General features: G+C 72.0%; 54 protein-coding genes, 2 tRNA genes and 1 pseudogene (1 of these 57 only partly in view). 37 read left to right on the top strand and 20 right to left on the bottom strand.

Annotated features, from left to right (window positions below; translation table 11 throughout):
• Positions 1-536, top strand: the 3' portion of a protein-coding gene (locus AB4Y76_RS18085) for a beta strand repeat-containing protein (RefSeq protein ID WP_441927811.1). The gene continues 2,620 nt to the left of window position 1, outside the view; 536 of the gene's 3,156 nt are visible here — the last part of the coding sequence; its start codon lies off the left edge, out of view; its stop codon occupies positions 534-536.
• A gap of 169 nt (positions 537-705) precedes the next feature.
• Here AB4Y76_RS18085 and AB4Y76_RS18080 read toward each other — a convergent pair whose 3' ends face one another.
• Together AB4Y76_RS18080 and AB4Y76_RS18075 are read right to left on the bottom strand one after the other, a co-directional pair.
• Positions 706-1,365, bottom strand: coding sequence for a hypothetical protein (locus tag AB4Y76_RS18080; RefSeq protein WP_441927809.1), 660 nt, complete (start codon positions 1,363-1,365; stop codon positions 706-708).
• Between the two features lie 61 nt (positions 1,366-1,426).
• Positions 1,427-2,104 carry an alpha/beta hydrolase gene (locus AB4Y76_RS18075; protein WP_441927807.1) on the bottom strand — a complete coding sequence of 226 codons (678 nt, stop codon included), beginning with the start codon at positions 2,102-2,104 and terminating at the stop codon, positions 1,427-1,429.
• A 63-nt stretch (positions 2,105-2,167) separates the two neighbouring features.
• Between AB4Y76_RS18075 and ligA the strand changes: the two genes are divergently transcribed.
• Positions 2,168-4,291 (top strand): NAD-dependent DNA ligase LigA, encoded by a 2,124-nt coding sequence (gene ligA / locus AB4Y76_RS18070; RefSeq protein WP_441927805.1) that lies wholly within the window; start codon positions 2,168-2,170, stop codon positions 4,289-4,291.
• Here ligA and AB4Y76_RS18065 read toward each other — a convergent pair.
• A complete protein-coding gene (locus AB4Y76_RS18065; RefSeq protein WP_441927803.1) occupies positions 4,280-4,759 on the bottom strand; it encodes a DinB family protein in 480 nt (159 codons plus the stop codon). The genes ligA and AB4Y76_RS18065 overlap by 12 nt on opposite strands.
• A gap of 75 nt (positions 4,760-4,834) precedes the next feature.
• Between AB4Y76_RS18065 and AB4Y76_RS18060 the strand changes: the two genes are divergently transcribed.
• The 5 genes from AB4Y76_RS18060 to AB4Y76_RS18040 all read left to right on the top strand — a co-directional run bounded on the left by AB4Y76_RS18060 (position 4,835) and on the right by AB4Y76_RS18040 (position 11,171).
• Positions 4,835-5,887: an NAD-dependent epimerase/dehydratase family protein gene (locus tag AB4Y76_RS18060; protein WP_441927801.1), complete on the top strand. Its 1,053-nt coding sequence runs from the start codon at positions 4,835-4,837 to the stop codon at positions 5,885-5,887.
• A 71-nt stretch (positions 5,888-5,958) separates the two neighbouring features.
• Positions 5,959-6,258 (top strand): Asp-tRNA(Asn)/Glu-tRNA(Gln) amidotransferase subunit GatC, encoded by a 300-nt coding sequence (gene gatC / locus AB4Y76_RS18055; protein WP_441927799.1) that lies wholly within the window; start codon positions 5,959-5,961, stop codon positions 6,256-6,258.
• Positions 6,255-7,769, top strand: coding sequence for an Asp-tRNA(Asn)/Glu-tRNA(Gln) amidotransferase subunit GatA (gene gatA, locus AB4Y76_RS18050; RefSeq protein WP_441927797.1), 1,515 nt, complete (start codon positions 6,255-6,257; stop codon positions 7,767-7,769). Before gatC ends, gatA begins: the two co-directional genes overlap by 4 nt.
• Positions 7,766-9,280 carry an Asp-tRNA(Asn)/Glu-tRNA(Gln) amidotransferase subunit GatB gene (gatB, locus tag AB4Y76_RS18045; protein WP_441927795.1) on the top strand — a complete coding sequence of 505 codons (1,515 nt, stop codon included), beginning with the start codon at positions 7,766-7,768 and terminating at the stop codon, positions 9,278-9,280. The genes gatA and gatB overlap by 4 nt, the downstream gene beginning before the upstream one ends.
• Before the next feature lie 265 nt (positions 9,281-9,545).
• Positions 9,546-11,171, top strand: a complete 1,626-nt coding sequence (locus tag AB4Y76_RS18040; protein WP_441927793.1) for a hypothetical protein — start codon at positions 9,546-9,548, stop codon at positions 11,169-11,171.
• Between the two features lie 6 nt (positions 11,172-11,177).
• On the opposite strand, the gene AB4Y76_RS18035 is transcribed toward AB4Y76_RS18040, so the two are convergent.
• From AB4Y76_RS18035 to AB4Y76_RS18025, 3 genes are all read right to left on the bottom strand, one after another.
• Complete coding sequence (locus AB4Y76_RS18035; protein WP_441927791.1) at positions 11,178-12,329, bottom strand: PQQ-dependent sugar dehydrogenase; 1,152 nt, start codon at positions 12,327-12,329, stop codon at positions 11,178-11,180.
• A gap of 25 nt (positions 12,330-12,354) precedes the next feature.
• Positions 12,355-13,302, bottom strand: coding sequence for an alpha/beta fold hydrolase (locus AB4Y76_RS18030; protein WP_441927789.1), 948 nt, complete (start codon positions 13,300-13,302; stop codon positions 12,355-12,357).
• 145 nt (positions 13,303-13,447) lie between these two features.
• Entirely contained in the window at positions 13,448-13,672 is a 225-nt protein-coding gene (locus AB4Y76_RS18025; protein WP_441927787.1) for a hypothetical protein, read from the bottom strand.
• Between the two features lie 145 nt (positions 13,673-13,817).
• Here AB4Y76_RS18025 and AB4Y76_RS18020 point away from each other — a divergent pair, with 145 nt between their 5' ends.
• A complete protein-coding gene (locus AB4Y76_RS18020) occupies positions 13,818-14,897 on the top strand; it encodes a WD40/YVTN/BNR-like repeat-containing protein (RefSeq protein WP_441927785.1) in 1,080 nt (359 codons plus the stop codon).
• A gap of 95 nt (positions 14,898-14,992) precedes the next feature.
• The gene (ilvD, locus tag AB4Y76_RS18015; protein ID WP_441927783.1) at positions 14,993-16,678 is read left to right on the top strand and encodes a dihydroxy-acid dehydratase; all 1,686 of its coding nucleotides are present in this window, start codon (positions 14,993-14,995) and stop codon (positions 16,676-16,678) included.
• Between the two features lie 30 nt (positions 16,679-16,708).
• Here ilvD and AB4Y76_RS18010 read toward each other — a convergent pair whose 3' ends face one another.
• Positions 16,709-18,082, bottom strand: coding sequence for a pyridoxal phosphate-dependent decarboxylase family protein (locus AB4Y76_RS18010; RefSeq protein WP_441927781.1), 1,374 nt, complete (start codon positions 18,080-18,082; stop codon positions 16,709-16,711).
• 156 nt (positions 18,083-18,238) lie between these two features.
• Between AB4Y76_RS18010 and AB4Y76_RS18005 the strand changes: the two genes are divergently transcribed.
• On the top strand, positions 18,239-19,078 hold the full coding sequence (locus AB4Y76_RS18005) for a sigma-70 family RNA polymerase sigma factor (RefSeq protein WP_441927779.1): 840 nt from the start codon (positions 18,239-18,241) through the stop codon (positions 19,076-19,078).
• A gap of 75 nt (positions 19,079-19,153) precedes the next feature.
• Here the strand turns inward: AB4Y76_RS18005 and AB4Y76_RS18000 are convergent, their stop codons facing one another.
• Positions 19,154-19,369 carry a hypothetical protein gene (locus tag AB4Y76_RS18000; protein WP_441927777.1) on the bottom strand — a complete coding sequence of 72 codons (216 nt, stop codon included), beginning with the start codon at positions 19,367-19,369 and terminating at the stop codon, positions 19,154-19,156.
• A 49-nt stretch (positions 19,370-19,418) separates the two neighbouring features.
• Here AB4Y76_RS18000 and AB4Y76_RS17995 point away from each other — a divergent pair, with 49 nt between their 5' ends.
• Both AB4Y76_RS17995 and AB4Y76_RS17990 read left to right on the top strand, forming a co-directional pair.
• Positions 19,419-20,105, top strand: a complete 687-nt coding sequence (locus AB4Y76_RS17995) for a GAF and ANTAR domain-containing protein (RefSeq protein WP_441927775.1) — start codon at positions 19,419-19,421, stop codon at positions 20,103-20,105.
• A 28-nt stretch (positions 20,106-20,133) separates the two neighbouring features.
• Positions 20,134-20,562, top strand: a complete 429-nt coding sequence (locus AB4Y76_RS17990) for a VOC family protein (protein WP_441927773.1) — start codon at positions 20,134-20,136, stop codon at positions 20,560-20,562.
• 32 nt (positions 20,563-20,594) lie between these two features.
• Here AB4Y76_RS17990 and surE read toward each other — a convergent pair whose 3' ends face one another.
• Positions 20,595-21,644: a 5'/3'-nucleotidase SurE gene (gene surE, locus AB4Y76_RS17985; RefSeq protein WP_441927771.1), complete on the bottom strand. Its 1,050-nt coding sequence runs from the start codon at positions 21,642-21,644 to the stop codon at positions 20,595-20,597.
• A 92-nt stretch (positions 21,645-21,736) separates the two neighbouring features.
• On the opposite strand from surE, the gene AB4Y76_RS17980 reads away from it, so the two are divergent.
• From AB4Y76_RS17980 to AB4Y76_RS17970, 3 genes are all read left to right on the top strand, one after another.
• Positions 21,737-22,612: a LysR family transcriptional regulator gene (locus AB4Y76_RS17980; protein WP_441927769.1), complete on the top strand. Its 876-nt coding sequence runs from the start codon at positions 21,737-21,739 to the stop codon at positions 22,610-22,612.
• A 127-nt stretch (positions 22,613-22,739) separates the two neighbouring features.
• Complete coding sequence (locus AB4Y76_RS17975) at positions 22,740-22,970, top strand: hypothetical protein (RefSeq protein WP_441927767.1); 231 nt, start codon at positions 22,740-22,742, stop codon at positions 22,968-22,970.
• Positions 22,967-23,662 (top strand): GNAT family N-acetyltransferase, encoded by a 696-nt coding sequence (locus AB4Y76_RS17970; RefSeq protein ID WP_441927765.1) that lies wholly within the window; start codon positions 22,967-22,969, stop codon positions 23,660-23,662. Before AB4Y76_RS17975 ends, AB4Y76_RS17970 begins: the two co-directional genes overlap by 4 nt.
• Here AB4Y76_RS17970 and AB4Y76_RS17965 read toward each other — a convergent pair.
• Positions 23,550-24,149 (bottom strand): DUF6973 domain-containing protein, encoded by a 600-nt coding sequence (locus AB4Y76_RS17965; protein ID WP_441927763.1) that lies wholly within the window; start codon positions 24,147-24,149, stop codon positions 23,550-23,552. The two genes, AB4Y76_RS17970 and AB4Y76_RS17965, sit on opposite strands and share 113 nt — an antisense overlap.
• A gap of 248 nt (positions 24,150-24,397) precedes the next feature.
• Between AB4Y76_RS17965 and AB4Y76_RS17960 the strand changes: the two are divergent.
• The 5 genes and pseudogenes from AB4Y76_RS17960 to AB4Y76_RS17940 all read left to right on the top strand — a co-directional run.
• Positions 24,398-26,173: pseudogene (locus tag AB4Y76_RS17960) on the top strand (acetolactate synthase large subunit); the annotation flags it as partial.
• Positions 26,170-26,709 (top strand): acetolactate synthase small subunit, encoded by a 540-nt coding sequence (gene ilvN, locus AB4Y76_RS17955; protein WP_441927761.1) that lies wholly within the window; start codon positions 26,170-26,172, stop codon positions 26,707-26,709. The pseudogene AB4Y76_RS17960 and the gene ilvN, both read left to right, overlap by 4 nt.
• Positions 26,710-26,754: 45 nt before the next feature.
• Positions 26,755-27,780 (top strand): ketol-acid reductoisomerase, encoded by a 1,026-nt coding sequence (gene ilvC / locus AB4Y76_RS17950; RefSeq protein ID WP_441927759.1) that lies wholly within the window; start codon positions 26,755-26,757, stop codon positions 27,778-27,780.
• A gap of 133 nt (positions 27,781-27,913) precedes the next feature.
• Complete coding sequence (locus AB4Y76_RS17945; RefSeq protein WP_441927757.1) at positions 27,914-28,459, top strand: TIGR03086 family metal-binding protein; 546 nt, start codon at positions 27,914-27,916, stop codon at positions 28,457-28,459.
• Between the two features lie 62 nt (positions 28,460-28,521).
• Positions 28,522-29,004 (top strand): nuclear transport factor 2 family protein, encoded by a 483-nt coding sequence (locus AB4Y76_RS17940; RefSeq protein ID WP_441927755.1) that lies wholly within the window; start codon positions 28,522-28,524, stop codon positions 29,002-29,004.
• A 90-nt stretch (positions 29,005-29,094) separates the two neighbouring features.
• Here AB4Y76_RS17940 and AB4Y76_RS17935 read toward each other — a convergent pair whose 3' ends face one another.
• Together AB4Y76_RS17935 and AB4Y76_RS17930 are read right to left on the bottom strand one after the other, a co-directional pair.
• A complete protein-coding gene (locus tag AB4Y76_RS17935; RefSeq protein WP_441927753.1) occupies positions 29,095-29,907 on the bottom strand; it encodes an ABC transporter permease in 813 nt (270 codons plus the stop codon).
• The gene (locus tag AB4Y76_RS17930) at positions 29,904-30,833 is read right to left on the bottom strand and encodes an ABC transporter ATP-binding protein (RefSeq protein ID WP_441927752.1); all 930 of its coding nucleotides are present in this window, start codon (positions 30,831-30,833) and stop codon (positions 29,904-29,906) included. The genes AB4Y76_RS17935 and AB4Y76_RS17930 overlap by 4 nt, the downstream gene beginning before the upstream one ends.
• 145 nt (positions 30,834-30,978) lie before the next feature.
• Between AB4Y76_RS17930 and AB4Y76_RS17925 the strand changes: the two genes are divergently transcribed.
• Positions 30,979-31,704 carry a DsbA family oxidoreductase gene (locus AB4Y76_RS17925; RefSeq protein ID WP_441927750.1) on the top strand — a complete coding sequence of 242 codons (726 nt, stop codon included), beginning with the start codon at positions 30,979-30,981 and terminating at the stop codon, positions 31,702-31,704.
• 59 nt (positions 31,705-31,763) lie between these two features.
• The gene (gene argG / locus AB4Y76_RS17920) at positions 31,764-33,194 is read left to right on the top strand and encodes an argininosuccinate synthase (RefSeq protein ID WP_441927748.1); all 1,431 of its coding nucleotides are present in this window, start codon (positions 31,764-31,766) and stop codon (positions 33,192-33,194) included.
• Between the two features lie 13 nt (positions 33,195-33,207).
• On the opposite strand, the gene AB4Y76_RS17915 is transcribed toward argG, so the two are convergent.
• Positions 33,208-33,720, bottom strand: a complete 513-nt coding sequence (locus tag AB4Y76_RS17915; protein ID WP_441927746.1) for a hypothetical protein — start codon at positions 33,718-33,720, stop codon at positions 33,208-33,210.
• Between the two features lie 249 nt (positions 33,721-33,969).
• Here AB4Y76_RS17915 and serA point away from each other — a divergent pair, with 249 nt between their 5' ends.
• Positions 33,970-35,559 (top strand): phosphoglycerate dehydrogenase, encoded by a 1,590-nt coding sequence (serA, locus tag AB4Y76_RS17910; RefSeq protein WP_441927744.1) that lies wholly within the window; start codon positions 33,970-33,972, stop codon positions 35,557-35,559.
• 200 nt (positions 35,560-35,759) lie between these two features.
• A complete protein-coding gene (locus AB4Y76_RS17905) occupies positions 35,760-36,647 on the top strand; it encodes a glycoside hydrolase family 16 protein (RefSeq protein WP_441927742.1) in 888 nt (295 codons plus the stop codon).
• Between the two features lie 42 nt (positions 36,648-36,689).
• Here AB4Y76_RS17905 and yczR read toward each other — a convergent pair whose 3' ends face one another.
• Entirely contained in the window at positions 36,690-38,126 is a 1,437-nt protein-coding gene (gene yczR / locus AB4Y76_RS17900) for a MocR-like transcription factor YczR (RefSeq protein WP_441927740.1), read from the bottom strand.
• Positions 38,127-38,295: 169 nt separating this feature from the next.
• On the opposite strand from yczR, the gene yczE reads away from it, so the two are divergent.
• Complete coding sequence (gene yczE / locus AB4Y76_RS17895) at positions 38,296-38,970, top strand: membrane protein YczE (protein WP_441927738.1); 675 nt, start codon at positions 38,296-38,298, stop codon at positions 38,968-38,970.
• Here the strand turns inward: yczE and AB4Y76_RS17890 are convergent.
• Positions 38,967-39,533 carry an O-methyltransferase gene (locus AB4Y76_RS17890; RefSeq protein ID WP_441927736.1) on the bottom strand — a complete coding sequence of 189 codons (567 nt, stop codon included), beginning with the start codon at positions 39,531-39,533 and terminating at the stop codon, positions 38,967-38,969. The two genes, yczE and AB4Y76_RS17890, sit on opposite strands and share 4 nt — an antisense overlap.
• A 318-nt stretch (positions 39,534-39,851) precedes the next feature.
• Between AB4Y76_RS17890 and AB4Y76_RS17885 the strand changes: the two genes are divergently transcribed.
• The 3 genes from AB4Y76_RS17885 to AB4Y76_RS17875 all read left to right on the top strand — a co-directional run bounded on the left by AB4Y76_RS17885 (position 39,852) and on the right by AB4Y76_RS17875 (position 42,242).
• Complete coding sequence (locus tag AB4Y76_RS17885) at positions 39,852-39,989, top strand: hypothetical protein (RefSeq protein ID WP_441927734.1); 138 nt, start codon at positions 39,852-39,854, stop codon at positions 39,987-39,989.
• A 10-nt stretch (positions 39,990-39,999) separates the two neighbouring features.
• Positions 40,000-41,073 carry a 3-isopropylmalate dehydrogenase gene (locus AB4Y76_RS17880; protein WP_441927732.1) on the top strand — a complete coding sequence of 358 codons (1,074 nt, stop codon included), beginning with the start codon at positions 40,000-40,002 and terminating at the stop codon, positions 41,071-41,073.
• An 86-nt stretch (positions 41,074-41,159) separates the two neighbouring features.
• The gene (locus tag AB4Y76_RS17875) at positions 41,160-42,242 is read left to right on the top strand and encodes a branched-chain amino acid aminotransferase (RefSeq protein WP_441927731.1); all 1,083 of its coding nucleotides are present in this window, start codon (positions 41,160-41,162) and stop codon (positions 42,240-42,242) included.
• A gap of 112 nt (positions 42,243-42,354) precedes the next feature.
• Here AB4Y76_RS17875 and AB4Y76_RS17870 read toward each other — a convergent pair whose 3' ends face one another.
• Positions 42,355-43,179 (bottom strand): patatin-like phospholipase family protein, encoded by an 825-nt coding sequence (locus tag AB4Y76_RS17870; RefSeq protein ID WP_441927729.1) that lies wholly within the window; start codon positions 43,177-43,179, stop codon positions 42,355-42,357.
• 203 nt (positions 43,180-43,382) lie between these two features.
• Here AB4Y76_RS17870 and cimA point away from each other — a divergent pair, with 203 nt between their 5' ends.
• Positions 43,383-44,954, top strand: a complete 1,572-nt coding sequence (gene cimA / locus AB4Y76_RS17865) for a citramalate synthase (protein WP_441927727.1) — start codon at positions 43,383-43,385, stop codon at positions 44,952-44,954.
• A gap of 3 nt (positions 44,955-44,957) precedes the next feature.
• Here cimA and AB4Y76_RS17860 read toward each other — a convergent pair whose 3' ends face one another.
• Positions 44,958-45,575 (bottom strand): TetR/AcrR family transcriptional regulator, encoded by a 618-nt coding sequence (locus AB4Y76_RS17860; protein ID WP_441927725.1) that lies wholly within the window; start codon positions 45,573-45,575, stop codon positions 44,958-44,960.
• A 130-nt stretch (positions 45,576-45,705) separates the two neighbouring features.
• Here AB4Y76_RS17860 and AB4Y76_RS17855 point away from each other — a divergent pair, with 130 nt between their 5' ends.
• Positions 45,706-46,248 (top strand): NADPH-dependent FMN reductase, encoded by a 543-nt coding sequence (locus tag AB4Y76_RS17855; RefSeq protein ID WP_441927723.1) that lies wholly within the window; start codon positions 45,706-45,708, stop codon positions 46,246-46,248.
• 73 nt (positions 46,249-46,321) lie between these two features.
• Positions 46,322-47,719: an amidase gene (locus tag AB4Y76_RS17850; protein WP_441927721.1), complete on the top strand. Its 1,398-nt coding sequence runs from the start codon at positions 46,322-46,324 to the stop codon at positions 47,717-47,719.
• A gap of 1 nt (position 47,720) precedes the next feature.
• Here AB4Y76_RS17850 and AB4Y76_RS17845 read toward each other — a convergent pair whose 3' ends face one another.
• From AB4Y76_RS17845 to AB4Y76_RS17835, 3 genes are read right to left on the bottom strand one after another with little or no spacing between them, the layout of a single operon-like run.
• The gene (locus tag AB4Y76_RS17845) at positions 47,721-48,128 is read right to left on the bottom strand and encodes a hypothetical protein (RefSeq protein WP_441927719.1); all 408 of its coding nucleotides are present in this window, start codon (positions 48,126-48,128) and stop codon (positions 47,721-47,723) included.
• 48 nt (positions 48,129-48,176) lie between these two features.
• Entirely contained in the window at positions 48,177-49,118 is a 942-nt protein-coding gene (locus AB4Y76_RS17840) for a 3-methyladenine DNA glycosylase (protein ID WP_441927717.1), read from the bottom strand.
• 29 nt (positions 49,119-49,147) lie between these two features.
• On the bottom strand, positions 49,148-50,488 hold the full coding sequence (locus AB4Y76_RS17835) for a hypothetical protein (protein WP_441927715.1): 1,341 nt from the start codon (positions 50,486-50,488) through the stop codon (positions 49,148-49,150).
• A gap of 93 nt (positions 50,489-50,581) precedes the next feature.
• On the opposite strand from AB4Y76_RS17835, the gene AB4Y76_RS17830 reads away from it, so the two are divergent.
• The 6 genes from AB4Y76_RS17830 to AB4Y76_RS17805 all read left to right on the top strand — a co-directional run.
• The gene (locus tag AB4Y76_RS17830) at positions 50,582-51,382 is read left to right on the top strand and encodes a fumarylacetoacetate hydrolase family protein (protein ID WP_441927713.1); all 801 of its coding nucleotides are present in this window, start codon (positions 50,582-50,584) and stop codon (positions 51,380-51,382) included.
• A 40-nt stretch (positions 51,383-51,422) separates the two neighbouring features.
• Positions 51,423-52,859: a glutamate--tRNA ligase gene (gene gltX, locus AB4Y76_RS17825; protein WP_441927817.1), complete on the top strand. Its 1,437-nt coding sequence runs from the start codon at positions 51,423-51,425 to the stop codon at positions 52,857-52,859.
• 16 nt (positions 52,860-52,875) lie between these two features.
• A complete protein-coding gene (locus AB4Y76_RS17820; RefSeq protein WP_441927711.1) occupies positions 52,876-53,832 on the top strand; it encodes a CPBP family intramembrane glutamic endopeptidase in 957 nt (318 codons plus the stop codon).
• A gap of 43 nt (positions 53,833-53,875) precedes the next feature.
• A tRNA-Gln gene (locus tag AB4Y76_RS17815) sits at positions 53,876-53,947 on the top strand.
• Positions 53,948-54,001: 54 nt separating this feature from the next.
• Positions 54,002-54,074, top strand: a tRNA-Glu gene (locus tag AB4Y76_RS17810).
• Positions 54,075-54,200: 126 nt separating this feature from the next.
• A partial coding sequence (locus tag AB4Y76_RS17805; protein ID WP_441927709.1) for a bifunctional transcriptional activator/DNA repair enzyme AdaA occupies positions 54,201-55,341 on the top strand: 1,141 nt, incomplete at its 3' end.

Here is a 55,341-nt window from a genome sequence, read left to right as displayed (position 1 = left end):
TCCTGGGGTCGAACAGCCTGACCCCGGCGTCCTCGGGCAACACGGCCTCGGCCGACTTCGTCACGACGACGCTGGCGCCCGGTGCGCACGCTGTCCGGGCCGAGTACGTGGGCAACTTCAACTTCGCCGTCTCGCAGGGTCAGACCTCGGTGACGATCGGCCGCGTGCCGACCGTCGTGGGGGTCTCGTCCTCGGCCAACCCGATCGTCTTCGGGAGCCCGGTGACGCTGAAGGCGACGGTGTCGGAGTCCCTTCCGGCCGAGGGTGAGCCGACCGGTTCGGTCACCTTCAAGGAGGGCTCGACCGTCCTGGGTACCGGCACGATCAGCACGGTCGGTGGCGAGCAGGTGGCCACCGCGACCGTGTCGGGCCTGACCGGTGGGGCGCACGCGATCACCGCGGTCTACTCCGGTGACACGGTGTTCGCGAACAGCACCTCGGCCGGCCTACGTGCTCTGCACCGCGGTCACCGGAGCCGACGGCATCGCGGAGTGCAACACCACCGCGATCAACATCGACCCGTCGCACACCGGTGAGGACATCCTCATCGACGTCAACGGTGCGTACGACGCGACCTTCTCCGGGTCCGCCGACTACGCCTCGTCGACCGGTCGGGGTCAGACCTTCTGACCCGCCGGGTAACCCGCTGAGCACACGGCACCCCTCGTCCTTCCCCCGAGGACGGGGGGTGTCGTGCGTCCGGGATCAGGGAGTCGGTGTGCCGGTCGGGTCCGCCGAGGGGGCCGCGGTCGGACCGTCGGTCGGTGTGCTGGTCGGGTCGGCGGTCGGGGTCGTGGTCGGTTCCGCGGTCGGTGTGCTGGTCGGCGTGCTGGTCGGCGTGCTGGTCGGCTCCGCGGACGGGGTGGGCGTGGGCGACGGCGTCGACCCCGGGGCCTTCCCGGTCGTCGCCGGACCGGAGCCCTTCACGGCGCCGATGCTGGTTCCGTGCGCGTCCGAGCCGCCGAGGACCGCCGAGAGCGGCTTGCCGAGCACGGCCTCGACGCCGGTGACCGTGCCGAGCGTGACGACCAGGACGGCGACCGCGGTCACCGCGACCCGGCGCCAGGGGAGGTCCACCGGGTCCCGAAAGACGGGCCGGGGGACGGGCCGGGGGACGGGCAGGGTGCCCGACCGCAGCGCGGTCCGGCGGACGGCTTCCCGGCTGCGCTCGAGCGAGACGCCGTACATCGCGGTCGCGACGGTCGCGATCACGCTCGCGACGGCCGCCCCGATGATCGTGCCCGCGACGCCCAGGTAGGAGGCGCCGAAAGCGGCGGAGGCCGCTGCGGCCGCGCTCGCCGCGACCTGGGTCAGCGAGAGCCCGTGCCGGGTCTCGGGCTTCTCGTCGTTGTTCGGGGACTGCATGCGGGTCTCTCGGTCGGCGGCGGGGCGTCACTGGTGGAACGCACCGCGACCGGGGACGGTTTCACTCCGGCAGGGTGATGCCGCCCACGTCGGTGCCCTCGTGGCCGCGGACCCGGTCCAGGATGTCGAGAGTCTCGGTGACCGCGACGTCGTTCCAGTGCCCCGCGCCGCGGAGCATGTAGTGACCGAGCGAGCCCATCTCGACGTACCGGGCCGACGCGGCGACGTCGGTGGCGCGCTCGACGAACCGCCGGGTGTGCCGCGGGCTGGTGATCCGGTCCCGGCCGCCGTGCGCCGCGACCAGGTGCTTGCCGGCGAGCGCGCCGACGGGGTCGTCCTTCGGGAACCACGGGGCGAGCCCGACGACGCCGACGACACCGGGTGCGTCCGCGGCCCACGCCGACGCCCGGGCGCCCATCGAGTGGCCGAGCAGCACGACCGGCAGGTCCGGGTGCTCCGCCCGCAGCGCCGCGACCGCCCACCGGACGTCGTCGACGGGGGAGGCCCGGGTGCCGTTCCAGCCCTTCACCGTGAACCGGAGCATGCTCACCGCGACGCCGGCGTCGGTGAGCCGGGGCGCGACCGCCCGGAGCATCGCCCGGGTCCGGTGCACCGCCAGGCTGCGGCCGTCGACCGGGACCTGGCCGTGCTGGGCGCCGCCGTGCAGCAGCAGCACCTGCGCCCGCGGGCGCGCCGGGGCGGGGGCGGTGACGATCCGGTCCGAGGGCTCCACGGGCATGCGGCCATCCTCTCCGTCGGGTCAAGGCCGTTCCGGGGTGGTTCGGAGCGGGCCCGGCCGCGGATGGGTGCTTCCCCCGTTGTCGGTGGAACACGGCAAGATGGCCCCGTGAGCGACGAGGCGACCCTCCGGGCCGAGCACCAGACCCTGGCCGAGCAGATCGAGGAAGCGCGTTTCCGGTACTACGTGCTCGACGACCCGACCCTCTCCGACGCGGACTTCGACGTGCGGCTGCGCCGGCTGGAGGAGATCGAGGAGCTCGTCCCGGACCTGCGCACCCCGGACTCCCCGACCCAGAAGGTCGGCGGCGCGGTGTCCACCCTCTTCACGGCGGTCGACCACCTCGAGCGGATGGAGAGCCTGGACAACGCCTTCTCCGTCGAGGAGCTCGAGGCCTGGCAGGCCCGGTTGACCCGCGACGGCGTCACCTCGCCCGCGTACCTCTGCGAGCTGAAGGTCGACGGCCTGGCCATCAACCTGCTCTACGAGAACGGCCGCCTGGTGCGGGCGCTCACCCGCGGCGACGGGCGCACCGGCGAGGACGTCACGCCGAACGTCAAGACGATCGCCTCGATCCCGCACACCCTGACCGGCACCGACGAGCTCCCCGTGCCCGCGCTCGTCGAGGTCCGCGGCGAGGTCTTCCTGCCGGTCGAGGCGTTCGAGCGGCTGAACGCCTCCATGGTCGAGGCCGGCAAGCAGATGTTCGCGAACCCGCGCAACGCTGCCGCCGGCTCGCTGCGGCAGAAGGACCCGCGGGTCACCGCGACCCGCGATCTCGGCATGGTCTGCCACGGCATCGGTGCCCGCGAGGGCTTCGAGCCCGCGGCCCAGTCGGCGGCGTACGAGGCGCTGCGGGCCTGGGGTCTGCCGACCAGCGACCGGGTCCGCGTCGTGCCGGACCTCGACGGCGTCAAGGAATACATCACCCACTACGGCGAGCACCGGCACGACGTCGAGCACGAGATCGACGGCGTCGTGGTCAAGGTCGACGAGGTCGCCCTGCAGCGCCGGCTCGGCTCCACGTCGCGGGCGCCGCGCTGGGCGATCGCCTACAAGTACCCGCCGGAGGAGGTGAACACCAAGCTCCTCTCCATCGAGGTCAACACCGGCCGTACCGGCCGGGTGACGCCGTACGGCGTGATGGAGCCGGTCAAGGTGGCCGGGTCGACCGTCGAGAACGCCACCCTGCACAACGCCTACGAGGTCAGGCGCAAGGACGTCCGTCCCGGGGACACCGTGATCCTGCGCAAGGCCGGGGACGTGATCCCGGAGATCCTCGGCCCGGTGCTCGCGCTGCGTCCCGAGGGGCTGCCGGAGTGGGTGATGCCGACCGCGTGCCCGTCCTGCGGCACCACGCTGGTCGAGCAGAAGGAGGGCGACAAGGACCTGCGCTGCCCCAACCACCGCGACTGCCCGGCGCAGGTGACCGAGCGGGTCTTCCACGTGGCCGGCCGCGGCGCCTTCGACATCGAGGGCCTCGGCTACGAGGCCGCCGTCGCGCTGCTGGAGGCGGGCGCGATCACCAACGAGGGCGACGTCTTCGACCTCGACGCCGACCGGCTGCGGGTCGCACCGCTGTTCACCCGGGCGCCGAAGAAGGACGAGGACGGCCCGCAGCTCACCGCGAACGGGCAGAAGCTCCTCGACAACCTGGCCAGGGCCAAGGAGCAGCCGCTGTGGCGGGTGCTGGTCGGCCTCTCGATCCGGCACGTCGGCCCGTCCGCCGCCCGCGCGCTGGCCGCCGAGTTCGGCTCGATGGCCGCGATCCGGGCCGCGGAGGAGGGCGAGCTCGCCGCCGCCGAGGGGGTGGGCCCGACCATCGCCGAGTCGGTGCGCACCTGGTTCGACGACCCGGAGGCGGCCTGGCACGGCGAGATCGTGGACCGGTGGGCCGCGGCCGGCGTACGGATGGAGGACGAGCGCGCCGAGACCGGGGAGCAGACCCTCGCCGGGCTGACCCTGGTCGTCACCGGCTCGCTCGCCGGCTACAGCCGCGACGGCGCCAAGGAGGCGATCCTGTCCCGCGGCGGCAAGGCTTCGGGCAGCGTCTCCAAGAAGACCGACTACGTCGTCGTCGGCGACAGTCCGGGCTCCAAGGCCGACAAGGCCGAGCAGCTCGGCGTCCCGATCCTCGACGAGGACGGCTTCACCCGGCTGCTCGAGGGCGGTCCGTCAGCCGTCTGAGGCAAGGATCTGCTCGCGCAGGATGTCCGCGTGCCCGGCGTGCGCGGAGAGCTCGCGGACCAGGTGCACGTAGACCCAGCGCACCGTGAGCGGGCTGCGCCGGTTGTACTGGGCGAGGTCGTCCAGCGCGAAGCCGGCGGCGATCTCGCGGGCCTCGGCGCAGACCCTGCGGTACTCGGCGATCACCCCGTCGACGGTGTCGGAGTCGTCGAAGGCGAAGGTGTCGTCGATCTCGTCGGGCAGGCCGAGCTCGGACCGGGTGCGCCCGGCCATCGCGACGTGGAACCAGACCTGCTCCACGAACGTGGCGTGCTTGACCAGTCCGATCGGCGTGGTCAGCGACGGCACCAGCCGGCGCCGGGCCTGCTCCTCGGTCAGCCCCGCCAGGCCGGCCACGATCTCCTCCCGGGCCGCGTCGAGGAAGCCGTCGAGCTGGGTGCGTTCGTCCGCGATCAGGGGAGGTTCCACGGTGAGAGCGTAGTCACGTGGACGGATCTCGTGGACACCCTTCTCGACGGCCCCGGCGCGCCCTACCCTCCAGGCATGACGATCATCGACAGGACGGCACCGGTCCTGGTCACCGGCGGCAGCGGGTACGTCGCGAGCTGGATCGTGCGCTACCTGCTCGAGGACGGCTTCACGGTCCGCGCGACGGTCCGTGATCCCCGCAAGGCGAACGGCCTGGAGCACCTGCACGCGCTCTCCGCGGAGCACCCGGGCCGCCTCAGCCTCTCCCGCGCCGAGCTCCTGGAGCCGGGCAGCTACACCGAGGCGATGGCCGGTTGCGAGCTCGTCATCCACACCGCGTCGCCGTTCCTCCTCGGCAAGGTCAAGGACCCGCAGAAGCAGCTGGTCGACCCGGCCCTGGACGGCACCCGCAACGTCCTGGCCAGCGTCGGCGAGACCGCCTCGGTCAAGCGGGTGGTGCTCACCAGCAGCGTCGTCGCCATCTGCGGCGACAACATCGACATGCGGGGCAAGGACTTCTTCACCGAGGACGACTGGAACACCACCAGCAGCCTCGGGCACCAGCCGTACCCGTACTCCAAGACCGTCGCCGAGCGGGAGGCGTGGCGGATCGCCGAGGCGCAGGACCGCTGGGACCTGGTCACGATCCACCCGGGTCTGGTCCTCGGGCCGTCGCTGACGACCGCCAGCAAGTCCGGCACCTTCCGGACGATGGGGAGCTTCACCGACTACTCCCTGGCCGCCGGCGCGCCCGCGCTGGAGATGGGCGTCGTCGACGTCCGTGACGTGGCCCGCGCGCACATCGCGGCCGGCTTCACCCCCGAGGCGCACGGGCGCTACATCACCAACGCCGAGACGATGAGCATGCTCGACATCGGCAGGGCGCTGCGCGCCCGCTTCGGCTACCGGCCGTCGTTCCCGCTGACCCAGGCCCCGAAGCCGGTCATCAAGCTGGCCGCGCCGATCGCCGGGATGACCCGCAGGTTCATCGAGCTCAACGTCGGCTACCCGCTGCGCTTCGACAACAGCCGGACCGTGAAAGAGCTCGGGATCACCTTCCGCCCCGGCGCCGAGTCCGTGACCGACCACTTCCAGCAGATGATCGACGACGGGATCGTCAAGGGCTGACCGGGTCGTGTGCCCCAGGACGCGTCCGGGCGCGTCGAGAGGCACACGACCCGGGCCCTAGGATTGGCCCCATGCCTGAAATCACCCGTGACGAGGTGCGTCACCTGGCGGACCTCGCCCGGATCGAGCTCGACGACGCCGAGCTCGACCACCTCGCGCCCCAGCTCTCCGTGATCCTGGAGAGCATCGCCTCGATCGCCGAGGTCGCCGCGGCGGACATCCCGCCGACCTCGCACGCGATCCCGCTGACGAACGTCTTCCGCGAGGACGTCGTCCGGCCCTCGCTGACCGCCGAGCAGGCGCTCTCCGGCGCCCCGGCCAGCGAGCAGCAGCGGTTCTCCGTGCCGCGGATCCTGGGAGACGAGCAGTGAGCGACCTGACCAAGAAGAGTGCCGCCGAGCTCGCCGCGATGCTCGCCGCCGGCGAGACGACCAGCGTCGCGATCACCCAGGCCTGCCTGGACCAGATCGACGCCGTGGACACCGACATCCACGCCTTCCTGCACGTGGACGCCGAGGGCGCGCTCGCCCAGGCGGCCGCCTCCGACGCCCGCCGCGCCGCCGGTACGCCGGCCTCGCCGCTGGACGGCGTCCCGGTCGCGGTCAAGGACGTCCTGGCCACCGAGGGCCTGCCGACCACCTGCGGCTCGAAGATCCTCGACGGCTGGATCCCGCCGTACGACGCCACCGTCGTCAGCCGCCTCAAGGAGGCCGGCCTGCCGATCCTCGGCAAGACCAACATGGACGAGTTCGCGATGGGCTCCTCGACCGAGCACTCGGCGTACGGGCCGACCCGGAACCCGTGGGACACCGACCGGATCCCGGGCGGCTCCGGCGGCGGCTCGGCGGCCGCGGTGGCCGCCTTCGAGGCGCCGCTGGCGCTCGGCACCGACACCGGCGGCTCGATCCGGCAGCCGGGCGCGGTCACCGGCACGGTCGGCCTCAAGCCCACCTACGGCGGCATCTCCCGCTACGGGCTGGTCGCGATGGCGAACTCGCTCGACCAGGTCGGCCCGGTCACCCGCACGGTCCTCGACGCGGCCCTGCTGCACGAGGTCATCGGCGGCCACGACCCGCTCGACTCCACCAGCATCGACCAGCCGCTGCCCGCGCTCGCCGACGCCGCCCGCCAGGGCGCCGCCGGCGACCTCGCCGGGGTGCGGATCGGCGTGATCAGCGAGCTGCGCGGCGAGGGCTACCAGGCCGGCGTGGAGCAGCGGTTCGACGAGGCCGTCGCGCTGCTCACCAAGGCCGGTGCCGAGGTCGTCGAGGTCTCCTGCCCGAGCTTCGTGCACGCGCTCGCGGCGTACTACCTGATCATGCCGAGCGAGGCGTCCAGCAACCTGGCCCGCTTCGACGCGATGCGCTACGGCCTGCGGGTCGTGCCGGACGGCGACCCGAGCGCCGAGGAGGTCATGCGGGCGACCCGCGACGCCGGCTTCGGTGACGAGGTGAAGCGCCGCATCATCCTGGGTACCTACGCGCTGTCCAGCGGCTACTACGACGCCTACTACGGCCAGGCGCAGAAGGTGCGGACGCTGATCAGCCGCGACTTCGAGGCCGCCTTCGCGAAGGCCGACGTGCTGGTCTCGCCGACGGCGCCGACGACCGCGTTCAAGATCGGCGAGAAGCTCGACGACCCGGTGGCGATGTACCTCAACGACGTCGCCACCATCCCGGCGAACCTGGCCGGCATCCCGGGCCTCTCGCTCCCGGCCGGGCTGGCGCCCGAGGACGGCCTCCCGGTCGGCTTCCAGGTGCTGGCGCCCGCGCTCGCCGACGACCGGCTCTACCGGGTCGGGGCAGCCCTCGAAGCGATGCTCGAGAAGGAATGGGGCGGCCCGCTGCTCGCCCAGGCCCCGGCCCTGGGAGGTGCCCGATGACCGAGACCCTGATGTCCTACGACGAGGCGATCGCCGCGTTCGACCCCGCGATGGGCCTGGAGGTCCACGTCGAGCTGAGCACGAACACGAAGATGTTCTGCGGCTGCGCGGTCGACTTCGGCGCCGAGCCGAACACCCAGACCTGCCCCACCTGCCTCGGCCTGCCGGGCTCGATGCCGGTGGTCAACGGCAAGGCCGTGGAGTCGGCGATCCGGATCGGCCTCGCGCTGAACTGCGAGATCGCGGAGTGGTGCCGGTTCGCCCGGAAGAACTACTTCTACCCGGACATGCCGAAGAACTTCCAGACCTCCCAGTACGACGAGCCGATCGCCTTCGACGGCTGGCTCGACGTCGAGGTCGACGGCGAGACCTTCCGCGTCGAGATCGAGCGGGCGCACATGGAGGAGGACACCGGGAAGTCGCTGCACGTCGGCGGCGCGACCGGTCGCATCCACGGCGCCGACTACTCGCTGGTCGACTACAACCGCGCCGGGATCCCGCTCATCGAGATCGTCACCCGCCCGATCGTGGGCGCCGGCGCGAAGGCCCCCGCGGTGGCGCGCGCGTACGTCGCCACGCTGCGCGACCTGCTCCTCGGGCTGGACGTCTCCGACGTGCGGATGGAGCAGGGCTCGATGCGCTGCGACGTGAACCTGTCGCTGGCACCGAAGGGCAGCGCTGATCCTGTCAGCGGCAAGCCGGTGCTGGGCACCCGGACCGAGACCAAGAACGTGAACTCGCTGCGCTCGGTCGAGCGGGCCGCGCGCTTCGAGGTCTGCCGGCAGGCCACGCTGCTGACCGCGGGGGAGTCGATCCTGCAGGAGACCCGGCACTTCCACGAGGACACCGGCGTCACGACGTCGGGCCGGGAGAAGTCCGACGCCGACGACTACCGGTACTTCCCGGAGCCGGACCTGGTCCCGGTGGCGCCGAGCCGCGAGTGGGTCGCGGAGCTGAAGGCCGCCCTGCCGGTGCCGCTGCGCGAGCAGCGCGCCCTGCTGCAGGCGGCGTGGGGCTTCACCGACCTGGAGATGCGTGACGTCGTCGCGGCCGAGGCGGTCGGGCTGATCGAGCAGACCGTGGCCGCCGGGTCGTCCCCGCAGGCCGCCCGCAAGTGGTGGGTCGCCGAGCTGACCCGCCGCGCCAACGAGGACGGTATCGAGCTGGCGGCACTGCCGATCACCCCGGCCCAGGTCGCGGCGATCCAGGCGCTCGTGGACAGCGGCTCGATCAACGACAAGCTGGCCCGCCAGGTCTTCGACGGCGTCCTCGCCGGCGAGGGCGAGCCGGACGCCGTCGTCGCCGCCCGCGGCCTCGCGATCGTCTCCGACGAGGGTGCCCTCGGCGAGGCCGTCGACCGGGCGATCGCGACGAACCCGGACGTGGCGGAGAAGATCCGCGACGGCAAGGTCGCCGCCGCCGGTGCCTTGATCGGTGCCGTGATGAAGGACATGAAGGGCCAAGCCGACGCCGGCCGGGTCCGCGAGCTGATCCTCGAGAAGCTCTCCTGACAGCGGCTGGACCGGGCGGGAGGACCGCCCGGTCCGCGGTGTTAGGGTCAACCGTTCCCCGCCCTGGGGAACGAGCACCAACACACCACGTCCGTGGATGGGGAAAGCCGGTCGAATTCCGGCACTGACCCGCAACCGTAGGTCGCGCCCGAGCAGTCGGGGCGACGAGTCGGAACACCCGCCGCTGACGTCCTCGCAACAGTCGCTGTCGTGGAGAGCAGCGGGTGGCGGTCGCCTCCCGCTCCTGCAGCGGGAAGGACCACTCATGAACCCCCTCCGTCGTACCGGAGCCCTCGTCGCCTCCGCGGCCCTCGCCGTCTCGGGTGTCACGCTGCTGACCGGCGCCCCCGCCCAGGCCGCCGTCCCGGGCTCCGCAGAGGCTGCCTCCACCTGGTTGGTCGGCCAGCTCACCAACGGACTGATGCACTACCCGGACACCGGTTTCGGGGCGTACGACGACCACGGGCTCTCGATCGACGCCGCGTTCTCGCTCCAGGCGATCGGCGGTCACGACAGCACGGTGACCGAGGTCAAGGACGCGATCGCCGACTCGGTCTCCGCTGACGCCTACATCTCCGGGGAGGCCTTCGGCGACACCGGCAGCACCTACGCGAACGCGCTCGCCAAGACGGTCGTGTTCGCCCAGCAGACCGGCGCCGACGCGACCGCCTTCGGCGGCAAGAACCTCATCACCCGGCTCGAGGCCCAGGTGACCGGCAGCGGACCCTCGACCGGCCGCATCTTCGACACCAGCACCTTCGGCTCGGACTACGCGAACACGTTCGGCCAGGCCTTCGCCGCCCGTGGTCTGGCCACCGCCGGATCCGCCCAGGCGGCACCGGTGCTCGCCTTCCTGCTGAAGCAGCAGTGCTCCGCGGGCTACTTCCGGCTGCTCCCGACGGCGAGCAAGTCCGCGACCGACCAGACCTGCGACGGCGGCAGGGCGGCCGGCAAGAGCGCCCCGGACCCGGACGCGACCGCGACCGTCGTCCTCCAGCTCGCCGCGATGCGGTCCAACCCGGCCGTGGCCTCGGCGCTGGGCCGGGCCGGCAGCTGGCTGCTCTCGGCCCAGAAGGCCGACGGCTCGTTCGGCGGTGGCGCGACCACCGAGGCGGCCAACGCCAACAGCACCGGCCTGGCCGCCCGCGCCCTCGCCGCGCTGGGGGACTGCACGCACGTGGCCCGGGCCGCGTCCTGGGTGAAGTCGCTCCAGGTCGCCCCGGGCACGACCGGCCCGCTGGCCGGCGAGGTCGGCGCGATCGCCTACGACCAGGCCACCCTGGCCACCGGCACCAGCAACGGGATCACCGATGCCGCCCGGGACACCTGGCGGCGGACCACCTCCCCGGCGGCGGCCGGCCTGCTGGCCCTGCTCGGCGATGCGCCCGGCGCCGGGGTCAGCGGCCCGACCGGCTTCGTGCGGGGTGGCAGCACGCAGAAGCTCTCGCTCACCGGGATCCCCGCGGGCGTGCGCACCTGCCTGACGACGTCGCGCGGCAACCGGGTGGTCGTCGGGACCGGCTCCACGATCAGCGTCCCGGTCGTCGTCCCGGCGCCGACCGGTGACGTCGCCTACCGCCTGACCGCCGCCGGCGGCGCCACGACCGGCACGGTGCACGTGCTCGGCCCGAAGACCCTCCCGGTCGTGCTGTCGCGGTCCACGGTGCACCGCGGCAAGCGGGTCGGGGTGACCGTGCGCGGGCTCGCGGCGGGGGAGCAGGTCTCGCTGCGGCTGCGCGGCGTCGTGGTCCGCACCGGTCACGCCAACGCGAAGGGCGTCTTCGTCCGGTACCTGACCGTGTCCGGGAAGCCGGGCAAGGCCCGGATCACCGCCACCGGTCAGTTCGCTGACATCCGCCGCGGCACGAAGACCGTCAAGGTCGTCCGCTAACCACGCTCAGGAGCCCGGCGACACCAGCAGGATCCGGTCGTCGCCGGGCTTCGGCGTTCCCCGGCCGTCCCGGTTCGAAGTGGTGACCCAGAGGTTGCCGTCGGGGGCGACCACGACGGTCCGCATCCGGCCGTGCTCGCCGACGAAGAAGTCCTTCGGGGCGGTCGCGCGGGCGCCGTTCGCGTCGACCCGCCACAGCCGTTCGCCGCGCAGCGACGCGAGCCAGAGGTGGCCGTCGGTCCAGGCGAGGCCGGACGGGGAGGCCTCGTCGGTGTGCCAGACGACCTGCGGGTTCCGGAAGCCGTCGGCCGTGCCCTTGCCCTCGACCTGCGGCCAGCCGTAGTTGACGCCCTTCTGGATCAGGTTGAGCTCGTCCCAGGTGTTCTGGCCGAACTCGGAGGCCCAGAGCCGCCCGGCGTCGTCGAAGGCCAGGCCCTGCACGTTGCGGTGACCGAGCGACCAGACCGGCGAGCCGGGGTCCGGGTTGCCCGGGGCGGGCTTGCCGTCCTGGGTGATCCGCAGGATCTTCCCCGCCGGCGAGGAGGCGCGCTGGGCGAGCTCGGGCCGGCCGGTCTCGCCGGTGGAGACGTAGAGGTAGCCGTCCGGCCCGAAGGCGAGCCGGCCGCCGTCGTGGATGAAGCCGCGCGGGATCCCGGTGAGCACCGGGGCGGGGGAGCCGATCCGGGTGCCGTCGAAGGTGAACCGCAGCACCCGGTTGTCGTCGTCGGTGGAGGCGTAGACGAACACCCGCCGGTCCTGGGCGTACGTCGGCGACACCGCCAGCCCGAGCAGCCCGGACTCGCCGTTCGCCACGGTCTCGTCGATCCGGCCGACCGGGGTCACCGTGCCGTCGGCGACGTGCAGCACCCGGCCGCTGTCGCGCTCGGTGACCAGGGCGGAGCCGTCGGGCAGGAAGCCGATGCCCCAGGGGACCTCGAGGCCGCGGGCGACGGTGCCGAGCACGCGCGGCGGTCGCCTCGGGGAGGGCGACAGCGTGGTCGCGGGCTCGGTCGGCTGCGGCGACGCGGTGGCCGGGTCGGACCCGCGCGAGGACGGCGGGAACGAGTCGTCGCCGCCGCACCCGGCGAGCCCGAGAAGGGACCCAGCCAGGGACACGGCCAGGCCCGCGGTGAGGGCCGGTGCCAGGAGCCGTCGCATGGACCCCACCGTAGAGGGGGAGCGGTCAGTCGACGCGGTCGAGCAGGTCGAGCAGCAGCTCGTGCACCTCGACCGGCTTCTCCATCGCCACGAAGTGGGTGGCGTTGAGCTCGACGAACTCGGCGCCCTCGATGCGGTCGGCGGCGGTCCGCATGTCGTGGGCGGAGGCGAGCACGTCCCAGCGCCCGGCCACGAAGGTGGTAGGCACGGCGATGCTGCGCAACGAGACGCGGACGTGCCGGGAGGTCTCGACGGCGAGGTGCATGTACCAGTCGACCGGGATCTGCAGCATCTCGTGCACGGTAGCGGCGGTGAGCTCGACGTCGGCCACCGGGAGCATGAAGCCGCTGTGGCTGAGCAGGGCCACCGCCTTGGGGCCGATCGGGAGGTGGCGCGCGACCGGGGTGAGCGGCTTGCCGAGCAGCTTCATCAGGCGGGCCGCGCCGACGGTGATCGCGGCCCGGGCGAACCGGGGCACGTGCAGCGGGGCGAGCATGGAGGCGAAGGTGCCGCCGGGGACGCCGGCCACGGCGAACAGCGCGTCGACCCGGTGCGGGTGCAGCGTGGCGAGCTCGAAGGCGGTGTTCACGCCCATCGACCAGCCCATCACCGGGCACGAGTCCACGCCGGCGTCGTCGAGCACGGCGAGGGCGTCCTCGACGAAGGTCTCGATGCCGACGTGGTCGGTGTTCTCGGGCCGGGCGGAGCCGCCGGTGCCGCGGTGGTTCCAGGAGATCACCCGGACGCCGCAGTCGGGGTCGAGCAGCGCGGGCCACGCGTAGGGGTTGGTGCCGAGACCGTTGCAGAGCAGGACGGTCGGGCCGTCGACGTCGTTGGTCCAGGCGGTCAGCTCGGTGCCGTCGTACGCGGTGACGGGGTAGAAGCGGAGTGCGAGCGCGCGCTCGGAGTCCTCGGCGCTGAGGTCGGGGACGAGGCGCAGACCCGGTGCGGGGTCCGACAGCGGTGCGGACATGGATCGAGTGTGCCCCACCCCCGCTGCGTGAGGGGGGATTCGTGGCTCAGGTCACCACGGCTGGGGCGTGTCGACCCGCCCCAGGAAGGCGGCTCAGGAAGGCGGCCCAGGAAGGCGGCCCAGGAAGGCGGCTCAGGAAGGCGGCTCAGCCGACGCGGCGTACCGGGACGGCCAGGGCGGGCTCGGCGGCCGCTGCGGTCTCGTACCGCGCCAGGTAACCGGCGATGAAGCTCTCGACCTCGAGACGTTCGTGACGGCGCGCGGTCAGGACCGTGCAGGCCGCCATCGCGTTGCGGCGGGCCTGCTCCTGGCTGCGGCTCGACCAACGTGCCACGAGGCCCAGGGGTGAAGCGGCGATCAGTGTGCTCATCCGGGCTCTCCTCCCTTGTGCTGGTGCCCCCGAACCTAGGCAGTCGGTGGTACGTCGCGGTCACGCCTGCGTGACGGCTGTGTGAACAAGTGCGCACGTCCCGTGCCTCTTGAGGTCGGACGCCCGAGGGGAGCATGCTCGGCAGATGAACGCGACGATCCTCATGGTCGGGACCAGGAAAGGACTGTGGGTCGGCACGTCCGACTCGCGCCGTACGACGTGGGAGTGGTCGGGTCCGCACTTCGACATGACCGAGGTCTACTCGGTCATGGTCGACACCCGTGGCGACCGGCCGCGGCTCTTCGCCGGCGCGTCGTCGCCGTGGACCGGCCCGATGATCCAGGTCTCCGACGACCTCGGGCAGACCTGGCGGCCGACCTCGGGGGCGCACTTCCCCGAGGGCGCCGGCGCGTCTGTCGAACGGATCTGGCAGCTCGTCCCCGGCGCCACCCCGGGCGTCGTGTACGCCGGCACCGAGCCCGGCGCGGTGTTCCGCTCCGACGACGGCGGCGAGCGGTTCGAGCTCGTCCGCGGGCTCTGGGACCACCCGCACCGTCCCGAGTGGGGAGCCGGGTTCGGCGGCCAGGCCTTCCACACGATCCTGCCGCACCCGACCGACCCGGACTCGGTGACCGTCGCGATCTCCACCGGTGGCTGCTACCAGACCGCCGACGGCGGCAGCACCTGGGAGCCGCGCAACGACGGCGTGATCGCCCTGTTCCTGCCGGAGGGCGAGCAGTACCCCGAGTTCGGCCAGTGCGTGCACAAGGTCACCCGGCACCCCGACCGGCCCGATCGCCTGTACCTGCAGAACCACGGCGGCGTCTACCGCTCCGACGACCACGCGGCGTCCTGGCAGTCGATCGCCGACGGGCTGCCGTCGGACTTCGGCTTCCCGATCGTGGTGCACCCGCACGAGCCGGACACCGTCTTCGTGTTCCCGATGAACGGCGGCGACGGCCGCTACCCGCCGGGAGGGCGGGCCCGGGTCTGGCGCTCGCGCGACGCCGGCGACAGCTGGGAGCCGCTCGACGACGGGCTGCCGGACAGCTTCTACGTGGCGGTCATGCGCGACGCGATGACCGTCGACGACCACGACGAGACGGGGATCTACCTGGGGGCCCGCAACGGCGCCGTCTGGGCCTCCGCGGACGGCGGCACGAGCTGGGACCAGGTGGTCGCGAACCTTCCGGACGTGATGACCGTCCGGGCCGCCGCGGTCTGACCGGACGCGCGCCCGGGCGGTGCTCGGGGGTCGCCCGGGGGTCGCAGGGCGAACACCCGGGACGGCGTCACGGCCGGTCGGGAACAATGGGGCCCATGACGCAGCAGACCCCCGACATCAAGCCCCGTTCCCGCGACGTCACCGACGGCCTCGAGAAGGCCGCCGCGCGCGGGATGCTCCGGGCGGTGGGCATGGGCGACGAGGACTTCGCCAAGCCGCAGATCGGGGTCGCCTCGTCCTGGAACGAGATCACCCCGTGCAACCTGTCGCTGGACCGGCTCGCCAAGGCCGTGAAGAACGGCGTGCACGCCGCCGGCGGCTACCCGCTCGAGTTCGGCACCATCTCGGTCTCCGACGGCATCTCGATGGGCCACGAGGGCATGCACTTCTCGCTGGTCAGCCGCGAGGTCATCGCCGACTCGGTCGAGACCGTGATGATGGCCGAGCGCCTGGACGGCTCCGTGCTGCTGGCCGGCTGCGACAAGTCCCTCCCCGGGATGCTGATGGCGGCCGCCCGCCTCGACCTCGCCAGCGTCTTCCTGTACGCCGGCTCGACGATGCCCGGAAGCGTGGACGGCCACGACGTCACGATCATCGACGCCTTCGAGGCCGTCGGCGCCTGCCTCGCCGGGAAGATCACCCGCGAGGAGGTCGACAAGATCGAGCGCGCGATCTGCCCGGGCGAGGGCGCCTGCGGCGGCATGTACACCGCCAACACGATGGCCTCGGTCGCCGAGGCCCTCGGCATGTCCCTGCCCGGCAGCGCCGCCCCGCCGGCCGTCGACCGTCGCCGCGACGGGTTCGCGCACCGCTCCGGCGAGGCCGTGGTGGCCATGCTGAAGCAGGGCATCACCGCGCGCCAGATCATGACCAAGCCGGCCTTCGAGAACGCCATCGCCGTCGTGATGGCGCTGGGCGGCTCGACCAACGCGGTCCTGCACCTGCTCGCGATCGCCCGCGAGGCCGAGGTGGACCTGACCATCGACGACTTCAACCGGATCGGCGACAAGGTCCCGCACCTCGGCGACCTCAAGCCGTTCGGCCGCTACGTGATGAACGACGTCGACAAGATCGGCGGCATCCCGGTCGTGATGAAGGCGCTGCTCGACGCCGGGCTCATGCACGGCGACACCCTCACGGTCACCGGCCGGACGATGGCCGAGAACCTGGAGGCGCTGAACCCGAAGCCGTTGGACGGCGACGTGCTGCGCCAGCTCTCCGAGCCGATCCACGCCACCGGGGGCATCACCGTCCTCAAGGGGTCGCTGGCCCCCGAGGGCGCCGTGGTCAAGAGCGCGGGCTTCGACGACACCACCTTCACCGGCACCGCGCGCGTCTTCGACGGCGAGCGGGCCGCGCTGGACGCGCTGGCCGACGGCGTCATCCAGCCGAACGACGTGGTGGTGATCCGCTACGAGGGCCCGAAGGGCGGCCCGGGGATGCGCGAGATGCTCGCGATCACCGGCGCGATCAAGGGCGCCGGGCTCGGCAAGGACGTCCTGCTGATCACCGACGGCCGGTTCTCCGGCGGCACCACCGGCCTCTGCGTCGGGCACATCGCGCCCGAGGCCGTCGACGGCGGTCCGATCGCGTTCGTCCGCGACGGCGACCCGATCACCCTGGACGTGGCCGGCAAGACCCTCGAGGTGACCATCGACGAGTCCGAGCTCGCGGCCCGCAAGGAGGGCTGGGTGCCGAACCCGCCGAAGTACACCCGCGGCGTCCTCGGCAAGTACGCCAAGGTCGTGCAGTCAGCGGCCCACGGCGCCGTCTGCGGCTGACGGTTTCGAGACGGTCGCTGCGCGACCTCCTCAACCAGCGGTGGCGGCCGCGGCCCGGCGGAGCGCGTCCAGGCTGCGTCGTACGTCCTCCGCGGTGGTCGACCAGTTGCTCACCGCGATCCGGACCACGGCCCGGTCGTGCCAGCGTGACCCGCTCATCCAGGCGGTCCCGTCCTCCAGCAGGGCGCGGACCACGGCCTGGGTGAGCTCGTCGCTGCCGAACGCCACGCAGACCTGGGTGAACTCCACGTCGTTGAGGACCTCGGCACCGGGGATCTCCGCGACGCCGTCGCGGAACTGGGCCGCGAGCGCGCAGAACCGCTCGACCAGGTCGGCGACGCCGTCGCGTCCCAGCGCCCGCAGCACCGCCCAGACCGGGAGGGCGCGGGCGCGCCGGGAGGACTCCGGGACGGTCTCGAACTGGTCGCCGCCCTCGTCGGTGATCAGGTAGTCGCCGGCCATCGACATCGCCGAGCGCAGCGCAGCGCGGTCGCGGACGATCGCGATGCCGCAGTCGTACGGGACGTTCAGGGTCTTGTGCGCGTCGGTGGTCCAGGAGTCGGCGTCCTCGTAGCCGCGGACGCGGTCCCGGGTGGCGGGGGAAGCGGCGGCGAAGAGCCCGAAGGCGCCGTCCACGTGGACCCACGCTCCCGCCCGGTGCGCGACCGCGACGGCCTCGGCGAAGGGGTCGAACGCGCCCGAGTGCACGTTGCCGGCCTGGAGCACGACCACGACCGGCCCGCCGACGGCATCGGCGAGAGCGGCCTCCAGGGCCGTCACGTCGATCCGGCCCTGGTCGTCCGCGTCCACCACCTCCGGCGTCCCCAGGCCCAGGTAGCGCAGCGCCAGGTCCACCGTGTCGTGCCGCTCGCGACCGACCAGCACGCGCACCCGCGGGGAGCCGGTCAGGCCTGCGGTGCCGACGTCCCAGCCCGCCCGGCGGAGCACCGCGTCGCGGGCAGCCGCGAGGCAGGTGAAGTTCGACATCGTCGCGCCGGTGACGAACCCGACGGCGGCCTCGGCGGGCAGGCCGAGCAGGTCGAGCAACCAGCCCCGGGTGACGTCCTCGACGGCGCTGTGCGCCGGGGTGACCTGGCGGAGGAAGGAGTTCTGGTCCCACGCCGAGGCCAGCCAGTCGGCGCCCAGCGCGGCCGGGTGCGCCCCGCCGATCACGAAGCCGAAGAAGCGCGGCGAGCCCATCGCGACCAGGCCCGGCTCGCAGGCCGTGGCGAGCAGGTCGACGACCCCCGCGGCCGGGGTGGGCCCGTCGGGAAGGTCGGTGCCGAGCGCCGCGGTCACCTCGGCGACCGGTGCGCGCGCCGGCACCGCACGCTCGGGGAGAGTGTCGAACCAGGTGAGCGCGTTGGCGTGCGCCCGCGCCAGGGCGGCGTCGGTCTCGTTCATGACCCGAGTCAACGCCTCCTGCCCCGCCGCGGACCAGACCCGGCGACGAGTATTACGTTTGAGATACCGGCCAGGGGGTAGACGTGTAACGCACCCCCGACGAGTCCACGGTCACACAGCTCGGCCACCAGGACTCTCTCGCCAAGGAGCATTCCGATGCCCTCGGTCACCCCGTCCGCGCCCCTGCCTACCCACGAGCCCGATCCGGAGTCCGAGATTCGATCGGACGAGCGGGCCGAACGCACCCGGGCGCTCTTCGCCCGGGCGGCCGAACAGCCGCCCGGTGCCCGCCACGAGCTGTACGACGAGATCGTGCTGCTCAACCTGCCGATCGCCGACGCGCTCGCCCGCCGGTACGCCGCCCGCGGCCTGGCGCTGGACGACCTCACCCAGGTCGCCCGGCTCGCCCTGGTCCGGGTCGTCCCGCAGTTCCGCCAGGAGTTCGGCCGGGATTTCCTCACCTACGCCGTGCCCAGCATCCTCGGGGCGCTGCGCCGGCACTTCCGCGACACCGCCTGGACGGTCCGTCCGCCGCGCCGGGTGCAGGAGGCCCAGCAGCTGTTGCGGCAGGTCCGTCCCGACCTCGTCCAGCGGCTGGGGCGGGAGCCCACGATCGCCGAGGTGTGCGCCGAGTCCGGTCTCGAGGAGGAGACCGTCGTCGAGGCACTCAACGTCGACGGCTGCTTCACGCCCGCCTCGCTGGACCGGGTCGTCGGCACCGGTGACGACCACGACGCCTCCTCGCTCGGCGACTTCCTGGGCGCCGAGGACCCGGAGCTCGACCGCTGCGAGGCCCGGCTGCTGATCGAGCCGCTGCTGGCCGCCCTGGACCCGCGCGACCGCCGCGTGCTGCACCTGCGGTTCGTCGAGGGCATGACCCAGCGCGAGGTCGGTGAGCAGATCGGCGTCACGCAGATGCAGGTGTCGCGGATCCTCAGCCGGGTCCTCGCCACGATGCGTGCCCGTCTCGGGGAGCTGGCGGAACCGGCCGCCTGACCGACGTCCGCGGCGCGGACCCGGCTCACGCAGCCCGGGCCGCGCCGCGGTCAACCTCCGTCGGCGTCCGGGCCCTCAGAGTGCGAAGAACGCGTCCCCGCGGTCGACCGACACCTGCCCGTGCGACCACGCCCCGGCCAGAGCCTTCTCCAGGCGAGCCGTCGACCAGCCGGCCAGCTCGGGACGCCCGGCGAGCTCGGCCGCGGTCCGGGGGCCGGTGGTGCGCAGCAGGTCGTGGAGCCGGGCCCGGTCGGCCGCTGCGTCGTACCCAGTATCCTCGGGCTGGTTCATCACCCGTCGATACCCAGACCCTGCCACCGAAAACCCGTGAGGAGAGAGCGTGCCCGATCTCAGTCGTGGCCCCGCCGAGGACTTCGCCGAGATGGCACTGCGGCTCCATGACGAGCCCGGGGTCGAGGAGACAGTCGACCTGGTCCTGGAGTACGCGCTGAAGGCGGTCGGCTGCGACTTCGCCGGCGTGATCTTCGTGCACGGGGGCACCCAGGTGGAGACGATCGCGGCGACCGACCCGCTCGTCGAGCGGCTCGACGAGATCCAGATGGAGCACGGTGAGGGGCCGGACCTGGACACCCTGGAGGACCGGCTGAGCATCATCGTCGACGACACCGCCACCGAGACCCGGTGGCCCGGGTGGGCGGCGCGGGTGGCTTCGGCCGGGATCAGGAGCCTGCTCAGCACCCGGCTCTACACCGCCGGCACGGTGATCGGCACGCTCAACCTGTACTCCGTGAAGCCGCGGCAGTTCGACGTCGACGACCAGGAGGTCGCGCACATCCTGGCCCGGCACGCCGCCGTCGCGATCGGGACGGCGCGCAAGGAGGAGAACCTCTGGCAGGCCGTCGACGCCCGCAAGCTGATCGGGCAGGCGCAGGGGATCCTGATGGAGCGCTTCGACCTCACCTCCGACCAGGCGTTCGCGGTGCTGCTGCGCTACTCCCAGGACAACAACATCAAGCTCCGCAAGGTCGCCGAACGGCTGGTGGAGACCCGCCGGCTACCGTCCTGACGTCGGTGCCGTGAGGCACGCTGGGGCCATGGACCAGCGCATCAGCTTCGTCACCCTGGCCGTCGCCGACCTCGCCCGCACGCACACGTTCTACGTCGACGGGCTCGGCTGGACCCCCGAGCTGTACGTGCCCGGCGAGGTGCTGATGATCCGTGCCGGCGAGCACCTGGTGCTCTCGCTGTGGGCCGAGGGCGGCTTCGAGGCCGAGGTGGGTCCGGTCCGCCGGGGCCCCGGCCTGGTTCCGGTGACCCTGGCCCACAACGTGCGCACCGAGGCGGAGGTCGACGAGATCCTCGACCTGGCCGCGGCGATCGGCGCCGACCCGGTCTCCCGGGCGCGACGCCGCGACTGGGGCGGCTACACCGGCTACTTCGCCGACCCGGACGGGTTCCGCTGGGAGATCGCGGTCAACCCGGGACCGGTCGGCGCGCTCGTCCTCCCGGATCCCGGGGAGTAGCGCGCCGACCGGGCCGGTCAGCGCCGAACGGGTCAGCCGAACAGGGTGAGCAGGACGGTGAGCAGCCCGGCGCTCTCCGTCCAGGTCCAGTCGCCGTCGAGCCGGGTGACGGAGATCCTGTTCGCCGCCAGCGCCGTGGTGTCGGCGTTCTTCCGCGTCTCGGCGGCCGGGGTTCCGGCGCTCAGCTGGTAGGTGCCGCCCGTGCGCGGGACGTCGCCGTTGAAAGTCAGCCCGATGTCGTTCGAGGTGCCCGCCACGGTGCTGACCGGCTTGCCGAGGGTCTCGCCGGCGGCCACGAACGGGTAGTTCACGTTGAGCACCAGGCCCGGCTTGAGCTGCTTGCTGCGCACGGTCTTCGCGACCAGGTCGGTCGCGAAGGCCGCCGTCTGCGCGAAAGGCACGAACGGGATCTGGGCCAGGTCGCGGGGCACCTCGGCGCTGAACGCGAACGCCGGGACGCCGTACTCGCGCGCGGTCACCGCCGCGCCGACCGTGCCGGAGTGGTTGAGCGTCGCGCCGACGTTCTGGCCGAAGTTCACCCCGGAGAGGACCAGGTCGGGGCCGTCGGCCCAGTAGGTCTTCGCGAACCGGCTCAGCGCCACGTTGACGGCGTCGGCGGGCGAGGCGGTCGGGGTCGACGACGAGCACGGGCCGGCGGACTGGCAGACCCCGAAGACGGCTCCGCCGGTCGAGGCGGCGGCGCAGTCGCCGGCGTACGCGGCGGGCGGCGTGACCGCCTGCACGGTGAGTGGGACGGGGGCGAAGCCGGGCGAGGTCATCCGCGCGCCGGCGCCGCTCTGCTGGGACCACGGCGCCACGACCAGGACGTCGGCGCCCGCGGCGCAGAACGCCTTGCGGAGCTCGTAGAGCCCCTTGCCGTCGGTGCCGAAACCGGCGTCGAGCCCGCGGGCGCTGTCGTCGTTGGTGATGAGGACCCGGAGGCCGTGCAGGTCCGGCGCGCCCGCGGCGGTCGCGGCACCCGTGGCCGCTCCGGCGACCAGGACGGACGCCGCGGTGGCCAGGGCGAGGCCGAGGGCCACGAACCGGGACCTGGCGCGTGCCGGTGAGAAGGTCGATCGCATGGTTCTCCTCGATGCAGGGGGTTGGTGCCCCTACATTCGGTGCGGGCCGTCCCGGGGTCCAAGACCTGTTCGGCATGGGAGGGAGGCGCGGCGTGAACATCCAGCAGCTGCGCTACGTGGTCGCGACGGCGGAGACCGGCAGCATGACCGCGGCGGCAGCCTCCCTGTACGTCGCCCAGCCGGCGCTGAGCCGGGCCGTCCGGCAGCTGGAGCGCGAGCTCGAGGTCACCCTGTTCACCCGGGCCGGCCGCGGGGTCGCGCTGACGCCGGCGGGGGAGCGGTTCGCCGGCCGGGCGCGCCGGGTGCTGCGCAGCATCGACGCGCTCCGTGACGCGGATGCCACCGGGGACCGGGGCGCGCCGCTGGTCATCGCCGCCTCGCCGACGCTGCAGGCTTCGCTGGCGCTGCCGATCCTGAGTGCGCTGCGCGAGCAGGGCGTCGCGGTGCACACCCGGATGCTGGGCTGCGGCAGCACCGAGGAGGTGCACGACCTGGTCGCGTCGGGGCGTGCCGACCTCGGGATCTGCGACCAGGTGATCGAGACCGCGCTGGCGGTGGTGCCGCTGGGCCGTGCCGAGGTGCGGCTGATCTCGCCGCCGGGCCTGGACCTGCCCGACCGGGTGACCCTGGCGCAGCTCGCCGGGGTCCCGCTGGTCCTCCCGACCGTCGGCACCGACCGGCGGGCGGCGCTGGACCGGTTCTTCGCCGCGTGCGGGATCACGCCGGTGGTCTCGATCGAGTCCGACGAGCGCAGCGTCTGGATGGAGGCGGTGCTGCGCGGGCTGGCGTCGTGCATCTGGCACAGCGTGGAGGCGTTGCGGGCGCCGCAGCACGAGATCGTCGTGCGGGGCTTCGAACCGCCGATGTTCCAGGAGCTGAACGCCGTGCACCTCGCCGGCAACGTGTCGCCGGCCAAGGTGCACCTGCTCGACACCCTGCGGCGGTTCGCCGAGCTCGTCGCGGGCTGACGGCGCCCCGGAGGACGCCCCGGAGGACGCCCCGGAGGACGCCCCAGAGGACGCCCCGGAGGACGCCCCGGAGGACGCGCCGGGCAAAGCACTCGCCGCCGGGGCGGCCCTGGTGTCGAATGAGGGCATGGCGTCGAAGAGCGACGGCCCCGAGTGGGTGCCGATGTACCTGGTCACCCTGCTGCTGGTCGCGTTCCTGCTGGTGATCGGTGCCGCCGGCCACGAGGCCGAGCCGCCCGTCCGGACGCCGCAGGCCCCGCTGATCGAGCCGCCGTCGCCGGACCTCGGCTTCGGGGGCCTGGCGGGGCGCTCGGAGGCGCCGGCCTCGCCCGCCCCTGCCTACCTGAGCTTCCAGTGACGCGGACGAACGAGTTCGGCCAGCCGGTCGGCGTGGCCGTCGACTGGTCCCCGCGTGCGCCGGTCGCCCCGGTGACGCTGGTGGGTCGCACCTGCCGGGTCGAGCCGCTGTCCGGCCACCACCTCGACCAGCTCCACGAGGCGCTGGTGCTGCGCTCGGAGCCGCGGCTGTGGACCTACCTGCCGGCCGGCCCGTTCGCGGACAAGGCCGGATTCCTCGGCGCGCTGCGTGCCCTGGCCGACGACCCGGGGCTGGTGCCGCACGTGATCTGCACGCCCGACGGGAGGCCCGTCGGGACGGCGTCGTACCTGCGCGTGGACGCCCGCAACGGCAGCGCCGAGGTCGGCTGGATCGCGTACGCCGATGAGCTGCAGCGCACGACGGCGGCGACCGAGGCGATGTACCTGATGATGCGGCACGTGCTCGACGACCTCGGCTACCGGCGCTACGAGTGGAAGTGCGACGACCTGAACGCGCCGTCGCGGGCAGCGGCGGAGCGGCTCGGCTTCCGCTACGAGGGCACCTTCCGCCACGCGCTGGTCTACAAGGGCCGCAACCGCGACACGGCGTGGTTCTCGATCACCGACGTGGAGTGGCCGGCGGTCCGGGAGCGTCTGGAGGCGTGGCTGGCCCCGGGGAACTTCGATCCGGACGGGAACCAGGTCGCCGCGCTCGGCAGGCCCGCGGGCTGACCCGTCCGGGAGCGCGCGGGTGCTCGGCGGCGAGCTCGCCGGCCTCCCACCTGGACAGCGCGGCCGCGAGCAGGTGGCGCAGCAGCGCGAAGGTGCTCAGGCTCCCGAGCTCATCCGCATGGGCGGAGCCGTAGGAGCGGGCGACCGCGTTGTTGCGCACGTCCACCGCCGAGTCGGTCGCGTCGGGAGTTCCGCTCTCCTGGGCGTCGGCGACCCTGCGGGCGACCTCGGCGCCGTACCGGGCGGTGACCATCGCCTGCCAGACGAAGTGGCGCACCGCGTTCTGCCGTCCGGCGACCCCGGCTGCTCGCGGAGAGACGACGAGGAGGACGACGCCGCTCCAGGCCAGCATCCGGGCGGCGTCGAAGCGACTCGCCCCGGCCGCCCGTGCCGCCCGGTAGAGGCGGGGCGCGCCGCGGCCGGCGTGGGCGCCGGCGTGCACCCGGGCACGGGCGGCGTCCCAGCGGCGGCGGAGGTCCGGCTTCACGCGACCACTGTCGCATGCCCGGATTCCGGGATGGCTGTCCCAAATGGTGGGATGGGTGGCATAGTGAGTTGAGCGCCCGGAGGCGCGAGGGCAAGATGACGGCATGCGTTTCGAGATTCTTGTACGCACGCGACGCGTGAGCTGAGGCGAACAGCCCCACCGCTCCCGCGTCGACCCCTCGCTGCCATCCTTGGCCGAGGGGTTTTTTGTTGGACGACTGACAACCCGAGCAACGCAGACATCCGAAGGACAACCGCATGAGTGAGACGGGCGCCACCGGGACCCAGGTGACCGGTGCCCAGAGCCTGATCATGTCGCTGGAGAGCGCGGGCGCCGAGAACATCTTCGGCATCCCCGGCGGCGCGATCCTCCCGGCGTACGACCCGCTCTACGACTCCAAGATCCGGCACATCCTCGTGCGCCACGAGCAGGGCGCCGGCCACGCCGCCCAGGGCTACGCGGCGGCGACCGGCAAGGTCGGCGTCTGCATGGCGACCAGCGGGCCGGGGGCGACCAACCTCGTCACCCCGATCGCGGACGCGTACATGGACTCGGTCCCGATGGTCGCGGTGACCGGCCAGGTGCCGGCGGCCGCGATCGGCACCGACGCCTTCCAGGAGGCGGACATCCGCGGCATCACGATGCCGATCACCAAGCACAACTTCCTGGTCACCGACCCGGCGGAGATCCCGCGGACCGTCGCCGAGGCCTTCTACCTCGCCTCGACCGGTCGCCCCGGCCCGGTCCTGGTCGACGTCGCGAAGTCCGCGCTGCAGGCGATGACCGACTTCGTCTGGCCGACCGAGCTGAACCTGCCCGGCTACCGGCCGGTGACCCGGCCGCACAGCAAGCAGATCCGCGAGGCCACCAAGCTGATCCTCGAGGCCCGCAAGCCCGTCCTGTACGTCGGCGGCGGCGTGATCCGCGCGCGGGCGGCGAAGGAGCTGCGCGTCCTCGCCGAGATGACCGGCATCCCGGTCGTCACCACGCTGATGGCCCGCGGCGCCTTCCCCGACAGCCACCCGCAGCACCTCGGCATGCCGGGCATGCACGGCACCGTGGCGGCGGTCGCGGGCCTGCAGAAGAGCGACCTGATCATCAGCCTCGGCGCCCGCTTCGACGACCGCGTCACCGGCAACCTCGACTCGTTCGCCCCCGGCGCGCGGGTCATCCACGCCGACATCGACCCGGCCGAGATCGGCAAGAACCGCGCGGTCGACGTCCCGATCGTCGGCGACTGCCGCGAGGTGATCGCCGACCTCATCGTGGCGCTGCAGGCCGAGCACGACGCCGGCAACACCGGTGACTACGAGGGCTGGGTCAAGTTCGTCGCCGGGATCAAGCAGCGCTACCCGCTCAGCTACGACACCCCGGCCGACGGCCTCGCACCGCAGTACGTGCTGGAGCGCCTCAGCGCGATCAGCGGACCGGAGTCGATCTACTGCGCCGGGGTCGGCCAGCACCAGATGTGGGCCACCCACTACATCGGCTTCGAGAACCCGAACACCTGGATCAACTCCGGTGGCGCCGGGACGATGGGCTTCTCGGTCCCCGCGGCGATGGGCGCCAAGGTCGGCCGGCCGGACACCACCGTCTGGGCGATCGACGGCGACGGCTGCTTCCAGATGACCAACCAGGAGCTCGCCACCTGCACCCTGGAGGGCATCCCGATCAAGGTCGCGATCATCAACAACGAGTCGCTCGGCATGGTCCGCCAGTGGCAGACCCTGTTCTACGAGGGCCGCTACTCCAACACCGACCTGCACACGGGGCCTGCTCGACGGATCCCGGACTTCGTGAAGCTCGCCGACGCCTACGGCTGCGTGGGTCTCTCCTGCGACAGCGCCGCCGACGTCGACGCGACGATCAAGCGGGCCATGGAGGTCGACGACGTCCCGGTGGTCGTGGACTTCCGGGTCCACCGCGACGCGATGGTGTGGCCGATGGTCGCGGCCGGCACCTCCAACGACGACATCAAGTACGCACGCGACCTGGCGCCCGAGTTCGAGGAGGACGACCTGTGAGTGTTCACACGCTTTCCGTGCTCGTGGAGAACAAGCCCGGTGTGCTCGCCCGCATCGCCGGCTTGTTCAGCCGCCGCGGCTTCAACATCGACTCCCTGGCCGTCGGCCCGACCGAGCACCCGGAGATCTCCCGGATGACGATCGTGGTCAACGTCGAGGAGTCGCCGCTGGAGCAGGTCACCAAGCAGCTGAACAAGCTGGTCGAGGTGATCAAGATCGTCGAGCTCGAGGACCGCGAGTCCATCGAGCGCGAGCTGCTGCTGGTGAAGGTCAAGGCCGACGTCGAGACCCGCTCGCAGGTCCTCGACGTGGTCCAGCTCTTCAAGGCCCGGGTGGTCGACGTGGCCACCGACGCGATCACCCTCGAGGTGACCGGCAACTCCGACAAGCTGGCCGACTTCCTCCGGGTCCTGGAGCCGTTCGGCATCCGCGAGCTCGTCCAGTCCGGCCTGGTCGCCATCGGACGCGGCGGCCGTTCCATCACCGAGCGCACCCTGCGTCCGGTCCCCGTCCCGGTCACCGCCTTCGGCGCCTGACCGCTCCACGTACGACGTACGAAACAACCGAGAAGGAGAGCCCCCGTGGCTGAGATCTACTACGACGACGACGCCGACCTGAGCCTGATCCAGGGCAAGCAGGTGGCCGTGATCGGCTACGGCAGCCAGGGTCACGCGCACGCGCTCAACCTGCGCGACTCCGGCGTGGACGTCCGCGTCGGCCTGAAGGAAGGCTCGAAGAGCATCGCGAAGGCCGAGGAGGAGGGCCTGCGCGTCCTCAGCGTCGCCGACGCGGTCCAGGAGGCCGACGTCATCGTCATCCTGGCTCCCGACCAGTTCCAGCGGCACATCTACGCCGAGTCGATCGAGCCGCACATCGCCGCCGGCGACACCCTGGTCTTCGGTCACGGCTTCAACGTCCGCTTCGGTTACATCCAGGCCCCCGAGGGCGTCGACGTCATCCTGGTCGCCCCGAAGGCGCCGGGCCACACCGTCCGCCGCGAGTACGTCGCGGGCCGCGGCATCCCGGACATCATCGCCGTCGAGCAGGACGCCTCGGGCACCGCCTGGGACCTGGCGAAGTCGTACGCGAAGGCCATCGGCGGCACCCGCGCCGGCGTCATCAAGACCACCTTCACCGAGGAGACCGAGACCGACCTGTTCGGTGAGCAGGCCGTCCTCTGCGGTGGCGTCTCGCACCTGGTCCAGGCGGGCTTCGAGACCCTGACCGAAGCCGGCTACCAGCCGGAGATCGCCTACTTCGAGGTCCTCCACGAGCTCAAGCTCATCGTCGACCTGATGTGGGAGGGCGGCATCGCCAAGCAGCGCTGGTCGGTCTCCGACACCGCCGAGTACGGCGACTACGTCTCCGGCCCCCGCGTCGTCACCCCCGAGGTGAAGGCCAGCATGAAGGGCATCCTCGACGACATCCAGAGCGGTGCCTTCGCCGAGCGCTTCATCGGCGACCAGGACAACGGCGGCGCCGAGTTCCTCAAGCTCCGCGAGGAGGAGGCCCAGCACCCGATCGAGGCCACCGGCCGCGACCTGCGCGCCCACTTCTCCTGGAAGCAGCAGGACGCGGACTACACCGAGGGCTCCGCCGCCCGCTGACGGAATACCAAGGCAAGCCGTGAAACTGGCGCTTCCGACCCGAAACTTCGGGTCGGAAGCGCCAGTTCTTTACTGGAGGCCGGAGCGTTTCCTGCGCCGCCGACCGGGTACGACGCCAGCAGGAGGCATCGTCATGGACCCGATCGAGCTCTACCGGTCCGCCACTGCGTGGACGCTCACCAAGGCTGCCGGCGCGGCGGCTGACCTCGACGCGCGGACGCCGTGCGAGGAGTGGGACGTACGTACGCTGATGAACCACATGCTGCAGACCCAGCAGTACTTCACGAACGCCGCGCGAGGGCGCGACGCGACGCCGCCGGGTCAGCAGCCGCCGCGGGACTTGCTGGGGGTGAGCCCGGCGGCGGACTTCGAGCGGGCCCGGATCGAGGCGCTCCAGGTGTTCGGGGAGGACGGCGTCGTGGAGCGCACCGGTCCGATGCTGGCGATCGCCGCCAGCGACCAGCTGTTGCACGGCTGGGACCTGGCCCGGGCGACCGGCCAGGACGAGACGATGCCGGCCGAGCTGGCGGAGGCGGCGTACGGGGTGATCCATGGCGCCTTCACCGAGGACCAGCGCGAGGGGGTCTTCGCGCCGGAGATCGTCGTACCTGACTCGTCGTCGGCGCAAGAGCGCCTGCTCGCGTACGCCGGCCGCGACCCGGGTCTGGTGCGTTTCTGAAGGCGCCTGCAATACCCGGCAAACCCCTTCCCGGAAACTAGAACACGTTCTACGCTCGCGGCATGGACCTCACCGCGATCGAAGAAATTCGCCAGCTCAAGTACCGCTACTTCCGCACCCTCGACATGAAGGAGTGGGACGAGTTCGGGGACTGCCTCGCCGAGGACGTCGTCGCCCGGTACGGCACCCAGGCGATGGACAAGCCGCTGCACTACGACAACCGCGCGGACGTCGTGGAGTTCATGGCCGGCAACCTCGGCCCCGGGATCGTCACGATCCACATCGCCAGCCACCCGGAGATCGCGGTCGACGGCGACACGGCCACCGGCTCCTGGGGATTCGAGGACACCGTGATCGTCCCCGACTTCAAGGTCATCATCCGCGGCGGCGGCTACTACAAGGACGAGTACCGCCGGGACGCCGACGGCAAGTGGCGGATCGCCGCCACCAAGTACGAGCGGATCTACGAGGCCATGACCTCGCTCGAGGACACCCCGAGCTTCAAGCTGATCGCGAACCGCTGGGACCCCGCGCTCAAGCACTGAGGCCCCGCTTCCAGCCCGAAACTGGCGCTTCCGACCCGATGCATCGGGTCGGAAGCGCCAGTTTCACCTCTTCCCTTGGGAAACCGCGCCCTACTTCACCTCGGAGCGGCGCACCAGCACCAGCCCGATCACCATCGGCACGACCAGCCAGATCAGGCCGGACGTGGCGAGGTGCGCCCAGTCCTTCGCCACCAGGTCCCCGTCGTAGAGGCGGGTGGAGGAGAAGTTGAAGTCGATCCAGCCCTGCAGGTCGGCGAACCAGGACTGGAAGCCGGCGAGGGCGCCGAGCGCGGCTGGGAGGACCAGCGCGTAGACGAAGTAGCCGACGATCGCGCCCGGCGAGCTGCGGACCAGGATGCCGATCGTGAAGCCCATCAGCATGCCCAGGGCGTCGGCGAGGAAGATCAGCGCGGCGTTGCCGAGCGAGATGTCCCAGGTCGTGCCGACCCCGGCGATCGCGGAGCCGACGACGTTGCCGACGGCGCCGATCGCGAACGCGACGGCGATCGAGGCCACGCCGACCAGCAGGATCGCGACGAGCTTGCCGCCGATCACGCGGGACCGGTGCGGCACCAGCGTGAAGGTGGTCAGGCCGGTCCGCTGGCTCCACTCGCTGGTGATCGCCAGGATGCCGATCATCGGCAGGACCACCGACATCGGGAACCCGATCGCGGCGGCGAACGAGCCGTAGGTGATCTCGCTGTCCGGCGCGAACAGGATCGTCGCGACGGTCGCCACGGCGGCCAGGATGCCGACACTGGTCAGCAGCCAGAACCCGGAGCGGGTGTCGAACATCTTCTGGACCTCGACGCCGACGATCCGCGACATCGGGATGGGTTCGCTCGACCGGAGCCCGCGCGCCGGGGCGGCGACGGGTCGTTCGAGGGTGGCGGTCGTGCTCATGCTGCTGCTCCTTCGGAAGCGGTACGACGACCGCGGGTGGTCTCTCGTTGGGACTCGGCGGTCAGCTCGAGGAACATCTCCTCGAGCCCGGCGCCGTCGGCGCTGCGCAGCTCGGTGAGCGCGACCTGCGCCTCGAGCGCGATCCGGCCGACCTGCTCGGCCTCGGCGTCGGTGCGGACCGCGCCGTCGCCGGTGATCGAGCTCGGCACGCCGGCCAGGGTGAGCGCCCGGGTCAGGCCGGCGACGTCGCGGGTCCGGACCAGCGTGCCGGCGGCCGCGAGGAGCTCGGCCTTGGTGCCCTGGGCGACGATCCGGCCGTTGCCGATCACGACGAGGTCGTCGGCGACGACCTCGATCTCGTGCAGCAGGTGCGAGGAGAGCAGCACGGTGCCGCCCTGGTCGGCGTAGTCGCGGAGCAGGTCCCGCATCCAGCGGATGCCGGCGGGGTCGAGGCCGTTGGCGGGCTCGTCCAGGATCAGCACCGCGGGGTCGCCGATCAGCGCGGCGGCGATGCCGAGCCGCTGGCGCATGCCGAGGGAGTAGTTCTTGACCCGGCGCTCGGCCTCGGAGTCGGTGAGGCTGACCCGGTGCAGCATCTCCTCGACGCGCACCTTCGGCAGGCCCATCGTGCGAGCGGCGACGGCGAGGATCTCCCGCCCGGTACGTCCGGCGTGCTGGGCCGAGGCGTCGAGCAGGACCCCGACGTCGAGGCCGGGGTTGGGGAGGTCGGCGAACGGACGGCCGTCGATCGTGGCCGTGCCGGACGTGGGTGGGGTGAGCCCGACCATGATCCGCATGGTCGTGGACTTGCCTGCACCGTTGGGGCCGAGGAAGCCGGTGACGCGCCCGGCCCGGGCGGTGAACGAGACGTCGTCGACGGCGGTGAAGCCGCTGTACGTCTTGGTCAGGTTCTCGATCTTGATCATGGGAAGACCTTCGCCCGCCGACCCGTTCGGGCGCATCGGGGAGAATGCCGGAGGTGACCCTGAGATCGACCTCGGGGTTCTCGGGGTCGCACCGTCAGGGGCCCGGAGCGGGGAACAAAGCGGACCGCGGTCCCGTTGGCCAGGCATGCGTATCGAGATCTGGAGCGACGTCGTCTGCCCGTGGTGCTACATCGGCAAGCGGCGCCTGGAGAAGGCACTGGAGATGGCCCGGGCGGCCTCGGACCTGCCCGCCGACGAGATCGAGATCGTGTGGCGCTCCTTCCAGCTCGACCCGGCCGCGCCGGCCGAGCCCACCCAGACCGTGGCCGAGTGGCTCGGCGCCAAGTACGGCGGCGGTCCGGAGGCGGGCAAGCAGATGGTCGACCAGGTCGAGGCGGTGGCGGCCGAGGAGGGCCTGCTCTTCCGGCACCACGCCTCCCTGCGGGTCAACACCATGGACGCGCACCGGGTGCTGCACCTGGCGCTGGAGACCGGGGGACCGGAGCTCCAGGGACGGCTCAAGGAGGCGTTGCTGTCGGCGTACTTCGTCGAGACCGAGAACGTCGCCGACCACGTCACCCTGACCCGGATCGCGACGGAGGCGGGCCTCGACGAGGTCGCCGTCAAGGAGGTGCTCACCTCCGCCGTCTACGCGGACGCCGTCGAGGCGGACGTGCGTGAGGCGGCCGCCCTGGGTGCGACCGGGGTGCCGTTCTACGTGATCGACCGCAAGTACGGCGTCGCCGGAGCCCAGCCGGCCGAGGCGTTCGCCCAGGTCCTGGAGCGGGCCTGGTCCGACTCCCACCCGGCGGTCGAGATCGTCGGGAGCGACGACGCCAACGCCTGCGGCCCGGACGGCTGCGCGATCTGAGACCTGCGGGGGAGAACCCCGGCTTTGCATGACCATGCAAGGCCATGCATACTTCTCTCATGTCCAAGGTTCTCACCAGTCTGCCCGTCGGCGAGCGCGTCGGCATCGCCTTCTCCGGAGGCCTCGACACCTCCGTCGCCGTCGCCTGGATGCGTGAGAAGGGGGCCGTGCCGTGCACCTACACCGCGGACATCGGCCAGTACGACGAGCCGGACGTCTCCGGCGTCCCGGACCGCGCGAAGCAGTACGGCGCCGAGATCGCCCGGGCCGTGGACATCAAGCCGCAGCTCGTCGAGGAGGGCCTGGCCGCACTCGCCTGCGGCGCCTTCCACATCCGCTCCGGCGCGAAGGTGTACTTCAACACCACGCCGCTCGGCCGCGCCGTCACCGGCACGATGCTGGTGCGGGCGATGCAGTCCGACGACGTCAACATCTGGGGTGACGGCTCGACGTACAAGGGCAACGACATCGAGCGGTTCTACCGCTACGGCCTGATGGCCAACCCGGAGCTGCGGATCTACAAGCCGTGGCTGGACGCGGACTTCGTCACCGAGCTCGGCGGCCGCCACGAGATGAGCCAGTGGCTCCTCGAGCGCGACCTGCCCTACCGCGACTCCCAGGAGAAGGCCTACTCCACCGACGCCAACATCTGGGGCGCCACCCACGAGGCCAAGACGCTGGAGCACCTCGACGTCTCCCTGGAGACCGTCGAGCCGATCATGGGCGTGAAGTTCTGGGACCCGGCGGTCGCGATCGACACCGAGGACGTCGCGATCACCTTCGAGGCGGGCCGTCCCGTCGCGATCAACGGCACCCGGTACGACGACGCCGTGGCCCTGGTCCTGGCGGCGAACGCGATCGGCGGCCGGCACGGGCTCGGCATGTCCGACCAGATCGAGAACCGGATCATCGAGGCCAAGTCGCGCGGCATCTACGAGGCCCCGGGGATGGCGCTGCTCTTCGCCGCCTACGAGCGGCTGCTCAACGCGATCCACAACGAGGACACGCTCGCGAACTACCACCTCGAGGGCCGCAAGCTCGGCCGGCTGCTCTACGAGGGCCGCTGGCTCGACCCGCAGGCGCTGATGCTGCGGGAGTCGATCCAGCGCTGGATCGCGTCGCTGGTGACCGGCACGGTCACGCTCCGGCTGCGGCGCGGTGACGACTACACGATCCTCGCCACCGACGGCCCGAACTTCTCCTACCACCCGGAGAAGCTGTCGATGGAGCGCGTCGAGAACGCCGCGTTCGGTCCGACCGACCGGATCGGCCAGCTCACCATGCGCAACCTCGACATCGCCGACAGCCGCGCCAAGCTCGAGCTGTACGCCGGCCAGCCGCTCGACCAGGGCACCGTCCTGGTCGAGAACGGCACCCTGTTCGGCGAGCTGCCGGCGGGCGGCTTCGACCAGATCGCGGTCAGCGCCGAGCTCGACGCCGACGCCGAGGCCGTGATCGACGAGGTCGCGATGGAGTCCGGCACCGACTGACCCGCCGCTTCGTTCAGCGGAGCGGCTGGTGGTCCCAGACGAGGCGCCAGGTGGCGCGCTCGTGGACCCGGACCTCGCGGTCGATCGGGTGCCTGCCGCTGTCGTCGACCAGGGTGGCGCGCACCCGGGCCGTTCCGGACCGGCCGTGCAGCGACACGTCGGTGACCTCGGTGCCGACCAGGTGGGCGCCAGGGTCGCTGCCGATGATCGCCTGGCAGGGCGGCAGGACGTCCGAGCGCGGCCCGTCGACGTACTTCGACAGCTTCGTGCAGGGCCCCCTGGTGCCGCCCTCGGCGCGGGCCAGCAGGCCCATGCCCCGGGTGACGGTGGCGGAGACGTCGGCGTCGGTGTGCGGCCGGGCGGCCTCGTAGAGGCCGAAGCACAGCCCGCCGAGCATGACGAGGCCGAGGATCCCGAGGAGGACCGCCACCACGGGTCTGCCGTGGTGCACGGTGTGCGTCCTCGCCACGGAGAGGCCGGTGGTCCCCGGGTCGTCGGGGTGGGTGTCGTCCGTCGTGTTCTCCACGTCCGCAGGATGGCACCGCCGAGCGCCGGGAAGGCCGTCCCTCAGCCGATTCTCAGTGCCTTGTGAGCACCTTCTTCGGGACGCCGGGCCAGGGCCGTCCCGGTGCCGGAACAGCCCGGTCCGGACCGGGGCCGTTCGGGTAGAGTCGTCGCCGGGCACAGCGTCGTGCACGGGACCGCCGGACAGCGTCGATCGGCTGAGGCAGGTCACCACGCTCCAGCCGACCATCACACACCCCGAGGATTCTTCGTGAGCAAGCCCGTCGTTCTCATCGCCGAAGAGCTCAGCCCCGCCACCGTCGAGGCGCTCGGCCCGGACTTCGAGATCCGTCGGTGCAACGGCGCGGACCGCGCCGAGCTGCTCCCGGCGATCGCGGACGCGGACGCGGTCCTGGTCCGGTCGGCCACCCAGATCGACGCGGAGGCGCTCGCGGCCGCGAAGAGCCTGAAGGTCGTCGCGCGGGCCGGGGTCGGCCTCGACAACGTCGACGTGAAGGCGGCCACCCAGGCCGGCGTGATGGTCGTGAACGCCCCGACCTCCAACATCGTCAGCGCCGCCGAGCTCGCGGTCGCCCTGATGCTCTCCGCGGCCCGGCACATCTCCCCGGCGCACGCCGCCCTGCGCAACGGTGAGTGGAAGCGCTCGAAGTACACCGGCGTCGAGCTCTACGAGAAGACCGTCGGCATCGTCGGTCTCGGCCGCATCGGCGTCCTGGTCGCCCAGCGCCTCTCCGCCTTCGGCATGACCGTGATCGCCTACGACCCCTACGTGCAGGCGGGCCGCGCCGCGCAGATGGGCGTGCGGATGGTCTCGCTCGACGAGCTCCTCGCCGAGGCCGACTTCATGAGCGTGCACCTGCCCAAGACGCCGGAGACGGTCGGCCTGATCGGCGCCGAGGAGCTGGCGAAGGCCAGGCCGAGCCTGGTCCTGGTCAACGCGGCACGCGGCGGGATCGTCGACGAGGCCGCCCTGTACGACGCCCTCAAGACCGGTCAGATCGCCGCGGCCGGCCTCGACGTCTTCGCCCAGGAGCCCTGCACCGACTCGCCCCTCTTCGAGCTCGAGAACGTCGTCGCCACGCCGCACCTCGGCGCCTCCACCGACGAGGCGCAGGAGAAGGCCGGCATCGCGGTCGCGCGGTCGGTCCGGCTGGCGCTCGGCGGCGAGCTGGTCCCGGACGCCGTCAACGTGCAGGGCGGGGTCATCGCGGAGGACGTCCGCCCGGGCATCCCGCTGACCGAGAAGCTCGGCCGGATCTTCACCTCGCTCGCCGGCGAGGTCGCGCAGTCGATCGACGTGGAGGTCCGCGGCGAGATCACCGAGTTCGACGTCAAGGTGCTCGAGCTGGCGGCCCTGAAGGGCGTCTTCGCCGACATCGTGGAGGACCAGGTCTCCTACGTGAACGCGCCGTTGCTGGCGGCCGAGCGGGGGACCGCGGTCCGGCTGGTCACCGACCCGGAGAGCCCGGACCACCGCAACCTGATCACCATCAGGGGCACCCTGGCCGACGGCTCGCAGTTCTCGGTGGCCGGCACGCTCGTCGGTATCAACCAGCGCGAGCGCCTGGTCGAGATCAACGGCTTCCTGGTGGATCTCGAGCCGACCGACCACCTCGCCTTCTTCCGCTACGAGGACCGCCCGGGCATGGTCGGCACCGTCGGCCGGATCCTCGGCGAGGCGCAGGTGAACATCGCCGGGATGCAGGTCTCCCGCGACGAGAAGGGCGGCATGGCGCTGGTGGCGCTCTCGGTGGACAGCGCGGTCCCGGCCGAGGTCCTGGAGCAGATCCGCACGGCGATCGACGCCGAGACGGTGCGCGGGGTCGACCTCAGCGAGTGAGGCAGACCGGCCTGCCGGAATGTGCATTCTGCGAGTCGGTTCCCGAGGTGCTCGCCGTATTAGGTCGGCTGTCAAAATAGGTACGCCGAAACGATGTACAAATTGCATCATCGTGCACTAGTTTTGCCCCGATCTTGCGGATCGGTCCGGAATGCACCTCTGGTCCGAGTCTGCCCGCCTCGTGGGGAGGAATCACCCAGATGCCTGCACGTACCCGTGCGCTCAGCCGCTTCGCCGCCCTGACCTCGACGCTGGCGGCAGCGCTGGTCGCCGTCGCCCTCGTCGTCCCCGCCGCGCCGGCCACGGCCGCGACGTCGGCGCCGAGCTGCGGCAAGACGATCTACAAGGCCGACGGCACGCCGTGGACCTGCACCTTCGCCGACGACTTCAACGGCACCTCGCTGGACCGCACCAAGTGGGTCCCGCAGGTCACCGCCACCAGCGGCTACGGCCAGTCCGGCGCCTGCTTCGTCGACTCGACCCAGAACATCTCGGTCCTGCTCGGCACGCTGTCGCTGACCGCGCGCAAGGCGTCGAAGCCGTTCGTCTGCAAGGACGGCTCGAGCCAGTTCGCCACGACCGTGACCTCCGGCATGGTGACGACGTACAAGACGTTCGCCCAGGCCTTCGGCCGGTTCGAGTTCCGGGCGTCGTTCCCGAACACGAGCACGCCCGGCCTGCAGAGCTCGCTCTGGATGTGGCCCGACGACCTCGCCGCCGCCGGGTCCGGTGAGATCGACGTCGCGGAGTGGTTCAGCAACTACTCCGACCGCGCGATCCCGTACCTGAAGTACCTGAACGTCGACCCGAACGCGCAGGTCACCAACAACTACTGCCTGGTCAAGCGCGGCACGATGCACACCTACCGGCTGGACTGGACTCCCTCGACGATCACGATCAGCTACGACGACAAGGTCTGCCTGCAGAACTCCTCCTGGTCGCTGCTCGGGCTGCTGACGGCGACGCCGTTCCACCGGCCGTTCATCCTCGCGATGACGCAGATGCTCGGCTCCGGGGCCAACGCCCCGACCTCGAGGACGCCGTTCCCGGCGACGATGAAGGTCGACTACGTGCGCGTCTGGTCCTGAGCGGCGGCGCCCCGGACGGAAGGCGAGCCCACCTGGTCGGCGTCAGGCGACCATGGTGGGCTCGCTGCTTCCCCGGCCCAGCGGGTCGGCCAGCGTCTCCTTCCACGCCTCGGCCAGCCGCTCGATCGCGGCGGTCAGCACGTGCGCGGGCTGGGTGAAGGGCACCCGGAGGAAGCGGTCGAGGCCGCCCTCGGGCGCGAAGCTCGGCCCGGGCGCCAGCAGCACCCCGCGGTCGGCGGCTCGGGGGAGCAGGTCGGTGGAGTGCGCGGCCGGCAGCTCGCACCACAGGCTGAGGCCGCCCGCCGGGCGGCGTACCTGCCAGGCCGGCAGGTGCACGGCGAGCGCGTCGAGCGCTGCCTCCCGGCTCTCGCGCAGCAGGGCGCGCTTCTGCGCGAGCAGCGGAGCGCCGTTGCGCAGCAGGTCGGCGGTGACCAGCTGCTCCAGCACGGGGACGCCGAGGTCGAGGGAGAGGCGGGACCGCACCATCGCGTCCATCCGCTCCGCCGGTGCGCGCAGCCAGCCAACGCGGAGGCCGCCCCAGAACGGCTTGCTCACCGAGCCGACCGTGATCGCGTCGGGGAGGTGCGCCGCCAGCGGCAGCGGCATCGGGTCGCCGTCCAGTCCGAGCTCGACCATCGACTCGTCGACGATCGCCACCGTCCCGTGCTGCCGCAGCCGCGCCGCGACCCGTTCGCGGCTCTCGTCGGAGAGCAGGTGCCCGGTCGGGTTGTGGAAGTCGGGGACGAGGTAGGCGAGGTCGGGCCGCACCTGGTCGAGGCTGCGGAGCAGGTCCGCGACGTCGGCGACCTCCCGGCCGATCGGGCTGCTCAGCAGCCGGGTCCCGGTCTGCCGCAGGGTGGCGATCGCGTTCGGGTACGTCGGGCTCTCCAGCAGGGTCCGGGTGCCGCGCCGGCCGAGAGCGCGGGCGGCGATCGCGACGCCGGAGAGCGCGCCGGGCACGACCATCACCTGCTCCGGAGTGGTCGGCAGGCCGCGGGCGGTGAAGCGCTCGGCGACGGCCTCGCGGAGCACCGGGAGGCCGGACGGGTAGTAGCCGGAACCGCCGAGGTACGCCGGCAGGTCGCCGACCGCGCGCTCGTAGGCGGCCAGGATCCCGGGCCCGGCGTTGGCGGCCGCGCAGGTCAGGTCGATCTCGTCCGCGCGGGCGTCGCCCGGGAAGAGCAGGTGGTCGCCGCGGAAGGCGCGCGACTCGGGGAGGCTGGCGACGCTGCCCGAGCCCTGGCGGGAGACCAGGTAGCCGTGGTCGCGGAGCTCGGCGTACGCGCGGGTCACGGTGGTCCGGCTGACCTGGAGCGCCTCGGTGAGCTCGCGTTCGCTCGGCATCCGGACGCCGACCGGCACCCGGCCGTCGGTGATCAGCACCCGGAGCGCCTCGGCGAGCCCCCGGTAGGCGGGCTCGCGGTGGAAGTCGCCGACGAGGCCGGCGACCGTCCGGGCGGCGACGGCGCGCGCGCTCATGCGGCGACCCGGAAAGTGGTCTGGTTCATACAGACCAGTGAAACATGATTGGCTATTTAGAACCAGACCAATTCTTGGTTTTCTTGTGCCATGGCTGCTTTCGACAACACCCGCATCGGTACTCCCGCCCTGGGTCGGCGCCCGCGTCGGCTGCACCGGCTCATCAACCGTGTCGTCTCGCGCTGACGCACCCCCGGCCCGCGAGCTGGCCCGGATCGGACCGGTCCAGCAGCTGCGCGCCGGGCGTCTCGGCCGACGGCTGACCCAGCTCACCGCCGGGCTGGTCCTCTACGGGATCACCCTCGCGATGATCATCCGCGCGTCCCTCGGCAACGCCCCGTGGGACGTGCTCCACCAGGGTCTGGCCGAGCACCTGCCGCTCACGATCGGTCAGTGCGTGATCCTGGTGAGCCTGCTCGTCCTGCTGCTCTGGATCCCGCTGCGCGAGATGCCCGGCCTGGGCACGATCGCCAACTCCTTCGTGGTCGGCCTCTCCGCCGATGCGGCGCTCGGCGTGCTCGCGACGCCCGACTCGCTCTCCGCGCGCGTCCTGCTCCTGGTCGCGGGCGTACTGCTCAACGGGCTCGCCACCGCGCTCTACATCGGCTCCCAGTTCGGCCCTGGTCCGCGCGACGGGCTGATGACCGGCCTGCACCGGCGTACCGGCGTCTCGATCCGGGCCGTGCGGACCACCCTCGAGGTCAGCGTCGTCGTCCTCGGGTTCCTGCTCGGCGGGAAGGTCGGGGTGGGCACGGTCCTGTACGCGCTCGCGATCGGACCGCTGGTCCAGCACCTGCTGCCGCGCGCGGTCGTCCCGCTGCCGGCAGTCCCCGCGACCCGCTAGTTCTTCGTCGCGATCAGCGCGGACGCGTCCGGCGCGACCATCACCTCGACCGCGGTGAACCGCTCGTCGGTCAGCCAGGTCTCGCGCAGGGTGTCGACCCGGCCCATCGTCAGCGGCGGCCAGGTGTCGCACGGCGTGAAGTCGTCCATGACCACGATCCCGCCGCGCTCGACGAGGTCGACGACCGAGTCGACCGAGGCGTCCTCGGGGGAGGACGGGTCCAGGAAGAGCAGCGAGTACGGGCCCTTGTTCCGCAGCGTCGACCAGTCGGCGGCGAGCACCTCGACCTGCGGGTCGTCGGTGAAGATCTCCTGCGCCGCACCGGCCAGGCGCTCGTCGAGCTCGGCCGAGAGGATCATCGTGCCGGGCCGGGAGCCGGAGCGCAGCCACGCGGTGCCCACGCCGCAGCCGGTGCCGAACTCGGCCATCGTCCCGGTGCGGGTCGCGGCCAGGGCGGCGAGCAGCCGGCCGGTCTCGTTGCGGCAGAACGACACGTAGCCGGCGCGCCTCGAGACGTCGAAGGCACGCGCGACGATCGCCGGGACGTCAGGAGGAGCGCTCATGCATCGAGTGTTTCAAATCAGGCGGGGGAGTCCATTCCTCGGAGAGAAGTCTCGGATCGTGGGACGTCCTGGTCAATCCCTACTCACCCCCGGCCCCCGCCACCTACGCTCTTCCATCATGCGGAGCGTGTTCGTACTTATCGAGCGCCGCGGCGAGGCCTAGGACGTAGGCCACCTCGCCGCGGAGTTCGGCGTTACCCGCCCTTCAGGCCTACGAACCCCTCCGCGAGCGAGTCCCCGCACCGCCCTTCTCACGGCGTCCGGATCTCCCGGCGTTCGCGGACCACCGTTCGCGAACACACTTCCCAGGAGACTCAGATGTACGAGATGTATCCGGACTGGGGTCCGGCCAAGCACAACCCCGAGAGCCCCTACTCCCAGCAGGCCCAGCAGGGGGCGCTGCAGGCCGCGCTTGACCTGCGAGACAACGGCGGCCAGCGCCCCGACGACAACTAGGCTCGCCCGCATGTCTGCCACCTCCTCCTTCAAGCTCGCCGTCATCCCCGGAGACGGGATCGGTACCGAGGTCACCGCCGAGGCCCTCAAGGTCCTCGAGGCGGTCACCCCGTCGGACGTGAAGTTCGAGCCGACCCGCTACGACCTGGGCGCCGAGCGGTACCTCGCCACCGGCGAGGTGCTCCCGGACACGGTGCTGGAGGAGATCCGCGCGCACGACGTGATCATGCTCGGCGCGGTCGGCGGCAAGCCCAACGACCCGAACCTGCCCCCGGGCATCCTCGAGCGCGGGCTGCTGCTGCGGCTCCGGTTCGAGCTCGACCACTACGTGAACCTGCGCCCGTCCCGGATCTTCCCGGGCTCGGTCTCGCCGCTCGCCCCGCACGTCCTGGACAAGGGCGAGGTCGACTTCGTGGTCGTCCGCGAGGGCACCGAGGGTCCGTACACCGGCAACGGCGGCGCCCTGCGCGTCGGCACTCCGGCCGAGGTCGCCACCGAGGTCTCGGTCAACACCGCGTACGGCGTCGAGCGGGTCGTGCGTGACGCCTTCGCCCGCGCCCGGCGCCGGCCCCGCAAGAAGCTGACGCTGATCCACAAGACCAACGTGCTGGTGAACGCCGGCTCGGTCTGGTGGCGGCTCTTCCAGCAGGTCGCCGCGGAGTACCCGGACGTCACCACGGACTACATGCACATCGACGCCGCGATGATCTTCATGACCACCGACCCGGCGCGGTTCGACGTGATCGTCACCGACAACCTGTTCGGCGACATCATCACCGACCTCGCCGCCGCCGTCACCGGGGGCATCGGCCTGGCCGCCAGCGGCAACGTGAACCCGGACCGGACCGCGCCGTCCATGTTCGAGCCGGTGCACGGCTCGGCGCCGGACATCGCCGGCCAGCTCAAGGCCGACCCGACCGCCGCGATCCTCTCGGTCTCGCTGATGCTCGACCACCTGGGCCTCGCCGAGGCGGCGCAGAAGGTCGAGAACGCCGTCATCGCCGACCTCGCCGAGCGCGACACCACGGCGCCGATCCACACGCCGGCCATCGGCGACAGCATCGCCGCACGAGTAGCGGGCTGAGCCGCGCGGAGGTCCTCCTGACCCGGGTCGCGGCTCAGGGAAGAACCCTGTTCTGCACCTGCGATCACGAGAGATAACGTGCCCTCATGACCCTCGACATCTCGATCATCCCGTCGGCGAACCCGAAGTCCGACGAGCAGGTTGCCGAGATCCTGGCGAACCCGGGATTCGGGACCTACTTCACCGACCACATGTTCACCGTGGAGTGGACCCCGGAGAAGGGCTGGCACGACGCCCGGATCACGGCGTACGGGCCGCTCACCCTCGACCCGGCGACCGCGGTCCTGCACTACGCGCAGGAGACCTTCGAGGGCATGAAGGCCTACCGGCACGACGACGGGTCGGTGTGGACCTTCCGCCCGTTCGAGAACGCCGAGCGTATGAAGCGGTCCTCGCACCGGCTCGCGCTGCCGGTCCTCGAGCCGGAGGACTTCGTGCAGGCCGTCGAGGCGCTCGTCGAGGTCGACCAGCGGTGGATCGCGGAGGCGGGCTCCGAGAAGAGCCTGTACATCCGGCCGTTCATGATCGCGACCGAGGCGTTCCTCGGGGTGCGCCCGTCCCAGCACGTCACCTTCATGGTGATCGCGTCGCCGGCCGGTGCCTACTTCAAGGGCGGCATCAAGCCGCTCACCCTGTGGCTCACCGAGGAGTACACCCGGGCCGGCCGCGGCGGCATGGGCGCGGCCAAGACCGGCGGAAACTACGCCAGCTCGCTCGTCGCCCAGCAGGAGGCCATCGCCCAGGGCTGCGACCAGGTCGTCTTCCTCGACGTCGCCGAGGGCAAGTACGTCGAGGAGCTCGGCGGCATGAACATGTACTTCGTCTACGCCGACGGCCACGTGGTGACACCGGAGACCGGCACGATCCTCGAGGGCATCACCCGCTCGGCGATCATCGAGCTCACCGAGAAGGCCGGCCACAAGGTCGAGGAGCGCAAGATCTCCATCGACGAGTGGCGCGAGGGCGTCGCCTCCGGCGAGATCACCGAGGTCTTCGCCTGCGGCACCGCCGCGGTCGTCACCCCCGTCGGCACCCTCAAGTGGAAGGGCGGCGAGGTCCAGGGCTCCACCGAGACCGGACCGCTGACCGCGCAGATCCGGCAGTCCCTGGTCGACCTCCAGTACGGCCGCGCGGCCGACGAGTTCGGCTGGATGCACCGCGTGATCTGAGGGAGTCCTGTGGTCGTCGAGCTGTGGTCGTCGAGCTTGTCGAGACGGCGTGAGCTGCCCAGCGCGGTGACCACGGGATGACCATCGATCTGATCCGCTGACGCGTCTCAGGTCACCCCCAGACCGCAGCGACCTTCTCGGCCATCGCCTGGCCCTGGCGCAGGCCGGCCGCCGCGGCGGCCTCGCGCCTGGTCGGGTCGAGCGCGTTCGAGCCCATCGCACGCTCGGACTTCCCGTCCGGGGCCACGACGACGTGGTGCGCGGCGCCGGTGCGCTCGACCTGACGGGCGATCGCGTGCTCGCGGGAGACCGCCTGCGTCTGCGGGGCCAGGACGACGAGTCGCTCGGCGCCTGCCACCAGGTCGGCGTTCGTGGGGGAGCGGATCCCGCCGTCGACGTACGTGGTGCCGTCGATCGGGACCGGTGGCCAGACCAGCGGGACGGCACAGCTGGCCGCGACCGCGTCGATCAGCGCGACGCCCGAGCTCGCGTCGAAGACGACGAGCTCGCCGGCGTCCACGTCGACCGCCGTGATCCGCAGGTCGCGGTCGGGCCACGCGGGATCGCCGATCCGCGAACGCATCACCTCGCGCCGCGCCTCCGGTGACTCCGGGTGGGCGGCGAGGGCGGCCGCGCCGACCTTGCGCCACTTCGCGGACTGCTCGCCGCGACGGGCCAGCATGATGCCGAGCCGGAGCAGTGTCGTCGGGCCGAGCGAGGCCGACATCTCGTGGACGGCCGGCGTCGTCTGGGCCTCGTACGACGCCGCGAGATCGCCGGTGGTGATCCGGGCCCCCACGGCCGCGCCCGCGGACGTGCCGAGGATCGTGTCCGCGCCGGTGAGGTCCACGCCGGCGCGGCGCAGCCCTTCCAGGACGCCGATCTCCCAGGCGACACCGGTGACGCCGCCCCCGCCGAGCACCAGCGCACGCGTCATGGTGGCTCCTTCCGACCGCTTCGTGGGACCGCGAGCCGGGAGCCACGGTGGTGTGGCACACTCACGATGTGCTTCAGGCAGCGATCATTATCGACTAGCGCGACGGCCCAGACCCTCAGATCTGGCTTCCGCCGCGCCAACCTCTCGTCCACCGGGAGGTTTTTTTGTTGCCGGCCGCGACCACCACCGAGAGAGACCACGAGATGACCAGCGACGCGTTCCACGTCTACGACACGACTCTGCGCGACGGTGCGCAGCAGGAGGGCCTGAACCTCTCGGTGGCGGACAAGCTCGCGATCGCCCGGCACATCGACGGTCTCGGCGTGGGGTTCATCGAGGGCGGCTGGCCCGGCGCGAACCCGAAGGACACCGAGTTCTTCGCCAAGGCCAAGGACGAGCTCAAGCTCCAGCACGCCCGGCTCGCGGCGTTCGGGGCCACCCGTCGAGCCGGGATGAAGGCTGCCGACGACCCGCTGGTCGCGGCGCTCCGCGACTCCGGCGCTGGTGTGGTCACCCTGGTGGCGAAGTCGCACGACCGGCACGTCGAGCTGGCCCTGCGCACCACGCTGGCCGAGAACCTGGCGATGGTCCGGGACACGGTCGCGCACCTGACCGCCGAGGGGCAGCGGGTCTTCCTCGACGCCGAGCACTTCTTCAACGGCTACCGCGACAACCGCGACTACGCGATCGAGGTGCTGCGCACGGCGTTCGAGGCCGGCGCCGAGGTGGCCGCGCTCTGCGACACCAACGGCGGCATGCTGCCGACCTGGGTCAGCGACGTGGTGCACGACGTGGTCTCGAGCACCGGCGGCCGGATCGGCATCCACGCGCACAACGACACCGGGTGCGCGGTGGCCAACAGCCTGGCCGCGGTCGACGCCGGCGCCACCCACGTGCAGGGTTGCATCAACGGGTACGGCGAGCGCACCGGCAACGCCGACCTCATCAACGTGGTGGCCAACCTCGAGCTCAAGATGAACCGTGCCGTGCTGCCCGCCGGCCTGCTGCGGGACGCGACCCGGATCGCGCACGCGGTCGCCGAGGTCACCAACGTGCCGCCGTCCTCGCGCCAGCCCTACGTCGGCGTCTCCGCGTTCGCGCACAAGGCCGGCCTGCACGCGAGCGCGATCAAGGTGGACCCGAACCTCTACCAGCACATGGACCCGGAGGGCGTCGGCAACGACATGCGGCTGCTCGTCTCGGACATGGCCGGGCGCGCGTCCATCGAGCTGAAGGGCCGCGAGCTCGGCTTCGAGCTGAGTCCGGAGCTGGTGGCGAGCGTGACCGCGCAGGTCAAGGAGATGGAGCTGCGGGGCTACACCTTCGACGCGGCGGACGCCTCCTTCGAGCTGCTGCTCGCCGGCGAGGTGGCCGGCGCGCGGCCGTCGTACTTCGAGGTCGAGTCGTGGCGGGTGATCACGGACTCGGCCCCGGGCGCCGAGGCCGGGTCGGAGGCGACCGTGAAGCTGCTCGCCGGCGGTTCGCGGCTGGTCGTGGTCGGCGAGGGCAACGGCCCGGTGAACGCGCTCGACCACGCGCTGCGCCAGGCGATCGAGCAGCTCTACCCGGAGGTCGTGAAGTTCGAGCTGATCGACTACAAGGTGCGGATCGTGGACCAGGGCCACGGCACCGACGCGATCACCCGGGTGCTGATCGAGACCTCCGACGGCGAGTCGTCGTGGGTCACCGTCGGGGTCGGGCACAACGTGATCGAGGCGTCCTGGGAGGCGCTGATCGACGGCCTCACCTTCGGGCTGCGCCGGCACGGCGCCTGAGGGTCACCGCGGGTCGACCACCCGGTTGACGAGGTCCTCCCAGCCGTCGAGGATCCGCTCGACGTCCATGTGCTCGATCTGGACCTGCTGGAGCAGGATCGGCACCTCCAGCGGTGCGAGCAGGGCGGTGGCGAGCAGGGCGATGTCGCCGCTGACGCCGAGCTCGCCGAGCAGGTACCGCACGTGCGTCGCGGTGAACGAGTACGCCGCGTAGCTGCGCGGAGCAGTGTCCCCGGTCGCGGCGAGCAGCAGGTCCGCCTTCTCCAGGTTGCTCACCAAGCGGGACCGGCCGAAGGCGAGCAGCCGGTCGCGCGGGGGAGCGCCCGGTCCGAGCGGCGGCGGTCCGGAGATGACGGCCGCCTGCCAGGCGGCCTCGGACTCGTCGAGCAGGCGGGCCATCAGACCGGCTCGGCTGCCGAAGCGGCGGAACACCGTGCCCTTGCCGACGCCGGCGGCCTCGGCGACCGCGTCCATCGTGACGGCCTCGACGCCGTGCCGGGCGACGAGCTGCTGGGCGGCGCAGAGCACGGCGTCGCGGTTGCGGGCCGCGTCGCTGCGCTCGCGCGGGGGCTGGCCGAGGATCGGCAGCAGCTCGCCCCCGTCCGTCCAGCCAGTGCTCATCCGGCCACCCTAGGGCGTCCGAGCGGGGGCGGTCGGAGAATTTTTCCGGATCCGGGAATGAAAGCGGACTGCGGTCCGGTTAGGCCTTCTGAAGCGGTTCCCCTCTCAACTACTCCAGGAGCAGACAACCATGACCCGTGTAGCCGTTCTCGTCGGCAGCCTCCGCGCCGACAGCGTCAACCGCCAGGTGGCCGAGGCCCTCAAGGCGCAGGCCCCCGAAGGCGTCCAGGTCGACATCGTCGACGGTCTGGCCGACGTCCCGTTCTACAACGAGGACCTCGACGGCGAGACCGCCCCGGCCGCCGCCACCGCCGTCCGCGAGCAGGTCGCCGGCGCCGACCGCGTCCTCGTGATCACCCCCGAGTACAACGCGACCATGCCGGCCGTGCTGAACAACGCCATCGACTGGCTCTCCCGCCCGTACGGCCAGGGCGCCATCGCCGGCAAGCCGGTCGGCGTCATCGGCGTCACCCCGACGCCGTACGGCGGCAAGTGGGCCCACGAGGACACCCGGCGCTCGGCCAAGATCGCCGGTGCCGTGGTCGTCGAGGACATCGACGTCTCGCAGACCTCGATCGACGTCGACGTGCTCGCCGACCCCGAGGTCCAGGGCCGCATCCGCGGTGCCCTGGAGACGCTGGTCGACTTCGCGGCCGAGCAGCCCGCCGCCTGATCCCAGGTTCGCGCTTCGTCCCTGTCCCCGGTCCAGGTCCCGGGGGCGGGGGCCAACGGCTAACGTCGTGGTCGTGACCGCGCTGCACGATCTCACCGCCCTCGAGCAGGGCGCCGCGGTCGCCGCGAGGGTCGTGTCGCCCGCCGAGCTCGTCGAGCACTACCTGGAGCGGGTCCAGCGCCTCGACGCCGAGCTGGGCGCCTTCGTCACGGTGACCGCCGAGCGGGCCCGCCAGCGTGCGTTCGCGCCGCTCGGCCCCGGACCGCTCGCCGGGGTGCCGACCGCGGTCAAGGACCTGAACACGACGGCCGGGGTGCGGACCACCTTCGGCTCCGCGGTCTACGCCGACAACGTTCCCGACGTCGACGACGAGGTCGTAGCCCGGATCCGGGCCGGCGGGCTGATCAGCCTGGGCAAGACCAACACCCCCGAATTCGGGTCCCCCTGCTACACCGAGAACGACGTCGCGCCGCCCGCGGTGACCCCGTGGGACACCAGCCGGATGGCCGGCGGTTCCAGCGGTGGCGCGGCCGCCGCGGTGGCCGGCGGGCTCGTCGCGGTGGCGCAGGGCTCCGACGGCGGCGGATCGATCCGGATCCCGGCCAGCTGCTGCGGCCTGGTCGGGCTGAAGCCCACCCGAGGCCGGATCTCCGGCTCCCCGACGTACGGCGAGATCACCGGCCTCGCCACCGCCGGCCCGCTGGCCCGCAACGTCCGCGACGCCGCCGCGCTGCTCGACGTGATGGCCGGCCGCGCCGTCGGCGACCCGTTCTGGGCGCCCGAGTCCCGGCACCCGTTCCTGCTGCACTGCGAGGCCGACCCGGGGCCGCTGCGGATCGCCCGGTTCGCCGAACCGGTGATCGCCGACACCGAGGTCGACGGCGAGTGCCTGGCCGCCTGGGCCGACGCCAGCAAGCTGCTGGAGCAGCTCGGTCACGAGATCGTCGACATCGCGGTGCCGATGCCGCGCGACGCGGTGCCGTTCTTCGAGACCTGCTGGGCGGTGCTGACCGGCCTCTCCACCGTGACCCTCGACGACGACGCCCGCGGCAAGCTGCGGCCGCTGACCCGCTGGCTGGGGGAGAAGGGCGAGCAGGTGTCGGGGCCGGAGTTCGGGCTCGCGCTCGGCGAGCTCCGCCGGGTCGCCGCCCGCACCCTGGAGACGCTCGCCCCCTACGACGTCGTCCTCACCCCGACGCTCGCGAGCCCGCCGCTCCCGGTCGGCGCGCTGCGCGACGACGAGGACCCGGCGGCGGACTTCGAGGCGCAGAAGCGGTTCACGCCGTGGACGTCGATGTGGAACGTGACCGGCAGCCCGGCCATCTCGCTGCCGCTGCACGAGACCGCCCGCGGCCTCCCCGTCGGCGTCATGCTGGCGGCCGCACCCGGACGCGAGGACCTGCTGCTCGCGCTGGCCGCGCAGGTCGAGGAGGCGGCGCCCTGGGAGGACCGCACGCCGCCGTGCTGGTGACTCAGAAGCACCAGCCGTCGTCCCACGCTCCCGGCGTCAGCCCGTGGGCGAGCGCGTAGAGCGCCGGTGTCAGTGCGATCACCGCGGCGATGCCGACGACCACCTTGTGCCGGCTGAAGAACCCGGCGAGCGCCCACGGCACGGCTGCGACGCCGAGCACGCCGAGCAGCGAACGCATCCCCACCTCGATCGTGGCCTCGTTCGCGACCTCGTCGCAGCCGGCCGACTGGCCGAAGTACACCAGCGCGGAGGCCGCGAAGGTGCCGACGAAGGTCACCACCACCCCGGCGAGAAGACCGGTCCAGGCCCAGAACAGGGCCCAGCGGCGGGAGATCTGCACGGTCGCCGGGGCGGAGGTCTCGTCAGGGGCGACGGGGTGCGGGCCGGCGTACGGGTTGAAGTCGCTCATGGTTCCAGCGTCGGGGGAGCGCCCCGCTCGGGGCATCCGTGCGCGTACTCAGACGGCGGTGAGCAGGCGGTCGCACTCCGCGATCAGGGTGGCGCGGATCGGCGCCCCGCGCTCGGCGAACAGGCGCTGCTGGGCGACGTACTCGGCCTTGCCCTCGCCCGTCTCGATCGCGACCGGGGTCCACGGTTCTCCGGTCGGGTCGAGGGTCACCCCGGTGAAGTCGTACGGCGCCGCCCGCATGTCGAGGATCCGGATGTCCCAGGCCAGCTCGAAGGCGTCGGCGACCAGCTCGCTCGGGATCAGCGGGGTGAGCCGGAACGCGTGCTTGTAGAGGTCCATCCCGGCGTGCAGGCAGCCCGGTTGCTCGTACGCCGGCCGGTCGTCGCGCCCCGGCTGCAGGGTGTTCAGCGGCCGGGCCGGCGGGGTGAAGAAGCGGAACGCGTCGAAGTGCGAGCAGCCGATCCGGTGGCCTTCGACGACCTGGTCGGTGCCGCCGGCGCCGAGCCGCAGTGGCCAGGCGTGCCGGAGCTCGTTGCCCCCCGACCCGTCCTGCGCCGCGTCACTGCGGTAGGCCATCGCCCACTCGTGCAACCCGAAGCAGCCGAGGGACGGCGGCCGGCCGGCGGTCGCGACCAGCAGGGTGCGGATCGACTCGATGAGCGCGCGCTGGGTGGCGAGGTAGGACGCACTGACCGTCACCGGGTTTCGGGACGGGCCCTGGCGGCCCTCCTCGACCAGCGGTGGTGCGTACCCCTTCGCGACGGCGTACTCCGGGGCGTCCTCCAGGGTCACGCCGTACCCGGGGTGCCAGCGGCGCAGGGCGGCCGGGCGCTGGGAGTAGTAGGTGAACAGGAAGTCGTGCACCGGGTGCACCTCGCCACGCTCGCGCCGGGCGAGGTGCGGGCCGACGAGGACGTCGATCCGCTCCTCGTGCGCCCGGGCGCGCTCGGACCACGCGGCGCGGTCGAGGAGGAGCCGGTCGAGGAGCACCGCCTGAGGTTAGGCGAACCGGCGGTGGGTCAGCCAGCCGACGGGTGGCAGCCCACCGCCTGCTCGAAGGCCTTCGGCGTCGGGTAGTACGTGCCCCTCGGGTAGTAGTCGGCGAGCACCTGCCGCTCGGTCCCGTACGTCGCCGACTGGACCGCGTGCGTGAAATCGGCCCGGGGCAGCATGTTGCGCATGTAGGCGATGCCCTTCGGGTCGATGCCCCACGGGAGCCAGGAGATGCCGCACGCCGCGGTGGCGTTGGCCGGCCTGTTCGCCGCGGTGGAGATCGCGATCGTGAAGGAGCCGTCCGCATCGACCTGGACGTCCTCGTCGTTGACGCAGCCGTAGGTCTGGGTCGTCCGGTTCGCCGTGCACATCGACCAGTAGCGCAGCTGCTGCCCGCCGGTGGTGACCGGCTGCCCGGCGAAGGTGCGCGGGGTCGTCGGCATCCTGCCCCTGAGCAGCACGACCTTGCCGTACTCCTGGGTCAGGTAGGCGTAGACGTACTTGTTGTCGACGTTCTCGCCGAGCCCGGCCGGCAGCGTCGAGGTGACCGACGCGACCAACGGGGTGAGGGTGCTGCTCGTGTACTCGTTCTCGGTGACATCGGTCAGGTAGGTCTGCGCGACGTTCACGTAGCGCTGGAAGTTCGGCGACCTCGGCGCCAGCAGGCCGAGCGGCGGCAGCGGCAGGTCGAGTCCGAGACCGGCGAGCAGGTCGGTGACCGGCATCAGCTCCGGCAGCGGGTCCGGGCAGGTCGGGAACGGGATCCGGGTGCCGTCCGCGAGCACGAGCGTGATCGCCGGGGCCGCGACGCCGCCGAACGGGCCGGTGCCGCGGTCCGGCAGGTAGATCCGGTACGCCAGCGCGATGCCGAGCTTCGACCCGTCGGTGCTGTTGTTGTAGAGCGTGTTCGGCGGCCGGCCGCTCGCCGGCGCGTTCCCGGCGACGACGCGGACCGTGTACCGCCGGTTCGGCGCGGTCCGGTCGGCGCCGATCCGGAACGGGTTCGTCGAGCCCGGGTCCGGCTCGATCTGGTCGTCGCGCAGGTTGCTCGCGGTCTGCAGCCCGAGGCTGTAGGTCTGCAGGGACATGTAGCGCGCCTGCGGGAACTCGCCGGTGAGCTCGATCGACCCGCCGGGCGGGACCGGGACGGCGGCGCCGAGGTAGCGGGTGGCGAGGTCGGGGAAGAGGATGTTCTCCCGGTCCGCGCTCGGCTCCAGGACCCAGCCGCAGGAGCGGTCGCGGGCCGGGTCGGAGGCCGACGCCGGCGCGCTCGGCGGAGCCACCCCGACGGCCACGCAGGTTGCCAGCAGGGCGAGGGCGAGCGGACGGACGACGGCGCGCGCACGACGGCGCTGGGAGGGGCGCATGGCAGGGACCGTACTGGCGCCGGCCCCGGTGGGCCGGATTTACCCGCGATGGCCGGACCGAGGTCTACACCGGCGGAACGATAGGCTCACCGGGTGCGTATCGCGAGGTTCACCACCGGAGAAGATCCCCTGTTCGGCGTCGTCACGGGCGAGATCGACGAGCACGGGATCCCGGACGAGGACTGCGTGATCGTCGGCCTCAACGGGGACCCGCTCTACGTCGGGCTGCACCTGTCCAACAAGGAGTACCGGCTGGCCGACGTACGGCTGCTCTCGCCGGTGCTGCCGCGCAGCAAGGTGATCGGCATCGGCCGGAACTACGCCGCGCACGCCGCCGAGATGGGCGGCGACGTCCCGGACGAGCCGCTGATGTTCATGAAGCCGAACACCAGCGTCGTCGGCCCCGACGACCCGGTCTTCTACCCGCGGCAGAGCAGCGAGGTGCACTACGAGGGCGAGCTCGCCGTGGTGATCAGCCGGCCCTGCCGCGACGTCCCGGCGGCCAAGTTCGCCGACGTCGTCCAGGGCTACACGGTCGCCAACGACGTGACCGCGCGCGACCTGCAGCGCAAGGACGGCCAGTTCACCCGGGCCAAGGGCTTCGACTCGTTCTGCCCGCTCGGGCCGTGGATCGAGACCGAGCTCGACGTCTCCGACCTGCGGGTGCAGACCTTCGTCAACGGCGAGGTCAAGCAGGACGGCCGCACCTCCGACATGATCTTCGACGTCCCGACGCTGGTCGAGTACGTCTCCTCGGTGATGACGCTCCTCCCGGGCGACGTCATCCTCACCGGCACCCCCGAGGGTGTCGGACCCGTCCAGGTCGGCGACGAGATCGAGGTCTCGATCTCCGGCATCGGCAACCTGACCAACAAGGTGAAGCAGCGTGACTGAGACGACCACTCCCGGCTCCCACACTCCGGTCCGGGTCCGGATGGCCCCGAGCCCGACGGGCTCGCCGCACGTCGGCCTGGCCCGGACGGCCCTGTTCAACTGGGCGTTCGCGCGCCACGTCGGGGGCACCTTCGTCCTCCGGATCGAGGACACCGACAAGGAGCGATCCACCCAGGAGTCCTACGACGCGATCATCCAGGTGATGCGCTGGCTCGGCCTCGACTGGGACGAGGGCCCCGAGGTCGGCGGCGCGTTCGGCCCGTACTTCCAGTCCGAGCGCGGCGACCTGTACGCCGACGCGCTGTACAAGCTCCGCGAGAGCGGCCGCACCTACGACTGCTACTGCACCAACGAGGAGGTCGAGGCGCGCCGCAAGGCGTCCGGCTCCAAGGTGATGGGCTACGACGGCTTCTGCCGCGAGCTCACCGAGGACCAGGTGACCGCCTTCGAGGCCGAGGACCGCCGGCCCGTCGTCCGGTTCCGGATGCCCGACGGCGAGATCACCTGGGACGACCTGGTCCGCGGCGAGATCACCTTCCAGACCGAGCACGTGCCGGACTACGCGCTGGCCCGCGCCAACGGCGACCCGCTCTACACGCTGGTCAACCCGGTCGACGACGCGCTGATGGAGATCACCCACGTGCTCCGCGGAGAGGACCTGCTGTCCTCGACGCCGCGCCAGATCGCCCTGTACGACGCCCTGATCGAGGTCGGCATCGGCAAGGCCACGCCGCGGTTCGGGCACCTGCCGTACGTGATGGGCGAGGGCAACAAGAAGCTCTCCAAGCGGGACCCGGGCGCGAGCCTGCTCGGCTACCGCGAGGACGGCTTCCTGCCCGAGGGCCTGCTCAACTACCTGGCGCTGCTCGGCTGGGCGATCGCCGCCGACCGGGACGTGTTCAGCCTTGCCGAGATGGTCGAGAAGTTCGACATCGCCGACGTGAACCCGAACCCGGCGCGCTTCGACCTGAAGAAGGCGGAGGCGATCAACGCCTCGCACATGCGGCTGCTGCCGCTCGACGAGATCACCCACCGGGCGCTGCCGTTCCTCAAGGAGGCCGGCGTGGTGGGCGATCCGCTGTCGGAGTCCGACACCCAGCTGCTCGAGCTCGCGATGCCGCTGGTCGGCGAGCGGATCAACAAGCTGACCGAGGTGCCCGGGATGCTCGGCTTCCTCTTCGCCGACCACGTCACCTACGACGAGGCCGACGTCGCCGTGATCCGCGACGAGGACGGCCGCAAGGTCGTCGCCGCCGCACGGGAGGCGCTGGCCGGGATCGGCGCCTGGAGCACCGCGGCGATCGACGAGGCGCTGCGCGCCAAGCTGGTCGACGAGCTCGGGCTGAAGCCGCGCAACGCGTTCGGCCCGGTCCGGGTCGCGATCACCGGCCGCAAGGTGTCGCCGCCGCTGTTCGAGTCGCTGGAGCTGCTCGGCCGGGACGCGACGCTGGCCCGCCTCGACGCCGCGCTGGCCTGACCCGGAGACGCGGGGAGTGGTGCAGCGTCCGGGCGGTCCCGGGTACGCGCTGACGCTGCGGACGGCGACGTACCGGTGGTGGCGTCCGGTCGTCGGCATCCTGCTGCTGTTCGCCTCCGCGGTGCTGTTCGCCCCACTGCTGCTGCAGCCACTGCTGGCGGTGACCGTGTGGCTCGACCACGACGGCTCGTTCACCTCCGCGTTCACCGACGCGGTGGCGCTGGACCCGGTCAGCTGGCAGTCGATGCTCTACCTGAACCTGAGCCTGGCGGCGCTGGTCCCGGTGGCCTGCTTCCTGGTGCGGTTCGTGCACGACGTGTCGCCGCGGTTCCTGGCCTCGATGACCGGCTCGTTCCGCTGGCGGTTCTTCCGGGTCTGCCTGGGCCTCGCGCTGGTGGCGATCGCGGCCCAGCTGTTGGTGAGCATGCTGCTGCCCGGCGATCTCGACGGACTCGGGGGACCGGCGAACGACTGGACCGCGAGCACGGTCGCGATCGCGGTCGTCGTCCTGCTCACCACGCCGCTGCAGGCGATCGGGGAGGAGTACGGCTTCCGGGGCTACCTGCTGCAGGCCTTCGGTGCGCTGGCGGCCCGGCCGTGGTTCGGGGTCGTGGTGAGCTCGCTGCTCTTCGCGCTGGCGCACGGGGCGCAGAACCTGCCGCTGTTCCTCGACCGGCTCACCTTCGGGTTGATCGCGGGCTTCATCGTGGTGCGGACCGGGGGACTGGAGGCCGGTATCGCGCTGCACGTCTGGAACAACCTGGTGGCCTTCGGCCTGGCGCTGTCGCTGGGCAGCATCGACGAGAGCCTGAAGGTCAGCGACGTCTCCTGGTGGAACATCGCGCTGACGATCACGCAGAACGGCGTCTACCTTGTCCTGGTGCTGTTCGCCGCCCGCCGGATGGGTGTGAGTCCCGCCACGACCGGCGTTCAGAAGCCCCCCGTTTTGGCGCCCGGAACCCCCTCCGTGTAAGGTTTCCCCTCGGTCGGCCGCCTCGGCAGCCGGTCCGAAATAGTGGGATATGGTGTAATTGGCAGCACGACTGGTTCTGGTCCAGTTAGTCAAGGTTCGAGTCCTTGTATCCCAGCGAGAGACGATTTGGTTCGATCGGCGACAAGCCGATAGAGTCACCGTCGCTCAGGCCCCCGTTGTGTAGTGGCCTAGCACGCCGCCCTCTCAAGGCGGTAGCGCGGGTTCGAATCCCGTCGGGGGTACAGATCACTGAAGCCCGGTCCATCAGGACCGGGCTTCAGTGCTTTCGCCGGTCTCCGAGTGCCCCCGGAAACGCTCGTGGCCGATTCCCGCTAGAACTGGCGGTGGTCGGCGGCGAGACTTACGGCATGCACAGCGATCGCGAGGCCTGCTACCGGGCCGTGAAGAGCAGGGACCGCCGGTTCGACGGCGTGTTCTACACCGCGGTCAGCAGCACCGGGATCTACTGCCGGCCGAGCTGCCCGGCGATCACGCCGAAGCTCGCCAACGTCACCTTCCACCCGAGCGCGGCCGCCGCGCAGCAGGCCGGCTACCGGGCCTGCAAGCGCTGCCTCCCGGACGCGGTCCCCGGCTCGCCCGACTGGGACGTCGCGGCGGACGCCGCCGGACGGGCGATGCGGCTGATCGCCGACGGCGCGGTCGAGCGCGAGGGCGTCGAGGGCCTGGCCGCCCGGCTCGGGTACTCGCCGCGCCAGCTCAACCGGCTCGTCACCGGCGCGTTCGGCGCCGGCCCGCTGGCCCTGGCCAGGGCCCGGCGGGCCCAGACCGCCCGGGTCCTGATCGAGACCACCGGGCTGACCTTCGCCGACATCGCCTTCGCCTCCGGCTTCGCCAGCATCCGGCAGTTCAACGACACCGTCCGCGAGGTCTACGCCGCCACGCCCACCGAGCTGCGCGGGCGGCGGGGGAGCGGCGCCGCGACGGCCCGGGCCTCGGGCGCGATCGCGACCCGGATCGGCGTACGGGAGCCGTTCGCGGGGGAGTCGCTGCTGGCCTTCCTCGCGCTGCGCGCGGTCCCGGGGGTCGAGGCCACCGGCCCCGGCTGGTACGAGCGCTCGCTCGCGCTGCCGCACGGACCCGGGGTGGTCCGGGTCCAGCTCGCCGACCGTCCGGCCGGCTACGTGCCGTGCAGCTTCGCGCTCGCCGACGCCCGGGACCTGGCGCCGGCCCTGGAACGGACCCGGCGGCTGCTCGACGCCGACTGCGACCCGGTCGCCGTCGACGACGCGCTGGGTGCCGACCGGCTGCTCGCCGGCCTGGTACGCCGCACGCCGGGGCTGCGTGTCCCCGGGCACGTCGACGGGGTCGAGCTCGCCGCCCGCGCGGTCCTCGGCCAGCAGGTGAGCGTGGCCGGCGCCCGCACCCTCGCGGCCCGCCTCGTCGCCGAGATCGGCGCGCCCCTCGGGCTGGAGGGCGAGCACGCCGTGACCCGGCTGTTCCCGACGGCGGAGGCGCTGGCCGGCCTGGCCCCCGAGCAGGTCGCCATGC

This window comes from Marmoricola sp. RAF53 (assembly GCF_052114005.1).
GTDB lineage: Bacteria > Actinomycetota > Actinomycetes > Propionibacteriales > Nocardioidaceae > Marmoricola.
This window is presented reverse-complemented; position numbering and strand designations above follow the sequence as displayed.

Excerpts from the sequence above, each read along its gene's own strand:
- AB4Y76_RS18080 (WP_441927809.1), bottom strand. The coding sequence starts at position 1,365 with ATGCAGTCCCCGAACAACGACGAGAAGCCCGAGACCCGGCACGGGCTC.
- AB4Y76_RS18075 (WP_441927807.1), bottom strand. The coding sequence starts at position 2,104 with ATGCCCGTGGAGCCCTCGGACCGGATCGTCACCGCCCCCGCCCCGGCG.
- ligA (WP_441927805.1), top strand. The coding sequence starts at position 2,168 with ATGGGTGCTTCCCCCGTTGTCGGTGGAACACGGCAAGATGGCCCCGTG.
- AB4Y76_RS18060 (WP_441927801.1), top strand. The coding sequence starts at position 4,835 with ATGACGATCATCGACAGGACGGCACCGGTCCTGGTCACCGGCGGCAGC.
- gatC (WP_441927799.1), top strand. The coding sequence starts at position 5,959 with ATGCCTGAAATCACCCGTGACGAGGTGCGTCACCTGGCGGACCTCGCC.
- gatB (WP_441927795.1), top strand. The coding sequence starts at position 7,766 with ATGACCGAGACCCTGATGTCCTACGACGAGGCGATCGCCGCGTTCGAC.
- AB4Y76_RS18040 (WP_441927793.1), top strand. The coding sequence starts at position 9,546 with ATGAACCCCCTCCGTCGTACCGGAGCCCTCGTCGCCTCCGCGGCCCTC.
- AB4Y76_RS18035 (WP_441927791.1), bottom strand. The coding sequence starts at position 12,329 with ATGCGACGGCTCCTGGCACCGGCCCTCACCGCGGGCCTGGCCGTGTCC.
- AB4Y76_RS18030 (WP_441927789.1), bottom strand. The coding sequence starts at position 13,302 with ATGTCCGCACCGCTGTCGGACCCCGCACCGGGTCTGCGCCTCGTCCCC.
- AB4Y76_RS18025 (WP_441927787.1), bottom strand. The coding sequence starts at position 13,672 with ATGAGCACACTGATCGCCGCTTCACCCCTGGGCCTCGTGGCACGTTGG.
- AB4Y76_RS18020 (WP_441927785.1), top strand. The coding sequence starts at position 13,818 with ATGAACGCGACGATCCTCATGGTCGGGACCAGGAAAGGACTGTGGGTC.
- ilvD (WP_441927783.1), top strand. The coding sequence starts at position 14,993 with ATGACGCAGCAGACCCCCGACATCAAGCCCCGTTCCCGCGACGTCACC.
- AB4Y76_RS18010 (WP_441927781.1), bottom strand. The coding sequence starts at position 18,082 with ATGAACGAGACCGACGCCGCCCTGGCGCGGGCGCACGCCAACGCGCTC.
- AB4Y76_RS18005 (WP_441927779.1), top strand. The coding sequence starts at position 18,239 with ATGCCCTCGGTCACCCCGTCCGCGCCCCTGCCTACCCACGAGCCCGAT.
- AB4Y76_RS18000 (WP_441927777.1), bottom strand. The coding sequence starts at position 19,369 with ATGAACCAGCCCGAGGATACTGGGTACGACGCAGCGGCCGACCGGGCC.
- AB4Y76_RS17990 (WP_441927773.1), top strand. The coding sequence starts at position 20,134 with ATGGACCAGCGCATCAGCTTCGTCACCCTGGCCGTCGCCGACCTCGCC.
- surE (WP_441927771.1), bottom strand. The coding sequence starts at position 21,644 with ATGCGATCGACCTTCTCACCGGCACGCGCCAGGTCCCGGTTCGTGGCC.
- AB4Y76_RS17975 (WP_441927767.1), top strand. The coding sequence starts at position 22,740 with ATGGCGTCGAAGAGCGACGGCCCCGAGTGGGTGCCGATGTACCTGGTC.
- AB4Y76_RS17945 (WP_441927757.1), top strand. The coding sequence starts at position 27,914 with ATGGACCCGATCGAGCTCTACCGGTCCGCCACTGCGTGGACGCTCACC.
- AB4Y76_RS17940 (WP_441927755.1), top strand. The coding sequence starts at position 28,522 with ATGGACCTCACCGCGATCGAAGAAATTCGCCAGCTCAAGTACCGCTAC.
- AB4Y76_RS17935 (WP_441927753.1), bottom strand. The coding sequence starts at position 29,907 with ATGAGCACGACCGCCACCCTCGAACGACCCGTCGCCGCCCCGGCGCGC.
- AB4Y76_RS17930 (WP_441927752.1), bottom strand. The coding sequence starts at position 30,833 with ATGATCAAGATCGAGAACCTGACCAAGACGTACAGCGGCTTCACCGCC.
- AB4Y76_RS17925 (WP_441927750.1), top strand. The coding sequence starts at position 30,979 with ATGCGTATCGAGATCTGGAGCGACGTCGTCTGCCCGTGGTGCTACATC.
- argG (WP_441927748.1), top strand. The coding sequence starts at position 31,764 with ATGTCCAAGGTTCTCACCAGTCTGCCCGTCGGCGAGCGCGTCGGCATC.
- AB4Y76_RS17905 (WP_441927742.1), top strand. The coding sequence starts at position 35,760 with ATGCCTGCACGTACCCGTGCGCTCAGCCGCTTCGCCGCCCTGACCTCG.
- yczR (WP_441927740.1), bottom strand. The coding sequence starts at position 38,126 with ATGAGCGCGCGCGCCGTCGCCGCCCGGACGGTCGCCGGCCTCGTCGGC.
- AB4Y76_RS17890 (WP_441927736.1), bottom strand. The coding sequence starts at position 39,533 with ATGAGCGCTCCTCCTGACGTCCCGGCGATCGTCGCGCGTGCCTTCGAC.
- AB4Y76_RS17885 (WP_441927734.1), top strand. The coding sequence starts at position 39,852 with ATGTACGAGATGTATCCGGACTGGGGTCCGGCCAAGCACAACCCCGAG.
- AB4Y76_RS17880 (WP_441927732.1), top strand. The coding sequence starts at position 40,000 with ATGTCTGCCACCTCCTCCTTCAAGCTCGCCGTCATCCCCGGAGACGGG.
- AB4Y76_RS17875 (WP_441927731.1), top strand. The coding sequence starts at position 41,160 with ATGACCCTCGACATCTCGATCATCCCGTCGGCGAACCCGAAGTCCGAC.
- AB4Y76_RS17870 (WP_441927729.1), bottom strand. The coding sequence starts at position 43,179 with ATGACGCGTGCGCTGGTGCTCGGCGGGGGCGGCGTCACCGGTGTCGCC.
- cimA (WP_441927727.1), top strand. The coding sequence starts at position 43,383 with ATGACCAGCGACGCGTTCCACGTCTACGACACGACTCTGCGCGACGGT.
- AB4Y76_RS17860 (WP_441927725.1), bottom strand. The coding sequence starts at position 45,575 with ATGAGCACTGGCTGGACGGACGGGGGCGAGCTGCTGCCGATCCTCGGC.
- AB4Y76_RS17855 (WP_441927723.1), top strand. The coding sequence starts at position 45,706 with ATGACCCGTGTAGCCGTTCTCGTCGGCAGCCTCCGCGCCGACAGCGTC.
- AB4Y76_RS17845 (WP_441927719.1), bottom strand. The coding sequence starts at position 48,128 with ATGAGCGACTTCAACCCGTACGCCGGCCCGCACCCCGTCGCCCCTGAC.
- AB4Y76_RS17835 (WP_441927715.1), bottom strand. The coding sequence starts at position 50,488 with ATGCGCCCCTCCCAGCGCCGTCGTGCGCGCGCCGTCGTCCGTCCGCTC.
- gltX (WP_441927817.1), top strand. The coding sequence starts at position 51,423 with ATGGCCCCGAGCCCGACGGGCTCGCCGCACGTCGGCCTGGCCCGGACG.